General features: G+C 67.7%; 49 protein-coding genes. 14 read left to right on the top strand and 35 right to left on the bottom strand.

Translation table 11 applies throughout. From position 1 onward, the window contains the following. The coding region (locus OSH07_RS23840; protein WP_266341216.1) for a DUF6616 family protein at positions 1 to 342 on the bottom strand (342 nt) is incomplete at its 3' end. Positions 343 to 413: 71 nt separating this feature from the next. Beyond that, the gene (locus OSH07_RS23835; RefSeq protein WP_266341215.1) at positions 414 to 923 is read right to left on the bottom strand and encodes a MarR family winged helix-turn-helix transcriptional regulator; all 510 of its coding nucleotides are present in this window, start codon (positions 921 to 923) and stop codon (positions 414 to 416) included. A gap of 289 nt (positions 924 to 1,212) precedes the next feature. Here OSH07_RS23835 and mprF point away from each other — a divergent pair, with 289 nt between their 5' ends. Continuing rightward, positions 1,213 to 3,840 (top strand): bifunctional lysylphosphatidylglycerol flippase/synthetase MprF, encoded by a 2,628-nt coding sequence (gene mprF, locus OSH07_RS23830; RefSeq protein WP_266341214.1) that lies wholly within the window; start codon positions 1,213 to 1,215, stop codon positions 3,838 to 3,840. Continuing rightward, complete coding sequence (locus tag OSH07_RS23825; protein WP_266341213.1) at positions 3,837 to 5,243, top strand: virulence factor family protein; 1,407 nt, start codon at positions 3,837 to 3,839, stop codon at positions 5,241 to 5,243. Before mprF ends, OSH07_RS23825 begins: the two co-directional genes overlap by 4 nt. 94 nt (positions 5,244 to 5,337) lie before the next feature. Here OSH07_RS23825 and OSH07_RS23820 read toward each other — a convergent pair whose 3' ends face one another. The 13 genes from OSH07_RS23820 to OSH07_RS23760 all read right to left on the bottom strand — a co-directional run bounded on the left by OSH07_RS23820 (position 5,338) and on the right by OSH07_RS23760 (position 20,823). Beyond that, positions 5,338 to 5,775 (bottom strand): DoxX family protein, encoded by a 438-nt coding sequence (locus tag OSH07_RS23820; protein WP_266341212.1) that lies wholly within the window; start codon positions 5,773 to 5,775, stop codon positions 5,338 to 5,340. A 97-nt stretch (positions 5,776 to 5,872) separates the two neighbouring features. Further along, on the bottom strand, positions 5,873 to 7,780 hold the full coding sequence (locus OSH07_RS23815; protein ID WP_266341211.1) for a DUF2207 domain-containing protein: 1,908 nt from the start codon (positions 7,778 to 7,780) through the stop codon (positions 5,873 to 5,875). 10 nt (positions 7,781 to 7,790) lie between these two features. Continuing rightward, positions 7,791 to 8,345 carry a LemA family protein gene (locus tag OSH07_RS23810; RefSeq protein WP_266341210.1) on the bottom strand — a complete coding sequence of 185 codons (555 nt, stop codon included), beginning with the start codon at positions 8,343 to 8,345 and terminating at the stop codon, positions 7,791 to 7,793. Between the two features lie 209 nt (positions 8,346 to 8,554). Continuing rightward, positions 8,555 to 10,012 carry a patatin-like phospholipase family protein gene (locus OSH07_RS23805; protein ID WP_266341209.1) on the bottom strand — a complete coding sequence of 486 codons (1,458 nt, stop codon included), beginning with the start codon at positions 10,010 to 10,012 and terminating at the stop codon, positions 8,555 to 8,557. Positions 10,013 to 10,084: 72 nt separating this feature from the next. Beyond that, complete coding sequence (locus OSH07_RS23800) at positions 10,085 to 10,933, bottom strand: ABC transporter permease subunit (RefSeq protein ID WP_266341208.1); 849 nt, start codon at positions 10,931 to 10,933, stop codon at positions 10,085 to 10,087. After that, on the bottom strand, positions 10,930 to 11,700 hold the full coding sequence (locus OSH07_RS23795) for a taurine ABC transporter ATP-binding protein (RefSeq protein WP_266341207.1): 771 nt from the start codon (positions 11,698 to 11,700) through the stop codon (positions 10,930 to 10,932). The genes OSH07_RS23800 and OSH07_RS23795 overlap by 4 nt, the downstream gene beginning before the upstream one ends. A 231-nt stretch (positions 11,701 to 11,931) precedes the next feature. Next, on the bottom strand, positions 11,932 to 12,948 hold the full coding sequence (tauA, locus tag OSH07_RS23790) for a taurine ABC transporter substrate-binding protein (RefSeq protein WP_266341206.1): 1,017 nt from the start codon (positions 12,946 to 12,948) through the stop codon (positions 11,932 to 11,934). Positions 12,949 to 13,380: 432 nt separating this feature from the next. Then, on the bottom strand, positions 13,381 to 15,822 hold the full coding sequence (locus OSH07_RS23785) for a membrane-bound PQQ-dependent dehydrogenase, glucose/quinate/shikimate family (protein WP_266341205.1): 2,442 nt from the start codon (positions 15,820 to 15,822) through the stop codon (positions 13,381 to 13,383). Positions 15,823 to 16,209: 387 nt separating this feature from the next. Continuing rightward, complete coding sequence (locus OSH07_RS23780; RefSeq protein WP_266341204.1) at positions 16,210 to 16,755, bottom strand: RBBP9/YdeN family alpha/beta hydrolase; 546 nt, start codon at positions 16,753 to 16,755, stop codon at positions 16,210 to 16,212. 238 nt (positions 16,756 to 16,993) lie between these two features. Continuing rightward, on the bottom strand, positions 16,994 to 18,196 hold the full coding sequence (locus tag OSH07_RS23775; protein ID WP_266341203.1) for a lytic murein transglycosylase: 1,203 nt from the start codon (positions 18,194 to 18,196) through the stop codon (positions 16,994 to 16,996). Between the two features lie 151 nt (positions 18,197 to 18,347). Beyond that, positions 18,348 to 18,692 (bottom strand): MmcQ/YjbR family DNA-binding protein, encoded by a 345-nt coding sequence (locus OSH07_RS23770; RefSeq protein WP_266341202.1) that lies wholly within the window; start codon positions 18,690 to 18,692, stop codon positions 18,348 to 18,350. 110 nt (positions 18,693 to 18,802) lie between these two features. Next, a complete protein-coding gene (locus tag OSH07_RS23765; RefSeq protein WP_266341201.1) occupies positions 18,803 to 20,389 on the bottom strand; it encodes a peptide chain release factor 3 in 1,587 nt (528 codons plus the stop codon). A 74-nt stretch (positions 20,390 to 20,463) separates the two neighbouring features. Further along, positions 20,464 to 20,823: a DUF423 domain-containing protein gene (locus OSH07_RS23760; RefSeq protein ID WP_266341200.1), complete on the bottom strand. Its 360-nt coding sequence runs from the start codon at positions 20,821 to 20,823 to the stop codon at positions 20,464 to 20,466. Between the two features lie 325 nt (positions 20,824 to 21,148). Between OSH07_RS23760 and OSH07_RS23755 the strand changes: the two genes are divergently transcribed. Then, positions 21,149 to 21,991 carry an NAD-dependent epimerase/dehydratase family protein gene (locus OSH07_RS23755; protein WP_266341199.1) on the top strand — a complete coding sequence of 281 codons (843 nt, stop codon included), beginning with the start codon at positions 21,149 to 21,151 and terminating at the stop codon, positions 21,989 to 21,991. A 159-nt stretch (positions 21,992 to 22,150) separates the two neighbouring features. Here the strand turns inward: OSH07_RS23755 and OSH07_RS23750 are convergent, their stop codons facing one another. The 3 genes from OSH07_RS23750 to OSH07_RS23740 all read right to left on the bottom strand — a co-directional run bounded on the left by OSH07_RS23750 (position 22,151) and on the right by OSH07_RS23740 (position 24,355). Further along, positions 22,151 to 22,705, bottom strand: a complete 555-nt coding sequence (locus OSH07_RS23750; RefSeq protein ID WP_266341198.1) for a methylated-DNA--[protein]-cysteine S-methyltransferase — start codon at positions 22,703 to 22,705, stop codon at positions 22,151 to 22,153. A gap of 46 nt (positions 22,706 to 22,751) precedes the next feature. Continuing rightward, positions 22,752 to 23,549 carry a potassium channel family protein gene (locus OSH07_RS23745; protein WP_266341197.1) on the bottom strand — a complete coding sequence of 266 codons (798 nt, stop codon included), beginning with the start codon at positions 23,547 to 23,549 and terminating at the stop codon, positions 22,752 to 22,754. Between the two features lie 110 nt (positions 23,550 to 23,659). Next, positions 23,660 to 24,355: a GntR family transcriptional regulator gene (locus OSH07_RS23740; RefSeq protein WP_266341196.1), complete on the bottom strand. Its 696-nt coding sequence runs from the start codon at positions 24,353 to 24,355 to the stop codon at positions 23,660 to 23,662. Between the two features lie 374 nt (positions 24,356 to 24,729). Here OSH07_RS23740 and OSH07_RS23735 point away from each other — a divergent pair, with 374 nt between their 5' ends. Then, positions 24,730 to 26,124 carry an FAD-binding oxidoreductase gene (locus tag OSH07_RS23735; protein WP_266341195.1) on the top strand — a complete coding sequence of 465 codons (1,395 nt, stop codon included), beginning with the start codon at positions 24,730 to 24,732 and terminating at the stop codon, positions 26,122 to 26,124. Positions 26,125 to 26,145: 21 nt separating this feature from the next. After that, positions 26,146 to 26,460, top strand: coding sequence for an L-rhamnose mutarotase (gene rhaM, locus OSH07_RS23730; RefSeq protein WP_266341194.1), 315 nt, complete (start codon positions 26,146 to 26,148; stop codon positions 26,458 to 26,460). A gap of 96 nt (positions 26,461 to 26,556) precedes the next feature. Here the strand turns inward: rhaM and OSH07_RS23725 are convergent, their stop codons facing one another. The 5 genes from OSH07_RS23725 to OSH07_RS23705 all read right to left on the bottom strand — a co-directional run bounded on the left by OSH07_RS23725 (position 26,557) and on the right by OSH07_RS23705 (position 32,617). Further along, positions 26,557 to 27,555, bottom strand: coding sequence for a LacI family DNA-binding transcriptional regulator (locus OSH07_RS23725; protein WP_266341193.1), 999 nt, complete (start codon positions 27,553 to 27,555; stop codon positions 26,557 to 26,559). A 328-nt stretch (positions 27,556 to 27,883) separates the two neighbouring features. Then, complete coding sequence (locus OSH07_RS23720; protein WP_266341192.1) at positions 27,884 to 28,993, bottom strand: substrate-binding domain-containing protein; 1,110 nt, start codon at positions 28,991 to 28,993, stop codon at positions 27,884 to 27,886. Positions 28,994 to 29,022: 29 nt separating this feature from the next. Continuing rightward, positions 29,023 to 30,066: an ABC transporter permease gene (locus OSH07_RS23715; RefSeq protein WP_266341218.1), complete on the bottom strand. Its 1,044-nt coding sequence runs from the start codon at positions 30,064 to 30,066 to the stop codon at positions 29,023 to 29,025. A gap of 83 nt (positions 30,067 to 30,149) precedes the next feature. Beyond that, entirely contained in the window at positions 30,150 to 31,643 is a 1,494-nt protein-coding gene (locus OSH07_RS23710) for a sugar ABC transporter ATP-binding protein (protein ID WP_266341191.1), read from the bottom strand. A gap of 212 nt (positions 31,644 to 31,855) precedes the next feature. Then, the gene (locus tag OSH07_RS23705) at positions 31,856 to 32,617 is read right to left on the bottom strand and encodes an SDR family oxidoreductase (RefSeq protein WP_266341190.1); all 762 of its coding nucleotides are present in this window, start codon (positions 32,615 to 32,617) and stop codon (positions 31,856 to 31,858) included. A gap of 155 nt (positions 32,618 to 32,772) precedes the next feature. Here OSH07_RS23705 and OSH07_RS23700 point away from each other — a divergent pair, with 155 nt between their 5' ends. Next, a complete protein-coding gene (locus tag OSH07_RS23700; protein WP_266341189.1) occupies positions 32,773 to 33,801 on the top strand; it encodes an L-idonate 5-dehydrogenase in 1,029 nt (342 codons plus the stop codon). A gap of 229 nt (positions 33,802 to 34,030) precedes the next feature. Here the strand turns inward: OSH07_RS23700 and OSH07_RS23695 are convergent, their stop codons facing one another. Further along, positions 34,031 to 34,474 carry a hypothetical protein gene (locus tag OSH07_RS23695; RefSeq protein ID WP_266341188.1) on the bottom strand — a complete coding sequence of 148 codons (444 nt, stop codon included), beginning with the start codon at positions 34,472 to 34,474 and terminating at the stop codon, positions 34,031 to 34,033. 274 nt (positions 34,475 to 34,748) lie between these two features. On the opposite strand from OSH07_RS23695, the gene OSH07_RS23690 reads away from it, so the two are divergent. The 3 genes from OSH07_RS23690 to OSH07_RS23680 all read left to right on the top strand — a co-directional run bounded on the left by OSH07_RS23690 (position 34,749) and on the right by OSH07_RS23680 (position 37,025). Beyond that, positions 34,749 to 35,276 carry an HPP family protein gene (locus OSH07_RS23690; RefSeq protein ID WP_266341187.1) on the top strand — a complete coding sequence of 176 codons (528 nt, stop codon included), beginning with the start codon at positions 34,749 to 34,751 and terminating at the stop codon, positions 35,274 to 35,276. A 64-nt stretch (positions 35,277 to 35,340) separates the two neighbouring features. Continuing rightward, positions 35,341 to 36,267 carry an ABC transporter ATP-binding protein gene (locus tag OSH07_RS23685; RefSeq protein ID WP_266341186.1) on the top strand — a complete coding sequence of 309 codons (927 nt, stop codon included), beginning with the start codon at positions 35,341 to 35,343 and terminating at the stop codon, positions 36,265 to 36,267. Then, complete coding sequence (locus OSH07_RS23680; RefSeq protein ID WP_266341185.1) at positions 36,264 to 37,025, top strand: ABC transporter permease; 762 nt, start codon at positions 36,264 to 36,266, stop codon at positions 37,023 to 37,025. The genes OSH07_RS23685 and OSH07_RS23680 overlap by 4 nt, the downstream gene beginning before the upstream one ends. A 19-nt stretch (positions 37,026 to 37,044) precedes the next feature. Here OSH07_RS23680 and OSH07_RS23675 read toward each other — a convergent pair whose 3' ends face one another. Next, positions 37,045 to 37,449 carry a hypothetical protein gene (locus OSH07_RS23675; protein WP_266341184.1) on the bottom strand — a complete coding sequence of 135 codons (405 nt, stop codon included), beginning with the start codon at positions 37,447 to 37,449 and terminating at the stop codon, positions 37,045 to 37,047. A gap of 28 nt (positions 37,450 to 37,477) precedes the next feature. Next, the gene (locus tag OSH07_RS23670; RefSeq protein WP_266341183.1) at positions 37,478 to 37,858 is read right to left on the bottom strand and encodes a YciI family protein; all 381 of its coding nucleotides are present in this window, start codon (positions 37,856 to 37,858) and stop codon (positions 37,478 to 37,480) included. Positions 37,859 to 38,047: 189 nt separating this feature from the next. On the opposite strand from OSH07_RS23670, the gene OSH07_RS23665 reads away from it, so the two are divergent. After that, positions 38,048 to 39,685 carry a Na+/H+ antiporter gene (locus OSH07_RS23665; RefSeq protein WP_266341182.1) on the top strand — a complete coding sequence of 546 codons (1,638 nt, stop codon included), beginning with the start codon at positions 38,048 to 38,050 and terminating at the stop codon, positions 39,683 to 39,685. Positions 39,686 to 39,996: 311 nt separating this feature from the next. Here the strand turns inward: OSH07_RS23665 and OSH07_RS23660 are convergent, their stop codons facing one another. Next, complete coding sequence (locus tag OSH07_RS23660; protein ID WP_266341181.1) at positions 39,997 to 40,764, bottom strand: glucose 1-dehydrogenase; 768 nt, start codon at positions 40,762 to 40,764, stop codon at positions 39,997 to 39,999. Positions 40,765 to 41,073: 309 nt separating this feature from the next. On the opposite strand from OSH07_RS23660, the gene mgrA reads away from it, so the two are divergent. Beyond that, a complete protein-coding gene (mgrA, locus tag OSH07_RS23655; protein ID WP_266341180.1) occupies positions 41,074 to 42,081 on the top strand; it encodes an L-glyceraldehyde 3-phosphate reductase in 1,008 nt (335 codons plus the stop codon). Between the two features lie 101 nt (positions 42,082 to 42,182). On the opposite strand, the gene OSH07_RS23650 is transcribed toward mgrA, so the two are convergent. Then, positions 42,183 to 42,899 (bottom strand): FadR/GntR family transcriptional regulator, encoded by a 717-nt coding sequence (locus OSH07_RS23650; RefSeq protein WP_266341179.1) that lies wholly within the window; start codon positions 42,897 to 42,899, stop codon positions 42,183 to 42,185. A 110-nt stretch (positions 42,900 to 43,009) separates the two neighbouring features. On the opposite strand from OSH07_RS23650, the gene araD reads away from it, so the two are divergent. Then, positions 43,010 to 44,755, top strand: coding sequence for an L-arabinonate dehydratase (gene araD, locus OSH07_RS23645; RefSeq protein WP_266341178.1), 1,746 nt, complete (start codon positions 43,010 to 43,012; stop codon positions 44,753 to 44,755). 127 nt (positions 44,756 to 44,882) lie between these two features. Next, the gene (locus OSH07_RS23640; protein WP_266341177.1) at positions 44,883 to 45,401 is read left to right on the top strand and encodes a L,D-transpeptidase family protein; all 519 of its coding nucleotides are present in this window, start codon (positions 44,883 to 44,885) and stop codon (positions 45,399 to 45,401) included. Between the two features lie 67 nt (positions 45,402 to 45,468). Here the strand turns inward: OSH07_RS23640 and OSH07_RS23635 are convergent, their stop codons facing one another. The 3 genes from OSH07_RS23635 to OSH07_RS23625 all read right to left on the bottom strand — a co-directional run bounded on the left by OSH07_RS23635 (position 45,469) and on the right by OSH07_RS23625 (position 47,876). Next, entirely contained in the window at positions 45,469 to 46,056 is a 588-nt protein-coding gene (locus OSH07_RS23635; protein ID WP_266341176.1) for a hypothetical protein, read from the bottom strand. Next, on the bottom strand, positions 46,053 to 46,691 hold the full coding sequence (locus OSH07_RS23630) for a YjbE family putative metal transport protein (protein WP_266341175.1): 639 nt from the start codon (positions 46,689 to 46,691) through the stop codon (positions 46,053 to 46,055). The genes OSH07_RS23635 and OSH07_RS23630 overlap by 4 nt, the downstream gene beginning before the upstream one ends. Before the next feature lie 183 nt (positions 46,692 to 46,874). Further along, complete coding sequence (locus tag OSH07_RS23625; protein WP_266341174.1) at positions 46,875 to 47,876, bottom strand: aldo/keto reductase; 1,002 nt, start codon at positions 47,874 to 47,876, stop codon at positions 46,875 to 46,877. Between the two features lie 276 nt (positions 47,877 to 48,152). Between OSH07_RS23625 and OSH07_RS23620 the strand changes: the two genes are divergently transcribed. Further along, entirely contained in the window at positions 48,153 to 49,382 is a 1,230-nt protein-coding gene (locus OSH07_RS23620) for an SAM-dependent methyltransferase (protein ID WP_266341173.1), read from the top strand. Between the two features lie 12 nt (positions 49,383 to 49,394). On the opposite strand, the gene OSH07_RS23615 is transcribed toward OSH07_RS23620, so the two are convergent. The 4 genes from OSH07_RS23615 to OSH07_RS23600 all read right to left on the bottom strand — a co-directional run. After that, a complete protein-coding gene (locus OSH07_RS23615) occupies positions 49,395 to 50,501 on the bottom strand; it encodes a DUF1513 domain-containing protein (RefSeq protein ID WP_266341172.1) in 1,107 nt (368 codons plus the stop codon). Beyond that, positions 50,491 to 51,594, bottom strand: coding sequence for an imelysin family protein (locus OSH07_RS23610; RefSeq protein WP_266341171.1), 1,104 nt, complete (start codon positions 51,592 to 51,594; stop codon positions 50,491 to 50,493). Before OSH07_RS23610 ends, OSH07_RS23615 begins: the two co-directional genes overlap by 11 nt. Next, complete coding sequence (locus OSH07_RS23605) at positions 51,591 to 52,805, bottom strand: di-heme oxidoredictase family protein (protein WP_266341170.1); 1,215 nt, start codon at positions 52,803 to 52,805, stop codon at positions 51,591 to 51,593. Before OSH07_RS23605 ends, OSH07_RS23610 begins: the two co-directional genes overlap by 4 nt. Positions 52,806 to 52,816: 11 nt before the next feature. Beyond that, positions 52,817 to 54,278, bottom strand: a 1,462-nt coding sequence (locus tag OSH07_RS23600; protein WP_338149900.1) for a multicopper oxidase family protein, incomplete at its 5' end; no start/stop codon positions are given.

Raw genomic sequence — 54,278 nt, 5'->3', positions numbered from 1 at the left:
GGCCGTGGCGGCGGCCAGTCTGCCCATGTGGCGAACGAGGTCGGTGGCGGACCCCGCCGCATTGATCGTGTCGAAGTAATCGTGCCAACCGGACGCCGCGATGCCGTCGAGCAGCGCATCCAGCGCCGCTTCGTCTGCAAGGCGCCAGATGGCGAAGAACGACTGCGACGCCGGGTGGAGCTTGGTCGCGTCGGTTTCGCCGAAAGCGAGGGCCTCGATGCCCAATTCCGACAGGGCGGCCATGCCGGCGCCGATCGCCTCGAAGAACTGCTGCTTGTCCGCCGGATCGAGTGCGATCCAGGCTGGCTTGGGCGAATAGAGCTCGGCCAGATACTGCGTCATTTGTTGGTTCCTTGGGTAGGTCGTCTCATGGCCCCCGTCGTGACGAAAGGGGCCTGCTGCGATTGGGCGGGTCAGGCAGTGCGATCGCCGGATCCACTATCCGTCGCCAGCCAGACGCGCCGCAGCAGACCGCTGAGGACGCGCTGTTCGTCGTCGCTGAGATCCGCCAGCAGCGTGTCGATCCAGCGGGTGTGCTCCTGAAACAGCGTCGCCGCCATTTCCTCTCCCTTGCCGGTCAGCCGAACAGCGACCCGCCGGCGGTCCTCGGCCATGGCGTTGCGGGCGAGGAAGCCATCGCGCTCGAGGCCATCCAGCAGCCCCGTGATGGTCGCCCGCGTCACGCCGGCGCGTTCCGCCAGTTCATGCGGCGACAATCCGTCCGGGCGATCCCGAAGCAGGAAGAGCAGCACGAACTTTCCCTCGGAAAGCTGATGCGGCGCCAGCCGCGCGGCGCAGTCGCGATCGATCGCGGCCGCGAGGGTCAGCAATTCGAAGCACAGGCGCAGGTTGCCGATGTCGGTCTGGCCGCGCTGCCGGGCTTCATCGAGAAGTGCGAGGTGTTTCTGTTCGAGCGTAATCATATGGCGCCTTCTAATATGGCGCCTAATCACATGTCAATATTTTGTGCGGGTGGGCCGGAAGTCCGCATCGGCCTCAATGCAGCCAGAATTGAAGCTCTTCAAGCTTGCTGTAGGATGCAAGGAGAAGGCAGCGCTGCGGCGGTATGGACGTATGGGTCCGAACCCGGCCGGAGTTGCGAAGTCCACGATGACCCAAAGCGCCATGATGTCCGTTCCGAACGCCGAAAGCCCTCCGGAAGCGAAGAGCCGTCCGGCAAGCCGGAACTCTTCCGGGTCGAGGCGGGAAGCCATGCCCGACGATGTCGAGGCCTTCAACGTCCCGAATGAGGCGGACGAGGTCGAGCCTTCCCACTATGAGCGCTGGAAGGCCGTTCTGACGCCCTGGCGGCCGGCCATCACCGCGCTCGCCGGTATCGTCGTCGTCGTCCTCGTCTGGCTCGCCATCTCGAAGCTGATCGCCGAGGTCGACTACAATGACGTGCTCGACACGCTGCATGCGACGCCCGTCTGGGCGATCGCCGCCGCGCTCGGCTTCACGGCGCTGAGCTTCCTCGCGCTCAGCATCTACGACCTCTCGGCGCTGCGTTATCTCGGCCGCGCGATCCCGTATCCGATCGTCGCGCTGACGGCGTTCTGCGCCTACGCGGTGGGCAATACCGCCGGCTTCGGCCCGCTGACCGGCGGCGCCATCCGCTTCCGCTTCTACGCCCGGCTCGGCTTCGAGCCCTCCGACGTCGCCAAGGTGGTCGCCTATGTCACCGTCGCCTTCGGCATCGGCCTCGCGGGCGTCACCGGGCTCGGCCTCACCTTCGCCGCCCATGATCTCGCCGATCCGTTGTCGCTGCCGCCGACCCTGCTCAGGGTGTTGGGCGGGCTCATCCTGGTGCTGATGGCCGGCCTGTTCGCCTATTCCGCTTTCGGCAATGGCCGCATCGGCTGGCGCGGCTTGTCCGTGCCGCTGCCGCGCCCCGGCCTCATGCTGGCGCAGTTCGCCGCCACCCTCGTCGATGTCTCGGCCGCCGCCGCGGTGCTCTGGGTCCTGCTGCCGCAGACCGATGTCGGCCTGCCGGCCTTCGTCGCCGTCTATGCGGTAGCGATCGGCCTCGGCGTCGCCAGTCATGTGCCGGCCGGCCTCGGCGTGTTCGAGGCGGTGATCATCGCCGTCGTCGGCAGGACCGCCTCGGTCGATCAGGTGCTGTCGGCGCTGATCCTCTACCGCGTGATCTACTACGGCGTGCCGCTCCTCGTCGCCTCCGGCCTCGTCACCGGCATGGAGGTGCGCCGCGCCGCGTCCGGGGCACAGGCCTCGCGCGTTCTTAGGGCCGGCGCGCAGCTTTCGCCGCGCGTGCTGGCGACGCTCACCTTCGCCCTCGGCGCCGTGCTCGTGCTTTCCGGCGTCACGCCCGCCGCCGACCAGCGGCTCGACCTGCTCTCCGACCTGCTGCCGCTGCCGATCCTCGAAGGCGCGCATTTCCTCGAAAGCGTGCTCGGCCTCGGCCTGATCGTGATCGCGCGCGGCCTGGCGCACCGGCTCGACGGCGCCTGGTGGGCCGCGGTGGTGGCGGTCGGTGCGGCGGTCATGCTGTCGCTCTTGAAGGCGCTCGCGATCAGCGAGTCGATCGCGCTGGCGCTGCTGTTCATCGCGCTGCTGGCGGCGCGGCGCGAATTCAACCGGCCGGCCTCGCTGCTGCACCAGCGGCTGACGCCCGGCTGGCTGCTGGCGATCACCACCGTGATCGTGACGGCGGCGGCCGTGATGTTCTTCGTCTACAGCGACGTCGAATATTCGAACCAGCTCTGGTGGCAGTTCGAGTTCTCGGAAGAGGCGCCGCGCAGCCTGCGCGCGCTGCTCGGCGTCGTCATCGCCGCCGGCTCCTTCGCCGCGTGGTCGCTGCTGCGCGCCTCCAAGGGCAAGACCGGCCAGCCCGAGCCGGAAGAGATTGCCGAAGCCGTGCGGATCCTGGCGGCGCAGCCGCACCCGGACGCCAACCTCGTTCGCATGGGCGACAAGACGCTGCTGTTTTCGGACGACCGCCGCGCCTTCATCATGTTCGGCCGCCAGGCCCATTCCTGGGTGGCGCTTTTCGATCCGATCGGGCCGCGCTCGTCCTGGCCGGGCCTGATCTGGCAGTTCGTCGAGATGGCGCGGGCGGCGGGCGGGCGCGCCATGTTCTACCAGGTGATGCCGGAAAACCTCGCGCTCTATGCCGATGCCGGCATGCGCGCCTACAAGCTCGGCGAGGCGGCACAGGTCGATTTGCAGAACTTCGACCTGAAGGGCGCCAAGCGCGCCAGCCTGCGCCATGCCTTCAACCGCAGCCAGCGCGAGGGCCTGAGCTTCGAGCTGCTCGAGCCGGATCAGGTCGAGCAGTCGATCGACGACCTGCAGCGGATCTCCAACCTCTGGCTCGCCGAGCACCGCGCCCGCGAGAAGCGCTTCTCGCTCGGCGCCTTCGACCGCGCCTATGTGATGGCGCAGCCGGCCGCCATCGTGCGGCGCGACGGGCGCATCGTCGCCTTCGCCACCGTGATGATGACGGGGATGAAGCAGGAGGCGACCATCGACCTGATGCGGTTCGAGCCGGAGGTGCCTGCCGGCACGATGGAATTCCTGTTCATCAGCCTCATGCTGCATCTGAAGGAACAGGGCTATCACCGCTTCGATCTCGGCATGGCGCCGCTTTCCGGCCTTTCCGAGAGCCCTGCGGCGCCGTTCTGGCACCGGATGGGCCGGGCCGTGTTCGAGCATGGCGAACGCTTCTACAATTTTCATGGGCTGCGGGCCTTCAAGGCCAAGTTCCAGCCCCAATGGCAGCCCCGGTACATCGCCGTATCCGGGGGCATGTCGCCGGCGCTCGCGCTGGCCGACGTGACAGTGCTGATCAGTGGCGGGCTCAAGGGAGTGGTTGGTAAATGATCCGGAATTGGCTCTTCGCGACGGTGCTTGCCTGCGCTCCGCTGCCGGCGCTGGCGCAGGACGCGCCCGCCGCCGACGCGGCGCCGAAGGCGGACGGCTTCACGACCGGCCTGCTCGGCAAGCCGGAGATCCTGCTGCCGACCGAGACCGTCACCGGCGCCGTCTTCCTGTTCTCCGACAAGGCGGGCTGGACGCCCGAGGACGAGACCACGGCCAAGAGCCTGCGGGATGCGGGCGCCATCGTCGTCGGCATAGACACGCCGAAGTTCCTGGCGGGTCTCGAGGCCGACAAGGGCGAGGACTGCGTCTACGTCGTCGGCGACATCGAGGATCTGAGCCATCAGATCCAGCGCCAGCTCGGCACCAACATCTATCATTCGCCCGTCATCGCCGGCATCGGCACCGCCGGCGCGCTGGCGCTCGACCTCGCGGCGCAGACGCCGGACGCCACCGTCGGCCGCACCGTCGCCGTCGATCCGGCGCTCGCGCTGCCGCTGGTCAAGGCGCTGTGCACCGACGCACCGCGCACCGAAGTCGCCGGCGGCGTCACCTATGGCCTGGAACAGGGCGATCCCGCCAATCCGGTCGACGTGATCTACACCGCCGCCGCACCCGCCGACGGCAAGGCGCATGTCGCCGATCTGCAGAAGCAGGGCTTCAAGCTCAAGGACAAGACGGTCCAGGGTGATGCGCGCGCCGCGCTGCTCGACCGCCTGCAGCACCTCCTGGTGCCGAAATCGACCGATTCCGACCCGCTCGCCGACCTGCAACTCATCGAGCTGCCGGCGACTGCGAAGCTCGACACGCTGGCGATCGTCTATTCGGGCGATGGCGGCTGGCGCGACATCGACAAGTCTGTCGCCGAGACGCTCCAGAAGGAAGGCGTCCCGACCGTCGGCGTCGACTCGCTGCGCTATTTCTGGTCGAAGAAGACCCCGGAGCAGACCTCGGCAGACCTCGCCCGCATCATCGAGGCCTATACCGAGCGGTGGGGCGTCGATCATGTCATCCTGATCGGCTATTCCTTCGGCGCCGACGTGCTGCCAGCCGCCTATAACCGCCTGCCGCCCGACGCCAAGGACATGGTCTCGCAGCTGTCGCTGCTCGGCCTGTCGGAGGCGGTCGACTACGAGGTTTCGGTCGGCGAGTTCCTCGGCACCAGTTCCAGCGAGGGCCAGACCCTGCCGGACCTGAAGCTGATCAAGCCGGCGCTGGTGCAGTGCGTCTATGGCGAGGAAGAGGACGATTCCGCCTGTCCGAAGCTCGAAGGCAGCGGCGTCGAGTTGATCAAGACGACCGGCGGCCACCACTTCGACGGCGACTACGAGGCGCTGGCGGCCAAGATCCTCGACGGCTTCAAGCACCGCGTCGCCACCGGCAGCCATCCGCAGGCGAAGAAATAGGCTGCGGTGGAACGTCAGCTTCCCAAGCTGGCGTTCCAGCCCCCTCATCATCGACATGCTGAGGAGGCCCGAAGGGCCGCCTCGAAGCACTCGCTCAGGGAGAGGTGAGGGACGTTCTTGCCCTCCCGAGCGGGGACAGCCGCAGCGCCAGCTTTTCGCCGGGGCCGTGCACGGCGGCGAAGAGCAGGCCGGCGATGAAGGTGAAGTGGTCGACGAAGAAGCCGAAGTCGACCTGGTTGCCGCTCCAGTGCGACGGGCCATGAAAGGCGAGCGCCAGGAAGAGGATGTACGCCGCCGCCAGCAGGGCCGCCTCCGAGAAGAACGCCCCGGTCAGCAGGGCCAGGGCCAGCACCGTCTCGAAGATCGCGGCGACCCAGGCGAGGAACAGCGGGAACGGGAAGCCCGCCGAGGCGATGTAGCCGGCGGTCGCATTGATGTCGACGAACTTGAACGTGGCGGCCATCACGAAGACGCCGCCGAAGATCAGCCGGGCGATGAGGATGGCTGTGGTTCTGAGTGCCGGTGTGTCCATGGTTCGGTCCCTCCCGAAACGATGCGCTATGCAAGAGCGACGAACGGGCGATACCGCTTTCGACAGGGGGCGGCGATTTTTCTCCGAACCGGTTCCTTTACCAGCCGGAACCGCCGCCTCCGCCGCCGCCGCCACCCGATGAACCGCCGCCACTGCTGCCGCTGAAGCCGCCGGAGCCCGAGCTTGAGCCCGGGGCGGTCGAGGCGGAGGCGACCGTCTGCGACAGGCCGGAGCCAAGGCGGTCGACAAGGTCGGTGGCGCTGCGGTTGTTGCTGGCGAGATACCAGCTTGAAACCGCGGCCGTCGCGCCGGCGGCCGCCAGCACGCCGGCGAATTTCTTCGCCCAGGCATTCTCGACGTCGAGCGCCACCGCATAGGGCAGATAGCGCTCGAACAGCTCCGGCGTCTTCTCCGGCGGATGCAGCATCTCCAGCCGATGTTCCTCGGCGATGCCGAGATACTGGCGGAAGCCGGCGATGGCGTCTCGCAGCTTCTGGCCCTCCGGCGTCGGCGAACGCATCCACGAGAAGGCGGAGGCCAGCATCGGCAGCAGCGCGAAGGGCAGCACCAGCACGGCGAGGTCGAGCGGGCCGCGCACGGCGCTCAGGAAGACGCCGAGCCCGGCGCCGCCGAAGGCGAGCGCGAAGATGCCGGTGAAGAGCAGGGCGAAGATCCGCTTGTACCAGGGGCTGCCGCGCAGCGAGCGCAGCGTCAGGCCGACGACGATCGAGGGGACCGACAGGAACACCAGGCTAAAGGCGGCGACCATGCCGTTCTCGCCCATCGCGATGACCAGGCCGATCGCGGCCAGGACATAAGCGGCCAGCGTGATCAGCACGCCGCCCGTCAGCCAGCCGCTGTTCATGTTGAAGACGGTGCCGGAATAGGCCTTGGCGAGGCCCTTCGCGAGCGTCGCCTTGGCGTTCGAAAGCGTCGCGTGGTTCGATTGCACCAGCGAGATCTCGCCGCGGCTGCGGAAAAGCGCCTGCGCCGCCGCCGTCTCGGGCGCCGCGATCGGCTTGCCGCCCGGCGTGCGGCTCACCACCAGGGTCTTGCCGCTGTCGGCGATCTTCAATTGGCCCTTGACGCCGAGATCGAGGATCGCCGCCGTGAAGGCGCGGTCGTCGAAGCTCATTTCGGAGACGTAGCGCGTCGCGGCGGCCGAAAGGCCCTCCGGCGGCGTGAAAAGCGGAATGACGGGGCCGGGCTTCGGGTCGCGGCCGGCCTTGCGCCAGGCCTGGAACAGATAGAGCAGCCCGCCGACGGCGCCGAGCAGGGCGAAGATGGCGCCTATATTGTCGTGAAGCCACCAGACCGTGCGCTGGCCCTGGCTCGGCGTGTCGACGACGCCCTTTTGCCAGGCGGCGGCGACGGTCAGGCCGTTGTGAGCGGGGAGAGGCGCGGTGGTGCGGAAGACGATCCGTCCCGGCTCCTTCGAGACGACCTCGGCGTCCTGGCCGCGCTCGCCCTGCTGGCCGGTATAGATCGCCGTGTTGCCGAAGGGGACCGCCTCCGGCAGCGTGATCCGCGCCTCGGCGACGTCGATCGGGAAGGTCCAGCCGGTGCCGGTGGCGTTCCAGTAGAGCTCGTCGAAACCGTCGAAGAAGCTGATCTGGCGCGTGGTGCGGTAGCGGATGACATAGTCGTGCGGGCCGGGCGAAAGCAGCGTGTCGGCCGAGCCGATGCGGATGCGCTTGCCGTTCGAAAGCTGCTCGATCGCGAAAGGTTCGTTCTGGCCGTCGCGGGTGACGGATTCGACGTCGAAGCCGACGACGACCGAACCGCCCTTGTCGTCGCGGTAGGTGGTGGGGAAATCGCGCAGGATACCGCGGCGGATCTCGTTGCCTTCCGCCTGCACGCGGATGGTCTCGGTCACGTCGAGATCGCCGTTCTTCTGCACGTTCACGTCGGAGACAAAGCGCAGGATGCGCTCCTCGGCGCCGGCCGAAGCCAGCGGCGAAAGCGCGAGCAGCAGACCGACGACGAGACCGGCTATGCGTCGCATGGCGCGCGCCTCAGAACGAGACCTTGGGCGGTATCTGCGCGGCGGCGCGGTCCTCGATTTCGTAGAACGCCTCGGGACGGAAGCCGAACATGTTGGCGACCAGCACGCTCGGGAAGGTCTGGATCGCGGTGTTCAGGTCGCGCACCGTGCCGTTGTAGTAGCGGCGCGCCATCTGCATCTCGTCCTCGATGTTGGCGAGTTGCGCCTGCAACTCGCGGAAATTGGCGTCGGCCTTCAGGTCCGGATAGGCCTCGGAAATGGCGATCAGCCGGCCGAGCGCGCCGGAAAGCGCCTGGTCGGCCGCCGCCTGGCTCTTGACGTCGCCGGCGTTCATGCTCGCGGCGCGCTTGGCGGCGACATCCTCGAAGATGCCCTTTTCGTGCGCGGCATAGCCCTTCACCGTCTCGACCAGGTTGGGGATCAGGTCGGCGCGGCGCTTCAGCTGCACGTCGATGCCGCTCCAGCCCTCATGGGCGAGGTTCCGCTTGGCGACGAGGTTGTTGTAGAGGCTGACGGCATAGAAGGCGGCCGCCACGATCACGGCCAGGACGATCCATGTGGTCAAGGTCTTCTCCCTCGGCTTGGCCGCGTGACCGCTCTGTGGCCGCGCTGCGATTTTCGAATCCCGCCCGCGTCAAACTGGCGTCGATCGTTGATAGCGCTTCAGGGTGGCGATTGCGAAGGGCCCGTCTGAGGCGCAGCTGCCCGCATTCCTATCGAGGGGAGACGACGTGGACTATGACGCCCCTCACAAGGCGGCCGACGCCGCGGGCGTCAGTTCCGCGCCTGCGGGCCGATCGCGTCGAAGATCCGCGAGCGTTGGCGGGCCTCGCGCGCGACCTTCTGGATGTTGGGGTTGCGCTGCACGGCCTCGCGCCCGGCGGCGATCACGAGCTCCACCTGCGCCTTGTCGAGGCGCAGCCGGGTCGGAATGTCGTTCAGTCGCCGGTAGAGCGACGGGTCGGCGTCGCGGAAAGTCAGATGCTCGGTGGTGACGACGACATCGCGGCAGTTCCAGCCGACGAGCGTGCCTCGATAGCGCAGGACCTGTGCGGTGGAGAGGCCGCAGCGATAGCGGATCAACTGCTGTTGCCATTCGTTCAGCGTCAGGTCGACGGCATCGAAGCCGTGTCCGGTCGAGGCGGCGATCGTCGTATCGGCGACCGAGCGCAGGATCTTGCCGAGATGCGGATTCTTCGGCGAGGCGCCCCAGTCATATTGCCCGTCGACGCCGGCGTCGGTGACGATGAACAGGAAGTTGTGCAGGCGGACGGCCTGGTGCGCCGAGAGCGGCGCATAGGGCGTGGCGGCGGCGGCCCGCTCCAGCGACAGGCCGCTGACGCCGAGATTGTCCGTCAGCCCGCCATCCAGCAGGCGGACATATTTGAGCTCGTCCTTCGACTGGTAGGAATCGAGCGCCCGCGCATAGGCCTGCAGGCGGATCGAGGGATTGTCGGATTCGAGCGCCTTCTGCAGCCAGGCCGGCCTCCGGTAGTTGCATTCCCCCTTGGTCGGCGTGTTGAGTACGACAGGCGCGAAGACGACCGGCACGGCGGCCGAGGCAGCGACGGCATCGGCGATCTTGATCTGGTCGAGGTCGCTGCAGAGGGCCGAGAATGTGTCCTGGGTAAAGAGGAAGGGCGTCTTGTTGTAGATGTCCGACGCCGTGATCCAGACGATCGGCCGGTCCGGCTTCTCGAAGGCGGCATAGGTCTTGCCGTCGAACAGCCTTTCGTCGAGCCAGCGGCCGAAGCTGCTACGGTCGTTGGCGCCGCCCTGCATGGCGGCGGTCATGAGATTGGCGGGGTTGGGCGACGTCCGCATATAGGCCTCGGCGTTCTGCTCGAGGAAGCGTTCGCGGAAATCGACGAACTCGTCCTTGCCCTTGTAGCCGAGATAGGCCGCCATGACGGCGCCGCCCGAAGTGCCGGCGACGGAGCGCACGTCGTCGACCAGGCTGCGCTCGCGCGGGTGGTCGTCGATGATCAGCGTGTCGAGTTCGAGAAGCGCGCCATAGGCGAAGGCGGCCGCGCGCGTGCCGCCGCCCGAAAAGGCGAGCGCGACGATTGTGCTGCCGTCATCGGTCGGGTCGGGCATGGCATCCGGCGACGGCTTGCCGGCAACTGGGCTGGTCTGGTTGATCGGCGTGCTGTCGATTGCCGAACAGCCCGACACCGCGATGGCCGCCGCCAGCCCGACGAGCCGAAGCGCTGCTCCTAGCCTGCTTTGCAACGATCCATTCCCCACGCCCGCTCTTTCCCGGCAGTCTAGGGAGGGAGGGATTAAGCCTCCTTGAACGGGCGCTCAGGCCTTGCCGGCCCAGGGCACCAGGCGGCGCTCGATCCAGCGCAGCGTCGCCTCCAGCGCGAAGGCGACGGCGGCGATGACGAGGATGCCCATCAGGACCACGTCCGTGACCAGGAACTGCGCCGCGGACTGGATCATGAAGCCGAGGCCGCGCGAGGCGGCGACCAGTTCGGCCGCAACCAGCGTCGACCAACCCGCGCCGAGCGCGATGCGGATGCCGGTCAGGATCGAGGGCAGGGCGCTCGGCAGCACGACATGGCGGAGCAACTGGCCGCGTGTCGCGCCGAGCGAGCGGGCGGCGTTGAGCCGGTCGGGATCGGCGCCCTTCACGCCCGAGGCGGTCGAGATGACGATCGGCGCCAGCATGGCGACGCCGATGATCAGGATCTTCGACGGCTCGCCGATGCCGAACCAGATGATGACAAGCGGCAGGTAGGCGAGCGGCGGGATCGGGCGCAGGAACTCGATGATCGGATCGAAGATGCCGCGGCCGATGCGGCTCGCGCCGATGGCGAAGCCGATCGGCACGGCGATCGCCGTCGCGCCGACGAGGGCCGCGAAGACGCGGGCGAGGCTGGCGGAAAGGTGCTGCCAGAGTGTCGCGTCGACGAAGCCGTCGCGTGCGACGGTCAGGAACGCCTTGCCGACCGCGAGCGGCGACGGCAGGAACAGCGCCGAGACCAGCTGGAAATGGGCGGCGACCGTCCAGGCCAGCAGCAGCGTGACCAGCGTCGCGGCCGCCGTGAGGGCGACGACCGGGCGTTTTCGCGGCGCCGGCGGCCGGGAGGCTTCGGACTCGGCGCTTCGCGCCGGCGCGAGGACCGTTTCGGCGAGTTCGAGGCTCATGCCGCTTCCCTCTCAAAGATGCTGTCGAGCAGGTCCTCGCGCGCCGCGACGAAGGCGGGACTCGCCTTGATCGAGCGGGCGCTTTCGCCGGCAAGACGACGGCGGCCGAAATCGACGTCGAGGCGGCGGATGATGCGGCCGGGGCCGGGCGCCATGACGATGATGCGGGTCGCGAGGTAGAGCGCTTCCTCGACGCCATGGGTGATCAGCAGCGTGCCGGCGCCGCTCGCGTCCCAGGCGGAGAGCAGCAAGTCCTGCATGCCTTCGCGGGTCATGGCGTCGAGCGCGCCGAGCGGCTCGTCCATCAGCAGGAAGGCGGGGTCGGCCGCGAGCGCCCGAGCGAGGCCGACGCGCTGGCGCTGGCCGCCGGAAAGCTGCCAGATCGGCCGGTCGCCGAGACCGGCGAGGCCGACGACGTCTAGCAGCCGGTCGGCCTGCTGCCGCCGTTCGGCCGGGCCGATGCCGGCGAGCCTGGCGGCGAAGGCGACGTTTTCCGCCGTCGTGAGCCACGGGAACAGCGCGTCGTTCTGGAAGACGACGGCGCGCTCGGCGCCAGGGCCGGCGACCTCCCGGCCATCGACCAGCACGCGGCCGGCATCGGGCGTCAGGAACCCGGCCGCCAGGTTGAGCAGCGAGGTCTTGCCGCAGCCCGAGCGCCCGACGATGACGACGAACTCTCCGGACGCAATGTCGAGCGAGACGTTCGAAAGCACGGGCGCGCCGCCGTCATAGCGAAGCGAGACGTTTTCCAGCGCGAGATGGGGCATGGGCGAATTCCTTCCGTGCCGCTCTTGGCGATCGTTCGATGGTCTGGCAACGCCGTCATCCCCGAAGCCCGGGATGACGGCGAACTCGTGGGTCGGCCTCGTGCATGCTGAGAGGACGGCAGAAGGGACGTCCCCCCGAAAACGGTTTGGCCCGTTCCGCGACAGAGGGGCGCGGAACGGGCCGGGTGTAGTCGCGGCATGGGCCGGCCGCCGACGGCCGCCGCGACGACATCAGTTGGAAGCTTGCGCCTCGGTCACGAACTTGGTGGTGACGTAGCCGCTATAGTCCGGGAGCACGGCCGGGATCTTGCCCTGCTCCTTGAGGAAGGCCGAGGCGTCCGCGATCGCCTTCACCGTGCCGCCGCCGAGCAGGTCTGCCGAAGCCTGCTCTTCCAGCAGCGGGAAGTGGTAGCCCTTGAGTAGGGCCGGGACTTCCTCGACCTTGGCGCCGGTCAGGCGGGCGATCTTGGCGGCCTGTTCGGACTTGGCGTCCCAGGCTTCCGGCTTGGCGCGGAAGTCGGCATAGGACTGGCCGGTCACCTTGACGAAGGCCTTGACCGCTTCCGGATGGGCGTCGGCGAATTCCTTGCGGACGATCCAGGCATCGAAGGTCGGCGCGCCGAAGGTCGCGACCTGGGCCGAGTCGGTCAGGACCTTGCCGTTTTCCTTGATCTTGCCGAGCGCCGGATCCCAGACATAGGCGGCGTCGACGTCGCCGCGCTCCCAGGCGGCGGCGATCTCCGGCGGCCGCAGGTTGAGGATCTCGACCGACTTCGGATCGATGTTCCAGTGCTTCAGCGCGGCGAGCAGGCTGTAGTGGGTCGTCGAGACGAAGGGCACGGCGATCTTCTTGCCGACGAGATCCTTCGGCTCGCTGATCTTGGCGCCGTCGCGCACGACCAGGGCCTCGGATTCGCCGATCAGGCCGACGACGAAGATCGTCTCGATCGGCAGTTCGCGGCTGGCGGCGGCGGCAAGCGGGCTGGAGCCGACATAGCCGATATCGACCGCGCCGGAAGCAATGGCGGCGATCACGTCGGCGCCGGAATCGAATTTCTTCCAGTCGATCCTGGCGTTGGCGGCCTTTTCATACAGGCCGTCGGCCTGCGGGACCTTCGAGGGCTCGACGACGGTCTGGTAGCCGATGGTGAGCTTGGTCTCGTCGGCGCGGGCGGTGGCGCCGGCGGCGAAGGTCAGGCCGATCGCGGCGGCGGTGGCGACGAAGGTGCGGCGGGTGATGCGTGACATGGTTCTGTCCTGAAATGTTCGCGCAGTTAGCCGTTCGCGGAACGGGAGCGCGGGAGAAGCTGGGATTCTGGAAGGATGCCGCGGCGGGCGCGGCGTCGCCTTCAGGCGACCTCGACCGTGGGGTCGGTCAACAGAGCCGGTTTGTCATGACGCGTCTCCCTTGGGGCTTAGCCGTTGTTGGCGCGGGGCAAGCCGATCCTGAAATCGCCGCGGCGGTCGATCATCCGACCTTGCCTTCAGACTAGGCAATGACGGCTTAGGCGATAAAGGAAGTCGTTTTTAATTTTGAACTAGGTCGTGGTCGTTCGTTGCGCGTTTTCCGTGTCGCGCGGTCATGGGCTCACCCAACGGAAAGCGGACGGCAAGCGGGCAAAGAAAAAGGGAGGCCGCTGGCGCGGCCTCCCTCGGGTCTGGTTCGCCTCGTGTGGCGGCTCAGTTCGCCTTCGGCAGGGCGTAGGCGACGATGTAGTCGCCGCGGTCCGGCGACTGGCGGGCGCCGCCGGCCGAGATGACGACGAACTGGCGGCCGCTTTCCGGCGACACATAGGTCATCGGCGTCGCCTGGGCGCCGACCGGCAGGCGGCCCTTCCAGAGCTCCTGGCCGGTCTTGCTGTCGAGCGCGCGCAGGTAATAGTCCTGCGTGCCGGCGTAGAAGACGAGGCCGCCGGCCGTCGTCGTCGGGCCGCCGAGCGAGGGCATGCCGATCGGGATCGGCAGGCGGGTCTTCATGCCGAGCGGGCCGGTATCCTCCAGCGTGCCGGCCGGGACCTGCCAGGCGACCTGGCGGGTGTTCAGGTCGATGCCGGTGATCGTGCCATAGGGCGGCTGGTGGCAGGGAACGCCGAGCGGCGACATGAAGCCGTTCTTCAGCGCGCCATAGGGCGTGCCCTTCTGCGTGCCGAGGCCGTCATGCGCCGCCGACGGGCCGTAATTGTCGGCGACCTCGCGCGGCAGCAGCTCGACGAACTGCGGCATGCGGATGTCGTTGACGACGAGCAGGCCGTTCGCCTCGTCGATCGAGGCGCTGCCCCAGTTCATGCCGCCATAGTAGCCCGGGAAGATCAGCGAGCGGGTGGTGCCGGGCGGGGTGAACTCGCCCTCGTAGCGCATCTTCTTGAAGGCGATGCGGCAGAAGAGCTGGTCAAGCGGCGTCGCACCCCACATCCGCGCCTCGGTAAAGGGCTCGGTGCCGATCGAGGGCATGCCGACCGAATAGGGCTGGGTCGGGGAGAGGAAGTCCTCCTTTACGCCGCCGGTCTGCGGCACCGGCTTCTCCTGCACCTCGGCGATCGGCTTGCCGTCGCGCCGGTCGAGCAGGAAGATCTGGCCGCGCTTGGTGACCTGGACCAGCGCCGGGGTGGTGCCGCCCTTGCCGTCCGGCAGGTCGTAGAGCGCCGGCTGCGAGGGAACGTCATAGTCCCAGAGGTCGTGGTGCACGGTCTGGAACTTCCAGCGCTCGCGGCCGGTCGCCATGTCGAGGGCGACGACCGAGGCCGTGTATTCCTCCGCCGCCTTCGAGCGGTGCGCGCCGAAGAAGTCGGGCGTGGCGTTGCCAGTCGGCAGGTAGACCAGGCCGAGCGCCTCGTCATAGCTCGGCGTCGACCAGACGTTTGGCGTGCCGCGCGTATAGCTCTCGCCGGCCGGCGGGGCGCCGGTGATCGACGGGTTGCCGAGATCCCAGGCCCAGGCGAGTTCGCCGGTGCGGGCGTTGAAGGCGCGCACGGCGCCCGAGGGCTCGCCGGTCTCGACATTGTCCCAGACCCAGCCGCCGACCAGGATCAGGTCGCGCATGACGGTCGGGGCCGAGGTCTGGAAGTAGAAGCCGGCCTTGACGTCGCCCATGCCGTTCTTGAGGTCGACGGTGCCGTTGTTGCCGAAGCTGGCGCAGGGCTCGCCGGTCTTGGCGTCGAGCTGGATCAGGCGGGCGTCGATCGTCGTCATGACGATGCGGGCGCCGCAATTGTCGGCGACCGGGGCAGGCGCCGGCGCGGCGGGCGCTTCGGCTGCGGGAGCTGCCGCTGCCTCGGTGCCGTCCGCCGGCGCCGGGGTGGCTTCGGTCGCGGCCGGGGCGGGGGCAGGAGCTTCTGCTGCTGCGGCGACGGCCGTCGGCTCATAATAGCTGACGCCACGGCAACGCTGCCAGACCGGCGACTTCGCCTGCGGGTCGAACTTCCAGCGCACCTCGCCGGTCTCGGCGTTCAGCGCGTGGACGATGTTGTGTGGCGAGCAGGTGTAGAGCGTGTCGCCGATCTGCAGCGGCGTGTTCTGGTCTTCCGAGCCCGAGACGGCCGGATCGCCGGTCTGGAAGGTCCAGGCGACCTTCAGATCCCTGACGTTGTCGCGGTTGATCTGGTCGATCGGTGCATAGCGCGTGCCGTGCGGCGTGCGGCCATAGTGGCGCCATTCTGTGGCGCTCATCGCCGCCGGCGGAACCGCCGGCGTCGAGGTGGCCGAGGTGACGTCGTTGCGGACGACGCCATGCGGCTGGAAGGCGTAGAAGGCGGTCGCGCCGAGCGCGACGATCAGCGCCAGCGCGCCGAGCAGGGCCGGGGCCGAGCTGCCCTTGCGGGACGGAAAGGCCGGCACCAGCAAGAGCGCGATCACGGCGAGCACGGCCGGGGCGACCAGGCGCGGCACCAGCGGCCAGAAGTCGAGACCGACCTCCCAGAGCGCCCAGGCCAGCGTGGCGAGCAGGATGACGATGTAGAGCCACGCTGCGACGGGGCGGCGCAGGACATAGAGAATGCCGACGATGAAGAGGCCGATGCCGGCCAGCGCGTAGTACCAGGAGCCGCCGAGCAGGATCAGCTGCACGCCGGGAACGGCGAGCCCGAGTCCGATGAGCGCGACGATGATTCCAAAGAGGACGAGCAACCAACCGCCTATGCCTAGCGGAGCTCTCGAGCTGGCCATATTTCACCTCGGTATGGGGCGTCGCGGCCCGGGGGGAAGGCGGCGCCGAGTTTGCGATTGAGCCAAGAAGGCCGACCACGCCAATGCGCGCCTGGCGGCGCGCGGGCTCAACGGGAGCCCGAAATTAATATAAGTGCCTATCCATTATGACGCAACGCGCCGGCCTTGACCGCCATCGAACGGCTGCAATCGAGCCTGGCGGGGCAGGATTCGTGCGCGAGCCGCGACGTCATGCCGACATCGGGCGTTTTGCGAAATCAGGCGGGATGGCTGGCCACGGCGCGCGAACCAGCGCGCAGGAGGCGAATCAGGTCGCCTTCCCGCGGTTGGGCAATCGCGTTGCGAAAATCAGGCGGCGGCACGGATCGGCTGGCGGCCGAGCTGCGAGGCCAGGCGGAAACCGGCCGGCCAATGGCCGTGGCCGCTCTCCGGATTGACGTGGCCGGCATGGCCGAGATCGACCAGCTCGGAGCCCCAGCGCGCCGCGAACAGCCGGCCGCGTTCGACCGAGATGTACGGGTCGTTGCGGCTCAGCGCCAGGATCGAAGGGAATGGCAGGCGCGACAGCGGCACGTCGCCGAAATCGGCCAGCGGATGGTCGGGGGCGAGACTGTCGACGTCGGCCGGCGCCACCAGCAGCGCGCCGGCGATGTTGTTGCGCGGATAGCGCTTGGCATAGGCCGCGACGAGCACGGCGCCGAGGCTGTGGGCCACCAGGATCGGCTGCCGGGTCCGGCGGATGGCGGCGTCGAGGCGGGAAAGCCAGGCCTCCAGCTTCGGGGAATGCCAGTCGTCCTGCTCGACGATGCGCGCATCGGCGTCGACATCCAGCCAGCGGCGCTGCCAGTGGCCGGCACCGGATCCCTGCCAGCCGGGAATGATCAGACGGGACATGACGACTCTCTGTCAGTTCAGGATGCCGTCAGGATAGGGGAAGGGGCGGATCGATCGAAGGAATGAGGGTCCAAGCTTGCGGGCGATGCCGGATTATCTTCCCTCGGATCGCGCAATGCTTGGAAGTGCAACCGCCGGGCGGTCTGGAAGCCTCGTCGCCGGAAATCGTCGACGAATCCGAGGCTTGCGGCCATCGGCCTCCGGAGGCGGCCGGGCGTCGCCGCCCGGCCAATCGTTGTCAGGTGCCGGCGCGCAGGCGCTGCAGCAGCGCGGCGTCGGGATAGGAATCGGCCGGCATGCCGAGGTCGATCTGCATCGCCTTGACCGCCGAGCGGGTGCCGGCGCCGATCATGCCGTCGACCTTGCCGACGTCATGGCCGCGCTTGGCGAGCAGCCGCTGCAGCTCGATGACTTCCTTGTAGGGGAGCTGCTTGGCATCGGTGCCGCGGCCGACCGGCGGCGCGCCGGCGAGCCTCGTGGCGAAGTAGGCGGCCGTCGTCGCATAGATGAACGACTGGTTCCATTCGAGATAGACCCGGTAGTTCTGGTAGGCGAGGAAGGCCGGACCGTTGCGGCCCATCGGCAGCAGCAGCGAAGCCTTGTAGTCGGTGTCCGGAAGCTTCGAGCCCGGCGCGACGGTGACGCCCATCTTCTTCCAGGTCGAGACCGGATGCTGGATCTGCAGGTCGGCCTGCGACCAGTCGAGGTTCTCCGGCAGCCGCACCTCGGTCAGCCAGGGCTGGTCGCGCTGCCAGCCCTCGTGCACGAGCAGGTTGGCGGCGGAGGCGAGGACGTCGGGCACGCTCTTGATCAGGTCGCGGCGGCCGTCGCCGTCATAGTCGACGGCGAAATCGCGGTAATGCGTCGCCAGGAACTGCACCTGGCCGAGTTCGCCGGCCCAGGGGCCCTTCATCTCGGCCGCCGTCAGGTCGCCGCGGTCGATCACCGTCAGCGCCGCCATCAGCTGGTCGTGGAAGAGCTGCGGACGGCGGCAGTCATAGGCCAGCGTCGCCAGCGAGCGCAGCGTCGGCATGTTGCCGAGATTGGCGCCGAAATCGGTCTCGAGGCCCCAGAAGCCGACGAGGACCGCGGCCGGCACGCCGTAGTCCTTCTCGATCCGGTCGAACAGCTTGGCGTTCTGCTTGATCAGCTGCGCGCCCTTCTGCAGCCGGTACTTGGCGACCATGCGGTCGGAGAATTCGAGGAAGCTCTGCGAGAAGACGTTCTGCGCGCGATCCTTGGCGATGACGTCGGGCGCGTAGGCCAGTCCGTCGAGCGCGCCGATCGCCTTAGCCGAAATGCCGTTCTGGGCGGCTTCCTTGCGGAAACCGTCGAGCCAGGCGGGGAAGCCGGATGCGTCGTTGCAGGAAGCGGCGAGGGCGGGGGCGGCCGAAAGGGCCAAAGCGAGGAATGTCGCGAGCTGCAGGCCAGCTTTTCGCATGGGTACCTCCGAGGGGGGAGTGGCCGGGGGCCGTGAATGTCGGGACCGCGATTGCGCGGCCCGGAATCGATCGAACGGATGTTGACCACCGCAATCCGCCGATTCCATGACGAATTGCAATGTCGAAATGCAATCCCCGATTGCCGGCGTGCTATCCGTCGGCGTTGAAGGCTTGGACCAGCCGTTTCGGCGCGGTCTGGCGCCAGGATTTCTCGACCAGCGGTGAAAGCCGCTCGGCGTCGATCGCCGGCAGGCGCACCAGCACATAGGCATAGCCGCTGAAATGATCGTTGGTGAAGAAGATCTCCGGCTCCATCGCGATCAGCATGTCGCGATCGTCGAAGTCCATCTTCAGCGCGAAGGTGGTTCCATCCTCCTGCATCCGGCCGAAGAAGGTCTTGCCGAGATAGAAGGAAAGCGTGCCGTGGGTAATACCCTCGCGCACCTCGGGCAGCGCCAGGAAGATCTGCTTCAGCTTCGCCGTGTCGACCGCCATGGCCGTCCTCCCGCGCGTTCGATTTCGCGGGAGACAGATTGCGCCGGATCGCGTCATGCGGCCAGCCCAGCGCCATCGGGCGATTCAGGGCTGGCGGTCGCGAGCCCGGCTCAGGCGGCCTTTTCGCGCTGGTAGTCCTTGATCTCGCTGGCGACGATCGCCGGCGAGCGGTCGAGATCGTAGCGCAGCTCGAAGGCCGAGGGCGCCATGAAGACGGGGGCGCCGTCGAGATCGGAGGCCATGGACGAGCGGTAGCGGTCGACGAAGGTTTCGAGCGCGACCTTGTCGGTCGAGGTCACCCAGCGGCAGACAGAGAAGCGCGAATGCTCGAAGTCGATCGGCAGGCCGTATTCGACCTGCATGCGCTCCTTCAGCACGTCGAGCTGCAGGGCGCCGACGACGCCGATGATCGCGGGCGATCCGTCATGCGGGATGAACACCTGCACGACGCCTTCCTCGGCCATCTGCTGCAGGGCCTCCTTCAGCTTCTTCGCCTTCATCGGATCCTGCAGGCGGATGCGCCGCATGATTTCCGGGGCGAAGCTCGGCACGCCGCGGAAGACGAGGTTCTCGCCTTCGGTCAGCGTGTCGCCGATGCGGAGCGTGCCGTGGTTCGGGATGCCGACGACGTCGCCGGCGAAGGCTTCGTCGGCGAGCAGGCGGTCCTGCGCGAAGAAGAACTGCGGGCTCGACAGCGGGATCGGCTTGCCGGTGCGCACCAGCTTGGCCTTCATGCCGCGCTGCAGCTTGCCGGAGCAGACGCGCAGGAAGGCGATGCGGTCGCGATGGTTCGGATCCATGTTCGCCTGGATCTTGAACACGAAGCCCGACATCTTCGGCTCGGTCGGTTCGACGGTGCGGCCCTCGGCCTGCTGCGGGCGGGGCGAGGGCGCGAAGGCGGCCATGGCGTCGATCAGGTCGTGCACGCCGAAATTTCGTAGAGCGGAGCCGAAATAGACCGGCGTCAGATGGCCCTGGCGGAAGCTGTCCATGTCGAAGCCGTTGCCAGCACCCTCGATCAGTTCCATCTCCTCGCGGAAGAGGGCGACGGCTTCCGGCGTCGTCAGGCCGTCGATCTGTGGATCGTTCGGGCCCGAGACCGGGATCACGGCATTGTCGGTGTCGATGCGGCGGACCGTGCGGGCGACGATGTCGTAGGTGCCGGCGAATTCGCGGCCGCGGCCGATCGGCCAGGTCATCGGCACGGTGTCGAGCGCCAGCACCTTCTCGATCTCGTCGAGCAGGTCGAACGGGTCGCGGGTCTCGCGGTCGAGCTTGTTGATGAAGGTGACGATCGGGATGTCGCGCAGGCGGCAGACCTCGAACAGCTTGCGCGTGCGGTCTTCGATGCCCTTGGCGGCGTCGATCACCATGACGGCGGAATCGACGGCGGTCAGCGTGCGGTAGGTGTCTTCCGAGAAATCTTCATGGCCCGGCGTGTCGAGCAGGTTGAAGATCCTGTCGCCATATTCGAACGTCATCACCGAGGTGACGACGGAGATGCCGCGCTCGCGCTCGATGCCCATCCAGTCCGAGCGGGTCTGGCGGCGGTCGCGCTTGCCCTTGACCTCGCCGGCGAGCTGGATCGCGCCGCCCATCAAGAGCAGCTTTTCGGTCAGCGTCGTCTTGCCCGCGTCGGGGTGCGAGATGATGGCGAAGGTCCGGCGGCGATCGACGAGTCCGGTAAGGGCGTCCATGAATAGGTCTTCTAACGGTTTTTGAGGTGGCGCATCGATAGACGAGACGGGCCGGAAAGGCCAGCCCGAAGCGTCTAGCGCTTGCGCGACAGCAGCGCCGCCACGGCGATTCCGAGCCAGCCGAACATCATCGTGGTGCCGCCGATCGGCGCCAGGAAGGAAAGCGCGGCGCTGCCGGAGAGGGTGTGGAAGGCAAGGGCGCCGGAGAAGCCGATGAGCCCGATCGCGATGGCCCAGGCGGAGATCGACATCAGGAGCGCCGTCGCCGGCACGAAAAAGCCGAGCGCCAGCAGGGCCGGCGCCTGTGCCATGGCCATGTTGCCGGCCGTGCCGAGGCGTTCGCCGCCCGGCACATGCGCCCCGGCGGCGGCCATCGCCACGCCGAGCATGCCGGCAAGTCCCGCCACCACCAGAAGCGCGCGTTGACCGTTCATCGTTTCTCTCCTGTGAGCGGCCCTTCGGCCGGCGCGTAGATCCGTGGTGATGCCGCTTCATGACGCGTGCGGGGCGGAGAATCCACCCGCGGGGCGCGACCGGCCGGAACTGGATAGACTGCTTTTGCCCACGCCGGCTTCGTGGCAAATGCGCCCATCCGGCAATCCGGCCTCGTCTCGCCGACCCGGGCTGGGTGCCGTCAAGCCATTGCCATGTCACCGCCGGCTGTTATGCTAGCGCTGTCATTGCGGCTCGGCCGCCATCGATCTCGGGCCTGCTGGCGAACGCCCTGCCGGCCTTTCAACGACATTGTGGGAGGGAAGCATGATCATCGTCACGGGTGGAAGCGGGCTCGCGGGCCGCGCGGTGGTGAAGGATCTAGTCGAGCATGGCTACGAGGTCGCCTCGGTCGACATGGCGCTGCCGCCGCCGGGCCAGGGCGTGCCGTTCAGCAAGGTGGACCTGACCGACTACGGCCAGGCGCTGGCGGCCTTTTCGGGCGTCGACGACCGCTTCAAGAAGGCGACCGGCATCATCCATCTGGCCGCCATTCCGGCGCCGGGACTGGCGCCGAACCACGTCATCTTCGAGACCAACATGATCTCGACCTACAACGTGTTCGAGGCGGCGCGCGTGCTCGGCATCAAGAACGTCGTCTGGGCGTCGAGCGAGACGGTGCTCGGCCTGCCGTTCGAGACGCCGCCGCCCTACGTGCCAGTCGACGAGGACTATCGCGGACGGCCGGAGACGGCCTATTCGCTGTCGAAGTTTCTCGGCGAGGAGATGGCGAAGGAGTTCTGCCGCTGGGATCCGGAGATGAAGATCTTCGGCCTGCGCTTCTCCAACGTCATTGCGCCGGAGCGCTATGGCGAGTTCCCGGCCTTCGATAACGACATCAACGCGCGCAAGTGGAACCTCTGGGCCTATATCGACGTGCGCGACGCGGCGCAGTCGTGCCGGCTGGCGCTCGAATCGCCTTTGAAGGGCGCCGACGTCTTCGTCATCGCCAACGAGGACGGCGTCATGAGCCGGTCGAATGATTCCCTGCTCGACGAGGCGTTTCCCGGCATCGCCCGCAAGCGCCCGATCGGCCCGAACGAGACGCTGCTCTCGATCGACCGGGCGAAGAAGGTGCTCGGCTACAAGCCGCAATTCGGCTGGCGCTAACGGGCGAGAACGGGGTTCGCGCCCTGCAGCCCTCACTCCAACCCTCTCCCGCAAGCGGGAGAGGGGGATCGCTGGCGCCGGCTGCGCTGATGACGGGCACAGGCCAAAAAGCCCTCGCCCGCTTGCGGGAGAGGGTGGGGTGAGGGTCTTGCCTTGCTCTTACTCGAGCCCACCGCCGAACAGCGGCAGTTCGTTCAGCTTGGCGCGGCTTTCGATCGCGAGGACGCGGCGCTTGGTGGCGATGCCGCCCGTGCCGGAGAAGCCGCCCATCTTGCCGCCGGCGGCGAGCACGCGGTGGCAGGGAATGATGATCGGATAGGGATTTTCGCCCAGCGCCCGCCCGACGGCGCGCGCCGCGCCCGGCTCGCCGATCGCCGCCGCCACCTCGCCATAAGTCAGCGTCTGGCCGGGCGGGATGGCGCGCGTCACGTCATAGATGCGCTGGTTGAAGGGCGGAATTTGGTCGGGATCGAGCGGGATGCTGGTCAGGTCGTCGTCCGCGCCCTCGAGCAGAGCGACGATCGCCGCGATCGCCTCGGTCACGAAGGCCGGCGTCTCGGCCGAGCCGGCCTCCGGAAAGCGGCGCTGCAGATCGGCCCGCGTCGCCTCGGCGCTGTCGCCGGGAAACTGCAGGCCGGTGATACCGCGCGGGCTCCAGCTGATGCCGCAGGGGCCGATCGGCGTTTCGAACAGGACGAGGCCTTCCGTGCGCATGGGCATTCTCTAGCACAAAACGGGAACGTCGCCAATCGGAAGCGCGTCACTCGCCGTCGTCGGGAATGGCCAGGATCTCGCCGCAGGCCTTGCAGTGGACCGCGTCCGGATCGTGCATCTGCAGGGCGCAGCGTGGGCAGGGGAAGAACACCTTGTAGGGCCGGACGATCGCCTGCGCGAGCCGCACGAACAGCGAGATGCCGCAGATCATCGTGACGATCGCGGTCAGCTTGCCCCAGGGGCCGGGCAGCGTGATGTCGCCGAAGCCGGTGGTGGTCACGGTCGCCACGGTGAAATAGAGCGCGTCGACATACCCCGTGAAGCCCGGGCTGGCGCGGAAGAAGAAGGTGTAGATGAAGCCGCTGGCGACGAACAGGAACGTTACCAGGTTGAGCACCGCCTCCAGCGGCTGCCGCCAGCGGGCCACCTGCTGCTTGGTCAGCGGCCGCCAGAGAAAGCCGCTGCGCGACAGCGACCAGAGCCGCAGGATGCGCAGGAAGCCGAGATTGGCGAGATAGGCGGGGAAGAGAAGCGTGACCAGGATGAAGATGTCGACGATCACCGTCGGCCGCCGCAGCCAGGGCAGGATCCTGGTTTCGGCGAGCCCGCGGCAGATCAGGTCGAGCGCCAGCACGACCGCGATCGCGTAGTCGTACCAGAGGAACGCGGAGGCATCGCGGATCATCGGCGTCGCGATGAAGAAGGCGATGATCAGGAGATCGATGGTGATGACGCAGGCCTGGAACAGGCGGGCCTGCCTGGCTCGGCCGTGGTAGAGGAAATGGAGATGCCGCCTTAGCCGGGCGAAGCTGGCATCCGTCGCGCTCTTGGGATCCGGGTTCATGAATGGCTCGTGCAGCCGACAGGAACTGCCGCCATACCATGCCAGCGCCCGGCTCGACAGCGCGACCTGCCCATGAACCTCCTGAGCCCCTTGTATCCTCCGGCGGGCGGCTAGTGGTCGGCGAGCGACGGGTCCGACTGCTTCAGGGTCTGGATGCCGTCGGAATAGATGTCGCGGACGCGGGTGATGTGCGCGTGGATCGTGCGGCTCGCGCTGGCGAGGTCGTTGTCGGCGATCGCCTGCACGATCGCCGCATGTTCGTCGCGCGAGACGGCGAAGAGCTGCTCGTTGGGCGAGGAGAAGTTGGCGCGCAGGGCCTGGATGCGCGGGTCGAGCGAACCATAGATGTCGCCGAGCAGCGTGTTGCCGCAGGCGGCGAAGAAGGCCTTGTGAAAGTCCTGGTCGAGCTTGTGATAGGTCTCGTAGCGATAGTCGTCGCGCATTTCCTCCATCTGCGCGAAGGTCTTCGAGATCGACTTCAGCAACCGTTTCTGGTTGCGCTCCATCGACAGCCGCAGCGCGTAGCATTCGAGCTCGATGCGCAGTTCGCAGAGCTCGCGCACCTTGTCGACGGTCGGGTAGGGGACGTAGCAGCCCTTCTGCGGCTGGATCTCGACGAGGCCGAGCGACTGCAGCTGGAAGAAGGCCTCGCGGATCGGCGTCTTGGAGGTGCCGAAGGTCTCGGCGACAGCCTTCTCGCTCAGCATGGTGCCATAGGCGATCTCTCCCTGGGTGATGCTTTCGAGCAGGCGGTCGAACGCCATCGCGGTCAGGGATTTGGGCCGGTCGAGAGGGCTGGCGGTCATTGGGCGGCGGCTCCCCTTCATGGCGACGCGGGACCACGCCTCAGACAAATGGACCCGCATGGCACGCTATTTCGACACCTGAATAATTGCATGGCACAAGCGCGCTTTCGTCGGAAGCCCGGCCGTCGCAAACGCCGCGCCTCATCCTGTTTATCCTCAACCCCGGCGCTGGTGCAGTCAGCCAAATTGACAAGCCCGCCTTGCGCCGCGGGGCATCGGGCTGGGAAGGGCTCACCGTCCGGTATTTTTCCGTTGTCGCGACCGCCCGAGCATCGCCAGAGATTGCCAGCTCGTCAATTTTAAAATATCTCAGATACTAATGAATACGTTCGGCGTCGTCCCCATCGGCGCCGCCCCTGGAAGGAACGCCAAAGATGGGCAAGGCCGAGGCCGTGCTGGACGAGACGATGCTGATCCGCGACGTCGATCGCGGATCCCACTACATCCGCGACTGGACCGGCGAGGCCGATGGCGATCCGTCCTTCGTGGCGCGGCCGCGCAATGTAGACGAGGTCGTCGAGCTGGTGCGCTACTGCGCCGACAACGGCCTCGCCGTCGTGCCGCAGGGCGGCCATACCGGCCTGGTCGAGGGGGCCTCGGCCCGGATCGAGGGCGGCCATGTCCTCGTCAGCCTGGAGCGCATGAACCGGATCCGGGCGATCGACCCGCTCAATTTCAGCGTCGAGGTCGAGGCCGGCTGCGTGCTGGAGGTGCTGCACCAGGCGGTCGAGGCGGAGGATCTGATGTTCCCGCTGTCGCTTGGCGCCAAGGGCAGCTGCCAGATCGGCGGCAATGTCGCCACCAATGCCGGCGGCATCAACGTGCTGCGCTACGGCATGATGCGCGACCTGGTGCTGGGCCTCGAGGTGGTGCTGCCGGACGGGCGCGTCTGGAACGGGCTGAAGACGCTGCGCAAGGACAATACCGGCTACGACCTGAAGCAGCTCTTCCTCGGCTCGGAGGGTACGCTCGGCATCGTCACGGCTGCGACGCTGAAGCTGTTCCCGCGCCCGAGCCATGTCGAGACGATGTTCCTGGCGGTCGAGACGGCAGCAGAGGCGATCCGCCTGTTCGCGGCGGCGCGCCGCCATCTCGCTGACCTGCTCTCGGCCTTCGAGCTGATCTCGGACCGCAGCGTCGAGCTGGCGCTCACCATGCCCGATCTCGTCAATCCGCTGGAGATGGCGGCGCCCTATTACGTGCTGCTGGAAGCCTCCTCGAGCGGGCCGCTCGATCTCGAGGCCCTGGTCGGCGGCTTCCTGGAGTTTGCGCTGGAGGAGGGGATGATCCTCGACGGCGTGCGCGCGTCCAGCGTCGCGCAGGCGCAGAAGATCTGGGCGATCCGCGAAGGCGTCGTCGAGGCGCAGGTGAAGCACGGCACCTATCTTCGCACCGACGTTTCCGTGCCGATCTCCGAGGTCGCAGTCTGCATCGACGAGGTCGAGGTGGCGCTGGCCGGGGCGGTGGCAGACGGCGTCGTGCTCACTTACGGCCATATCGGCGACGGCAACATGCATTTCGTGGTCATGCCGCCCCTCACGATGGCGGAGGGGCCGGAGCGGCACGCCTGGATCAAGGCGAGCGAGGCGGTGATCTTCGAGATTGTCGACCGTCGCGGCGGCTCGATCAGCGCCGAGCACGGCATCGGCCGCGTCAAGCGCAGCGCCTTCGAGAAGCGCGCCTCGGCGACGCAGATGGAACTTCTGCGGGCGATCCGGTCGGCGATCGATCCCGACAACCGGATGAACCCCGGCGCGATCTTCGAATAGGCGGAAAAGGGAGGGGAAGCGATGCGACGTGTCGGGTTCAAGATGCGGATGAGGCCCGGTTGCGGGGCGGAATACAAGAAGCGCCACGACGAGATCTGGCCGGAGCTGCGCGAGCTGCTCGCGCAGCATGGCGCCCGCGACTACACGATCTTCCTCGATGAGGAGACGAACATCCTGTTCGCGATCAACCACATCGCCGAGGGCGCCCGCGCCGACGAGCTGAACGCCCAGCCGCTGATGCAGAAGTGGTTCGCGCATATGGGCGACATCATGGACACCAATCCGGACGGCACCCCTGTGATGATCCCGCTGCCGGAAGTCTTCCACATGGACTGATCCGTCCGGGATCGGGCATTGGGGTCCGGTGGCGTGTGGGAGGTTGGAGCTGGCCTGCCGCGCCGAGACTTCGATCGTGACCGGGCTTCGGCCCGGTCACGTGCTTTCGCGCTGGACCACCCGGAACGGCATCTCGTGCCTCTCCGGCGGAAGGATCTGGCCCACGCGCCGCGCCTCGATGGCGCGCAGCAGCAGGCTGCCGGCCGCGCGGCCGATCTCGACCGCATCAACGGAAACCGTCGTCAGGCGCGGATGGCTGCAGCGCGACACCTCGAAATCGCCGAAGCCGGCGATCGCGATCCGCCCCGGCACCGAAATGCCGCGCCGGTGGCACTCCATCAGCGCGCCGAAGGCGGAGAGATCGGAAACGCAGATCGCCGCGTCGACCTCGGGCCACTGGTCGAGCAACTGCGCGATCGCCTCGCCGCCCTGTTCCATCGAGATCGGCGGGCTGCCGAACGAGATGATGCGGGCCTGCCCGAGGCCCAGCTCGGCGATCGCCTGGCTGTAGCCGAGGCGACGGTCGGCGCCGCGCGTGTCGCGATTGGTGGTGCCGCCGATGAAGCCGATGTTGCGGTAGCCGCGCGCATGGAGGTCGTGCGCCAGGGCGCGGATCGCCGCCGCATTGGAGAAGCCGATGACATGCTCGATCGGCTCCAGCGGCAGGTCCCAGGTTTCGACGACCGGGATGCCGACCGTCTCGAGCAGGCGGCGCGAGCGCGGGGTGTGCGAGCCGCCGGTCAGGATGATGCCCTCCGGCCGGCGCGTCAGCATGGATTCGAGCAGGGTTTCCTCGTTCTCGACGAGATAGTCGGTGCGGCCGAGCAGGAGCTGCAGGCCGCTGCCCTCGATTGCCTCGCCGATGCCCCGCACCGTGTCGGAGAAGTTGGAATTGTTGATCGAAGGGATCAGCGTCGCGACGAAGCCGGAGCGCTTCGACGACAGCGTGCCGGCCGTCTGGTCGAGGACGTAGCCAAGCTCGTCGATCGCCGCCATGATCCGGCGCCGCGTCTCGTCCGAGATCGGGCCGCCCTTCCTCAGGGCGCGCGATACGGTCATGGTCGAGACGCCGGCGCGCTCGGCGACGTCGGCCATGGTGGGCTGGCTCTTTGGCGTTCTTCCGGGGGGATCGGTCGCCATCGTCCTTGTCCAGGTCGGGCGCGGCAGGGGCCGCGCCGTGTGAGATGCTGTCATGGCCGGGTCCGGCGATACCGGATCGGCGAAGCGCCGTCGTTAGCCCACGCCCCGGCCGGGCGCCAGCGCCACGGGCCGGTTCGCCGGAGGCCGCGACAAGGTGCCATGGGCGCGCGCTTGCTTGCGGCGGGACAGGCGCCCTGGCGGGCGCTGGTCCGTCGTTCGATGCGGCCGGCTGTTTCAAGCAATCCGGCGGCCGCGCGAGGCGGCCGCCGGCAGCGCTCCGGGCTTAGTTGACGCCCCAGATCTTCTTGTATTCGGCGCGATAGCCGTTGTCGGGGTCGAAGACGTTCTTCGGGCCGCCGTCGAAGGCGATGTTATCAGGGGTGACCAGATGGACGCCCGGGACGTAGCCCGACCACTTCTCGCCGGCGAAGGCGCGGTTCAGCTCGTCGATCAGCTGCCAACCCTGCATGGTGAGGGGCTCCGGCACGGTCGCGGCCTGATGGTCGCCGGCGCGGATGCGCTGGAAGGCCGATTCCGAGCCGTCGCCGGCCGAGATGTTCTGCGGATCGCCGTTGCCGGCGATGCCGGCCGCCTGCAGCGCCGGCGGCATGAAGTCGTAATAGAGGTCGTTGATCGCCAGCGAATGGGTCCACTTGGCGCCGTTCTGCTGCAGCAGCGTCGTCGTCAGCTGCGGAATGCGGGTCGAGACGTCGGCGAGCGGCGTATCCTGGAAGGAGACGACCGTGCAGCCGGCGCACTTCTTGATCCACTCTTCCATCGCGCGGCCCTTGGCGATGGCGATCGCGTAGGTCGAGTCGGCGAAGACGACGACGCCGGCCTTGCCGTCGGAATCGGCAACCGCCTTCATCGCCGCGACCTTGGCGACTTCCATCGCGTCGGTGGTGACGTTGGCGAAGATCGGCGTGCCTTCGAGCGGGCCGGCGACCGGGCCGGAGTGCCAGCCCACCATCAGGATGCCTTCCTTGGCGGCGCCCTCGAGGGCGGCCTTCTGCTCGACCGCGTCGCTGCCGCCGACGATGATGGCGTCCGGCTTCAGCGCGATCGCCTGCGAGAGCGCCGTGGCCTGGCCGGAAACCGTGCCCTGGCCGTCGATCTCGCGATAGTCCCAGCCGATGGCGGCGGCCGCTTCCTTGGCGCCCTGCGAGACGCCGAGGATGCCGCCATTGCGCATGTCGCCGGCGACATAGACGATGGTCTTCTTGCCGGCGGCCTTCGGGCCGCTGGTGGGGCCGTCCCACTTGTCGGCGCGGCCGGAGGCCTTGGCGACGATGGCCTTGGCTTCGTCGACGAAGGCGTCGGCATGGGCGACGATCGGGATCGCCATCATCGCGACGGCGCTGGCGGCCGCAAGCAGCAGGTTACGTGACTTCATGAACTTCCCTCCGGGTTGCGACGGGGTTCTTAAGCGCCCGTCTTTTTGAATGGCTTGTTGTTGGTGCCGCGGCGGCGCTGGGCATAGCCGGCGATGCCGATGGCGATCAGCAGGGTGACGCCGTTGAACATCGGTTCGACCCAGAACGAGCCGCCGAACTGCTGGATGCCGGCGATGCCGACGGCGAGGATCGCGACGCCGGCGAGCGTGCCCCAGACATTGACGCGGCCGGGCTTGATCGTCGTCGAGCCCAGGAAGGCGCCGACCAGCGCCGGCAGCAGGTATTCGAGGCCGACGCTGGCCTGGCCGATGCGGAGCTTCGAGGCGAGCAGCACGCCCGCGACGGCGGTGAGCGCGCCCGACGCGATGAAGGCGCCCATGGTGTAGCGCTGGACCGGAATGCCGTTCAGCGCCGCCGCCTTCGGGTTGGCGCCGATCGCGTAGAGATAGCGGCCGACCGGCAGGTGCTCGAGGATCAGCCACATGACGATGGCGAGCGCGATCACGTAGTAGCCGGTGATCGGCAGGCCGAAGACCATGGTGCCGTTCAAAGCCAGGAAGCCTTGCGGCAGTTGCGCCACCACCTGGCGGCCGCCCGTGTGCCAGAGCGCGAGGGCGTAGAGGACGGTTCCGGTGCCGAGCGTGGCGATGAAGCTATCGATGCGGGCGACCTCGACCAGCAGGCCGTTCAGGAAGCCGACGCAGGCGCCGAGAATAATCACGATCAGCACGGCGAAGGGCCAGGGAATGCCGGCCATGGTCTGCAGGCTGATCGCCAGGATGTGCCAGAGCACGATGCCGTAGCCGACGGTCAGGTCGATCTTGCCGGCCGCCATCGGGATCATCGCGGCGAGCGAGAGCAGCGCGATGATCGCCTTGTCGGAGATGATCGACCGCACGTTGAGCATGGTCGGGAAGGTTTGCGGCAGGATCAGCGAGAACAGGATGATCAGCGCGACCAGCAGGATCGGCAGGCCGTAGACCGGGATGCGCCGGCGCAGCCGCTCGCCGAACGAGGCGTTCTTCAGTTCGCTGCGGGTCGGTTCCAGCGCGTCGGAGCGGACGGAGTTCATGGACATGGGCGCGGTTTCCTGGGGCGTTTTCGAGCGAAGCGGGTCCCGGTTCGCGGGAAGAAAACGCGACTAAACAGAGGGTTCTAGGCTGCTTCCGACGCGGAGGCCGCTGTGATCACGGATTCGGTGGTGAGGGCAGGGCCGGAGAGTTCGGCGATGATCCGGCCGCGGTTGAAGACGAGCGCCCGGTGGCAGATATGGGCGATCTCCTCGAAGTCCGTCGAGACGACGACGACGGCGAGGCCCTTCTCCAGCGCCTGCGCGATCAGCCGGTAGATCTCGGCCTTGGCGCCGACATCGACGCCGGCGGTCGGGTCCTCGGCGATCAGCAGCCGGCGGTTGGTGGCGAGCCAGCGGCCGACGACGACCTTCTGCTGGTTGCCGCCGGAAAGGCCTTCGATCGGCAGGTCGGGATCGTTGGGGCGCAGGCCGACCGAGGCGCCGAGCTCGACGGCCTGGCGCGCTTCGGCGCGCGGCGACAGGTAGGAGAGCAGGCCGCGGCCGATGGCGGCCGGGTTGAGGAAGGCGTTTTCGCGGACGGAGAGCGAGAAGGCGACAGATTCTTCCGTGCGGTCGCGCGCCACCAGCCCGATGCCGGATCTGAGCGCGGCGCGCGGTGAGGCGAGGTCCGGCGCTTCGCCGTCGATGAGGATCGAGCCCCGATGCTGGGCGGCGCCGAACAGGGCGCGGCCGATCTCCTCCTGGCCGGCGCCGCGCAGGCCGACGAGGCCGAGCAGCTCGCCCTGGCGGATATCGAAGCTGACGGGGCCGGCGGAGGGCGTCTCCAGATCGCGGACGGCGACGCGCACCGCGCCCGAGCCGAGCTCGCCCTTCTTGAACAGCTCCAGCGTCGTCGAGCCGACGATCAGGCTGATGAGTTCGTCCGGCGTCGTCTCGGAAACCGGCTTCTCGCCGACCTTGAGGCCGTCGCGCATGACGACGACGCGGTCGGCGATGCGGAAGATCTCATCGAGCCGATGGGAGACGTAGATCATGCCGACGCCGCGCGCCCGCAGGCGGCGGACGGCCTCGAACAGGCGCTCGACTTCGTCGGCGGGAAGGCTGGCGGTCGGCTCGTCGAGGACGAGGAAGTCGCAGTCGACAACGAGCGCGCGGGCGATCGCGACGAGCGATTTCTCCGTGCGGCTCAGCGCATGGACGCGGGTGGTCGGATCGATATCGCAGCCAACCAGTTCCAGCGCCGTCGCGGCGCGCTGCTCTGTCGCCTTCCAGTCGATCAGGCGGCTGCCGGAAAAGCCCTGCGCGAGCCCCATGTTCTCGGCTACCGTCATCCATTCGACGAGGCCGAGATCCTGATGGATGAAAGCGACCTTCTGGCGCTCGCCGCGCGCATGGGCGCGATGGCGATAGGGCTCGCCGCCAATGGTGACATGGCCGCTGTCGGCGCGGAAAATGCCGCCCAGGATCTTGATCAGCGTCGATTTGCCGGCGCCGTTTTCGCCGAGCAGCGCCACGACCTCGCCGCGCGCCACCTCGAAGCTCACGCCCTTCAGCGCCCGCGTGCCGCCAAATGCCTTGGCGACATCGTCGAAGCGGAGGACCCCTCCGTCTGCCATGTTCATCCTCCCGGATGCGGACGGCACCGCGTTTCGTTCCCGATCCGGCTCTTTGTCCGGTTGCTATTGTTATCGATAACAGAATGGCGGGTGTCAAGGCTGTCTCCCGCTGCGGCATTGCACGGGAGGCGTGCATTGAGAGCATCGCGGGCGTCGAAACGACCGCGATGCTTCGTTTCAAGCGCGAGGGGGGGGCGCGTTCGCGGCCTGGCCTAGAGGCTGGCGGTGATGCCGCCATCGACATAGAGGATGTGGCCGTTGACGAAGCTCGACGCGTCGGAAGCGAGGAAGATCGCCGCGCCCGCCAGTTCCTTGACGTCGCCCCAGCGTCCGGCCGGCGTACGGTTGGCGAGCCAGGCCGAGAAGGTCTCGTCGGCGACCAGCGCGGCGTTCAGCTCTGTCTTGAAATAGCCGGGGCCGATGCCGTTGACCTGGATGCCGTAGCGGGCCCAGTCGGTCGCCATGCCCTTGGTCAGCATCTTCACCGCCCCCTTGGTGGCCGTGTAGGGCGCAATTCCCGGCCGCGCCAGTTCGCTCTGCACCGAGCCGATATTGATGATCTTGCCGCGGCCGCGCGGGATCATGCGGCGGCCGACCGCCTGGCCGACGAGATAGACGCTGTCGATGTTGGTCGCGGTGATCTTGCGCCAGGCCTCGAGCGGGAAGTCCTGCAAGGGCGTGCGGTGCTGCATGCCGGCATTGTTGACGAGGATGTCGATCGGGCCGATGTCGGTCTCGATCGCCTCGATGCCGGCGGTCACCGCGTCGGGGTCGGTGACGTCGAAGGCGGCGGCGTGGACCTCGTAGCCCTTAGCGGCGAGGGTGGCGCGCGCCTGCTCCAGCCGGGCCTCGTCGCGGGCATTGAGGACGATGCGCGCGCCGGCGGAGGCGAGCGCCTCGGCGACGGCGAAACCGATGCCCTTGCTGGCGCCGGTGACGAGGGCCAGTCGGCCCGAAAGGTCAAACAGGTTCACGCTTTCACTCCCCGTGGCGGATTTTTTGCTGCGGCGAGTGGGATCGATAACAGCGTTGCTGTCAAGACGCCGGCCAACTGGCCGGGCGCCGCCCGGCTTGCGCTTGGCGGCGTTCCTGATATCGATAACAAAAAATTCGACAGGGAGAGAAGCCGATGCGCGCCGTCGTCATTCACGCCGCCCGCGATCTTAGGGTCGAGGAGCGGGAAACCGGGGCGATAGGGCCGGGCGAAGTCACCGTCCGCATCGAGGCCGGCGGCATCTGCGGATCGGACCTGCACTATTACCAGCATGGCGGTTTCGGCACGGTGAAGCTGCGCGAGCCGATGATCCTCGGCCACGAGGTCGCCGGCACGGTCGCCGCCGTCGCGCCCGACGTCACCCGCGTCAAACCGGGCGACCGCGTCGCCGTCAATCCCTCCCGTCCCTGCCGCGCCTGCCGCTATTGCTACCAGGGCCTGCCGAACCAGTGCCTGAACATGCGTTTCTATGGCAGCGCCATGCCGATGCCGCATATCCAGGGCGCGTTCCGGCAGGAGCTCGTCTGCATGGCCTCGCAGTGCGAGAAGGGCGACAAGGCTTCGGTCGCTGAGCTGGCGATGGCCGAGCCCTTCGCCGTGACGCTGCATGCTCTGTCGCGCGCGCCTTCGCTGCTCGGCCAGCGCGTGCTGGTCACCGGCTCCGGTCCGATCGGCGCGCTGGTGGTGGCGGCGGCCCGCTTCCACGGCGCGGCCGAGATCATCGTCACCGACGTCGTCGACGAGCCGCTCGCCTTTGCCCGCGAATTGGGCGCCGACCGCACCATCAACACGGCGCGCGAGCCTGAGGCGCTGGCGGCGCTTGCCGTCGACAAGGGGAGCGTTGGCGTGATGTTCGAATGCTCCGGCAACCAGCAGGCGCTGCGCTCCGGCCTCGACGTCGTCCAGCCGCGCGGCACCATCGTCCAGGTCGGGCTCGGCGGCGAGCTGTCGCTGCCGCAGAATGTCGTGGTCGCGAAGGAGGTCGTGCTGACCGGCTCCTTCCGCTTCCACGACGAATTCGCGCTCGCGGTCCGGCTGATCGATGAGCGCAAGGTCGACCTCCGGCCGCTGCTCACCGGCAGCTTCGGCATCGAGGAGGCGCGGGAGGCGTTCGAGACCGCCGGCGACCGGCGCCGGTCGATGAAGGTCCAGCTCGCCTTCTGAGCGTTTTCGAGCGAAGCGGACACCGGTTCGCGTGAAGAAGACGCAACCAAACAGCTTTAGCTAACCGTGGCACGCGACTTGCTTTGATAGCTCGCCCGGATCGTGCGTCCGGGTCTTCGGTCGAGTGACGGGCTTCCGCGCTCCCGAGGGGTAGGTGAGGCGTTTCCGGTGGCAGGTGTCGGGGGGCATGTGTCGGCGGAGACGCCCGCCTGTCTCGCCAGGCCGGGTTCTAGCGGCGCGGCCGGCGCGGGGCTTCCGGCCTGTGCCGTTCCTCGTGCCAGTCGTCGTCTTCGTCCTCGTCATCGAATTCCGGATCGTGGTCGGGGTCCCAGTCGGGATCCTCCGGATGCTCGTCGTCCTCTTCGTCGGCGTCGTGGTCTTCCTCGTCCTCGTCATCCGGCTCGACCCGGCGGGGCCGCCGCGACAGGTAGCGCAGGATGCCGCCATTGATCGCCAGCGCCAGGGCGAGCAGCAGGAAGTTGAGGATCGGGCTGGAGCTGTCGATCCACCAGGTCAGCAGGACGCTCCAGGGCAGGCCCAACACCAGGCCGAGCACGGCGGCAAGCGGGTTTTCGGCGACGATGCCGAACGAGCTCAGCGGCACGAGCAGCAAGGCGAAGATGGCCCAAGCCACATAAATCAGGAAGAGAATGCGGATCAGGCGCCAGCGCATGGTCGTTTCGGTGAATGGATCGGGATCTCGCCCTCGGGCGCGGCCGGACGGAAAGATGCCGCCGCCTGAGGCAATTTTAGGCGGTTCTGCTTTCCAGAATCTTTCGGGCATCTGAACCCGGTGTGGCCCGGCGCGGTGATCATCGGCTGCGATGGGCGCTTTTCGCGTTTCGGTGCTTTTCTAGATCGTGGTTGCTCGTTTTTGCGCCGCGGCTCGCGTAAAAGGGCAAGCCCTTTTCGCTGGGCGTCCGCTTTCTCCTGTTTCCGGCAGCGCCATGCCCCGTCGTCTCCATCATTTCGTCCATCGCCATGAAGCGCGCGTCGGCAACACGCTGACGCATCTGAAATCGGGCCTGGGCGGCGCCATCGGCATCGGTGCGGTCGGCGCGGCGGCGACGCTGACGCATGAGCCGTTCCTGATCGCGCCGTTTGGCGCATCGGCGGTGCTGCTGTTCGGCCAGCCGCACAGCCCGCTGGCCCAGCCGGCGAACGTGATCGGCGGCTATCTCGTCGCCACGCTGGTGACGCTGCTGGCCCTGACGGTCTTTCCGGGCGCCTGGGTCGCGGCGGCCGCCGGTGTCGGCATCGCCATCGCGCTGATGTCGATGCTGCGCATTACCCATCCGCCGGCCGGCGCCATTCCCATCCTCGCCGCCACCTCCACCATCCAGGGAGGCACGCTGCTCGGCGTCGTGCTCGGCGGCAGCATCGGCCTCGTCGGCGTCGCCTCGCTGCATCACTGGCTGCCGCCCCGGCACGAATATCCGAAGCGCCGCCCGGCCAAGGATGTCGCCGCTCCCTGAGATTTGGGTGCGATGTTGCATAATTCCCGCCGAAAAGCCGTCCGCCTCGGCTATCATCGGCGTCATGCAGAACATTATTTCCGTAGCGAATCTCTCGAAGGTCTACGCGTCAGGCTTCGAGGCGCTGAAGGACGTGACGCTCGAAATCCGCCGTGGCGAGATCTTCGCGCTGCTCGGGCCGAACGGCGCCGGCAAGACGACGCTGATCAGCATCATCTGCGGCCTCGTCAATCCGTCGACGGGCACCGTGCTCGCCGACGGCCATAACGTCGTCACCGAATATCGCGCCGCCCGTTCGCGCATCGGCCTGGTGCCGCAGGAACTGACGACCGACGCGTTCGAGACCGTCTGGGCGACCGTCAGTTTCAGCCGCGGCCTGTTCGGCAAGCCGCCGAACCCGGCGCTGGTCGAAAAGATCCTGCGCGAGCTGTCGCTCTGGGACAAGAAGGACTCGCGCCTGCGCACGCTCTCCGGCGGCATGAAGCGCCGCGTGATGATCGCCAAGGCGCTGTCGCACGAGCCCGAGATCCTGTTCCTCGACGAGCCGACCGCCGGCGTCGATGTCGAGCTTCGGCGCGACATGTGGGAGGTGGTGCGGCAGCTGCGCGAAAGCGGCGTCACCATCATCCTGACCACCCATTACATCGAGGAAGCCGAGGAGATGGCCGACCGCATCGGCGTCATCCATCGCGGCCAGATCATCCTGGTCGAGGAAAAGGCCGAATTGATGCGCAAGCTCGGCAAGAAGCAGCTGACGCTGCAATTGCAGGAGCCGCTCGCCAACGTCCCGGGCGGCCTCGACGCTTATGGCCTGGCGCTCGCCGATGGCGGCAACGAGCTCGTCTACAGCTACGACGCCGACGCCGAGCAGAAGGGCATCGCCGACGTGCTCGGCGCGCTCGGCAGGGCCGGCATCCATTTCAAGGATCTGCAGACGAGCCAGCGCTCGCTGGAAGAGATCTTCGTCAGCCTGGTGAGTGAGCGGTCATGAACGTCTATGCGATGCGCGCGATCTATCTGTTCGAGATGGCGCGCGCCGGCCGCACCGTGCTGCAGAGCATCGTCGCGCCGGTCCTTTCCACCTCGCTCTACTTCATCGTTTTCGGCGCGGCGATCGGCTCGCGCATGCAGGAGATCGACGGCGTCGGCTTCGGCTCGTTCATCGTGCCGGGGCTGATCATGCTGTCGCTGCTGACGCAGAGCATCTCCAACGCCTCGTTCGGCATCTATTTTCCGAAATTCACCGGCACCGTCTACGAGGTGCTGTCGGCGCCCGTCGCGCCGTTCGAGATCGTCGTCGGCTATGTCGGCGCGGCGGCGACCAAGTCGATCATCCTGGCGCTGATCATCCTGGCGACAGCCGGGCTGTTCGTGCCGATCGAGATCCAGCATCCGTTCTGGATGTTCGCCTTCCTGGTGCTGACGGCGGTGACCTTCAGCCTGTTCGGCTTCATCATCGGCATCTGGGCCGACGGCTTCGAGAAGCTGCAGCTGGTGCCGCTCCTGATCGTGACGCCGCTGACCTTCCTTGGCGGCAGCTTCTATTCGATCTCGATGCTGCCGCCGGCCTGGCAGACGGTCGCCCTGTTCAATCCCGTCGTCTACCTGGTCAGCGGCTTCCGCTGGAGCTTCTTCGGCACCGCCGACGTCAATATCGGCATCAGCCTCGGCATGACGCTGGTTTTTCTCGTCGTCTGCCTGGGGATCATCACCTGGATCTTCCGGACCGGCTACCGGCTGAAGAACTGAACGCGGCGCGCCGCGCGGATCAGCGCGCGGCGTCGCGACCGGCGGCGATCGCCGCCTCGATGCCGGGCGCGGCGTCGTCGCGATACCAGTCGATCATCCGGCGAATGTCGGCCTCGGCCGGCCGGGCCTCCGCGCCGCCGATCAACTCGGCCCCGGCCCCGGCCATGGCGACAAGGATGCGCGCCGTCTCCGGCACATAGGGCCGGTCCGCGCCGGCGTCGTGCCGGTCGCGGATGATCTGGTAGCGGATGGTCTCCGGCAGCGTCCAGGCGCTGACGAGGAAGTCGTGCACGCTGACCTCCTGGCCGCGGATGTCGAGGGTGGCTTCGCGGTCGGACGGCGCAAAGCCGGTCGCCTCGATCCGCTCGCAGGTGTCGATCGCCGCGTTCAGCATGGCGCGGACGAGATTCCAGTCGGTGGTCATCTTGGCGGTCCTGTTGGGCGGATGCGTCTCAGACGGTCTCGGCCGCTTCCGGCAGCGTGCCCGGCAGGAACAGCGAGATCGGGCGCAGTTCGTAGGCGCCGCCGGGATTGGCGCGGGTGAGGTCGCGCGCCACGTCGAGCGCCGCCTCGCGGTCGGCGACATCGATGATGTAGAAGCCGAGCAGTTGTTCCTTGGTCTCGGCATAGGGGCCGTCTATGACCCGTCCCGAGTTCTTCAGCAGCGTCGTCGCCGCCTCGGTCGGCCTGAGCCGCGCCGTCGGGCCGAGCTGTCCGTTGCGGGCGAGTTTCTCGTGCACGCCGTGCAGACGGGCCATGACGGCGTCGTCCTCCTCCTTGGTCCAGCCGGTGACGATTTCCTCGGAGTGGTAGCAAAGGATGGCGTAGAGCATCGGACGGTTCCTCCTGCCGCGAAAGCGGCTCACTATGCCTGAAGCGCGTCGCCGGTTCGAATTGTTCTGCACGCTTGGCCGATCCGGCGCGGATGGTCGCGAAAAAGTCGAACTGCCGCTGTCCTTAGGCGTCGGACCGCGCGTCGCGCGCACGCTACCGTTCTACCGAAATCCAGGACCTGCGGGCCAGTGGACACTATCACGATCGTTCTCGTGCTCCTGCTTGCCGTGGTGGTCAGCGAGTTCCTGTCGCGCATGCTGCGATTGCCGATCCCGCGTCCGCTGCTGCAGATCGCGCTTGGCGGCGCCATCGGCCTGGTCGCCGATTTCCGCGTCACGCTCAATCCGGATATCTTCTTCCTGCTGTTCCTGCCGCCGCTGCTGTTCCTCGATGGCTGGCGCATCCCGAAGGAGGAACTGGTACGCGACGCCAGGCCGATCCTGGCTTTGGCGCTCGGCCTCGTCGTCTTCACCGTGCTCGGTGTCGGCTTGCTGATCAACTACATGGTTCCGGCCATGCCGCTCGCCGTCGCCTTCGCGCTGGCCGCCGTGATCTCGCCGACCGACCCGATCGCCGTCTCGGCCATCGCGTCGCGCGTGCCGATCCCGAAGCGGATGATGCACATCCTCGAAGGGGAATCGCTGCTGAACGACGCGTCTGGCCTGGTCTGCCTGCGCTTCGCCATCGCCGCCGCGCTGACCGGCACCTTCTCGATCTATGACGCGACGCTGAACTTCATCTGGCTGGCGGTCGGCGGCCTCGGCGTCGGCTTCGTCGTGACCTGGGTCATCAACGCCGCCAAGAACTGGGTCGCGCGCCATTATGGCGAGGACGCGGGATCGCAGATCCTGGTCAGCCTGCTGATCCCGTTCGCCGCCTATCTCCTGGCCGAGCGCCTCGAATGTTCGGGCATCCTCGCGGCGGTTTCCGCCGGCCTCACCATGGGCCTCAGCGAAACCTCCGGCCAGGCGATGGCGACGACGCGGGTTCGCCGCAGCACCGTCTGGGACATGATCCAGTTCGCCGCCAACGGCATCATCTTCGTGCTGCTCGGCGAGCAATTGCCGGCGATCCTGCGCAGTGCCGCCGAGACGGTCCGGCTCACCGGCCATCACGAACCGGGCTGGCTGCTGATCTATGTGCTGGCGATCAACCTGGCGCTGGCGGTGCTCCGCTTCGTCTGGGCCTGGGTGTCGCTCAGCCTTGCTCTACTGCGGGCGCGCCGGCGCGGCGTCGTCATCCAGCGGCCGAGCTGGCGCTTCGTGGCGGCGATGTCGCTCGCCGGCGTGCGCGGCGCCATCACGCTCGCCGGCGTGCTGACACTGCCGCTGTTCCTCTATGACGGATCGCCGTTTCCCGCCCGCGACCTCGCCATCTTCCTGGCGATGGGCGTGATCATCCTGTCGCTCGTCGCTGCCAGCATCGGCCTGCCGCTGCTGCTGCACGGCCTGCAGCTGGAGACCAACACCACCCAGCGCGCCGAGGAGGACCGGGCGCGGACGGCCGCCGCCGAAGCCGCCATCGCCGAGGTCGAGCGGGTCCAGCATGAGCTCGGCGAGGGCAAGCCGGATGCGGACATCTATGTCGCCGCCGCGGCACGGATCATGGATCTCTACCGCGCCCGCATCGAGGCGCAGTCGCGCGTCGGTGACGACCCGGCCCTGGCGCGCCAGATCGAGGCGATCGAGGCGCGCCTGCGTATCGCGGCGCTCAAGGCCGAGCGGATGACGATCTACCGCCTGCTGCGCACCCGCAAGATCGGCAGCGAGACGGCCCGCAAGCTGGTGCGCGAGCTCGACCTGATGGAATCGCGCTACGAGGGGTGAGGGAGTTTTACCTCTCCCATGGGGAGAGGTCGACGGCCGCAAGCCGGCGGGTGAGGGGATGCGTCCTCACCGGATGGGCTCCAACCCCTCACCCGGCTCTTCGAGCCGACCTCTCTCATGGGAGAGGCGAAGGGCGGGGCGTGTTCGGAAGCAGACCCTCACCCCAACCCTCTCCCGCTCGCGGGAGAGGGAGTTCGTCGGTGCGTGCGGCCTTGGGCTCCCCGTCGATGAAGGCTACCGGCCAGACCCTCTCCCGCTCGCGGGAGAGGTAGGGTGAGGGCCTTGCATGTTCCTCGAGGCTAGCCGTCGTTCTAGACCACCGCCGTCACGCCGCCGTCGACATAGAGGATGTGGCCGTTGACGTAGCTTGACGCGTCGGAGGCGAGGAAGACGGCGGCCCCGGCGAGCTCCGGCGTGTCGCCCCATCGCCCCATCGGCGCGCGCTGCGCCAGCCAGGCGTTGAAGCTCTCGCTTTCGACCAGCGCCCGGTTCAGCTCGGTCTTGAACCAGCCCGGACCGATGCCGTTGACGTTGATGCCGTGCTTGGCCCATTCCGCACACATGCTCTTGGTCATCATCTTGATGGCGCCCTTCGAGGTCGAATAGGGCGTGATGGTCGCGCGGCCGAGTTCGCTCGTCACCGAACAGATGTTGATGATCTTGCCGCGCCGGCGCGGGATCATCTTGCGCGCCACCGCCTGGCCGACGAGGAAGGCGGCATCGACGTTGGTCGCCAGCACCTCGCGCCACTGCTCCAGCGTGAAATCCTCCAGCGGCAGCCGCTTCTGCATGCCGGCATTGTTGACGAGGATGTCGATCGGGCCGACGTCGCGCTCGATGGCCTCCACGGCGTTCGCGACGGCGCCGGGATCGCAGACGTCGAAGACCGCGGTCGAGGCGTTGAGGCCGGCGGCGCGCAGTTCGGCCGCTGCCGGTTCGAGCGTGGCGGCGTCGCGGCCGTTGAGCACGACGGTGGCGCCGGCCTCTGCCAGCCCGCGCGCGATGGCGAAGCCGATGCCGCGGCTAGAGCCGGTGACGAGCGCGACACGGCCCGTCAGGTCAAAGAGTTTCGTCGACATGCAGTCCTCCCGATCGGCGGTTTCTTCCGCTCGTTCTCTCCCGTCTGCGTTGATCGCATCCCCGGTCGCGCCGCGCAACGCGGCGTGGCGGGGGCGATGCGGCCGCGCCGGCTTCGTCCAATCCGGCGCCGGAAGTCACCGGCGTCGAGAATCCCGGGAGCGAATAGTTCGGACCCTGAGGGAAACGCGGCGCCATGCTTGACGTTGCGGATGGGAGACCCCAGAATTGTCACATCGTTTGACGATTTCGGTGCATGCGCGTTCGTTCCCGGCCCGGGTGCGCGGCGCTGCGCACCTTGAGGATTCACCATGGTCTATGAAGCTGCCGCCCATCGCTACGATGCGATGAAATACAATCGCGTCGGTCGTACCGGCCTGAAACTGCCGGCGATCTCGCTCGGCCTCTGGCATAATTTCGGCTACGACGGCAAGGTCGAGACGATGCGGGCGATGTGCCATCGCGCCTTCGATCTCGGCATCACCCATTTCGATCTCGCCAACAATTACGGTCCGCCGCCGGGAGCGGCCGAAGCGTTCTTCGGCACGATGGTGACGGGCGATTTCAGGCCCTATCGCGACGAGATGATCATCTCGTCCAAGGCTGGTTATCTGATGTGGCCTGGCCCCTATGGCGAATGGGGCAGCCGCAAATACCTGATCGCCAGCCTGGAGCAGAGCCTGAAGCGGATGAAGCTCGATTATGTCGACATCTTCTATTCGCACCGCTTCGATCCCGAGACGCCGCTGGAGGAGACGATCGGCGCGCTCGATTCGATCGTGCGCCAGGGCAAGGCGCTCTATGTCGGCATTTCCAGCTATTCGTCGGCGCAGACGACCGAGGCCGCGGCGATCGCCCGCCGTCTCGGCACGCCGCTCGTCATCCACCAGCCGCGCTATTCCATGCTCGACCGCTGGACCGAGAAGGACCGGCTGCTCGACACGCTGGAGACCGAGGGCATGGGCTGCATCATGTTCTCGCCGCTCGAGCAGGGCGTGCTGTCGGACCGCTACCTGAACGGCATCCCGGCCGACAGCCGCGTCACCCATTCGCAGGCGTTGCGCCAGAGCGTGCTTTCCGCGGCGAATCTGGAGCGGGTGAAGGGGCTGAACGAGATCGCCAGGGCGCGCGGCCAGACGCTGGCGCAGATGGCGCTTTCCTGGGTGCTGCGCGACGGCCGCATGACCTCGGCGCTGATCGGCGCCAGCAAGGTCAAGCAGATCGAGGACGCGGTGGCGAGCCTCGCCAATCCGACCTTCACGGCGGAGGAACTCGCCGCGATCGACGCGCTCGCGATCGACGGCATGCTCAAGGGCTGACGCCCGTTCGGCCCGGCCATTCCGCCCTTCGCCGGCGGGATGGCCGGCATCGCGCACTGGCGCGGAGTGGTGACGTCTTGTATAATTAGGTTACAAGTCGATCACCGATCCCGACGAGCGTCGGTCAACCTGCGGCGAGCCTCGACGAGATGGAACTTCGTATAGAGCGCGGCCTGGTCGGCCTGCTGGCGGGCGATCGCATCGACGATGTTGCGGTGTTCCTCGACGATGGTGCGCCGCCGCTCCTCCGAGCCGAGGCGGGTCATGTTGAGGGCGCTGCGCATCCAGTCCTCGATGCGGCCTTTCAGGCTTTCGAGCACGGCCGGGAAGACTTCGTTGCCGGTGGCGTTGGCGATGGCGAGGTGGAAGGCGAAATCCTCCTCCAGTCCCGCCTCGCCGGAGAGAAGCGCCTGCTCGAAGGCGGCGAGCCGCGCCTCGATCTCGGCGAGTTCACCGCTGGAGCGGCGCTCGGCCGCGAGGCGGGCGCACTCGGTCTCCAGCGCGATGCGGACTTCGGTGACGCGCAGTACGCTCGCGACCTGTTCCGGCGGGGTGGAGGCCAGCAGCCCGCCCGGCGGCTTGTGCGAGACGAAGGTGCCGGCGCCCTGGCGGGCGATGACCAGGCCATCGGCCTGCAGCCGCTGCAGCGCCTCGCGCACCACCGGCCTCGACACCTCGAACGCCTTGCAGATATCATTTTCAGACGGCAGCCGGTCGCCGGCGGCGAAGGTGCCGGAGACGATCTGCTCCAGGATCTGGCCGTAGAGGATATCGGCGAGCTTTTCACGCCGCGCCGGCTTCAGTTGCAGATCGACCATCCGCCTCTCGCTTTCCTGTCGCCCCGACTCACGCCGCCAAAGGTTGCCGAGGGTAACCCCGGCGCGACGTTTTTCCGAATAGCCGCCACCGACCGCCAAGGATCGCCCGCATGACCTCGCTGAAGCCGGAACCGAAAGCCAAGCGCCCGATCGAAAGTCTGCGCAGCCAGCGCTGGTTCGGCGCGGCCGACCTGCGCTCCTTCGGCCATCGCTCGCGCACGCTGCAGATGGGCTACGCCTATGAGGAGTTCATGGGCAAACCGGTGGTCGGCATCATCAATACCTGGTCCGACATCAACCCCTGCCACGCGCATTTCCGCCACCGCGTCGAAGAGGTGAAGCGCGGCGTCTGGCAGGCGGGCGGTTTCCCGATCGAACTGCCGGCGATGTCGCTGGCCGAGAATTTCGTCAAGCCGACGACCATGCTCTATCGCAACTTCCTCGCCATGGAAGTCGAGGAACTGCTGCGTTCGCATCCGGTCGACGGCGCGGTTCTGCTCGGCGGCTGCGACAAGACCACGCCGGCGACGATCATGGGCGCGATCTCGATGGACCTGCCGACCGTGTTCCTGCCTGCGGGCGCGATGCTGCGCGGCAACTATGCCGGCAAGGTGCTCGGCTCCGGTTCCGACGTCTGGAAATACTGGGCCGAGAAGCAGGCGGGCCGCATCGACGACACGGAGTGGCGCGCGATGGAATCCGGCATCGCCCGCTCGTTCGGCACCTGCATGACGATGGGCACCGCCTCGACCATGACGTCGCTGGCCGAGACGCTCGGCCTGTCCTTGCCCGGCTCGTCGTCGATCCCGGCGCCGGATTCCGCCCATTCGCGCATGGCGGCGGAGTGCGGCCGCCACATCGTCTCGATGATTTTCGATGACTGGAAGCCGAGCGATATTCTCACGGCGGCGTCATTCGAGAATGCGCTGGTGGTGCACATGGCGCTGGCGGGCTCGACCAACGCCATGGTGCACCTGATCGCCATGGCGGGCCGCGCCGGTATTCCGCTGACGCTCGAGGATTTCGACCGCGTCGCCCGCGACATCCCCGTGCTCGCCAATCTGCGCCCCTCCGGCGAATGGCTGATGGAGGACTTCTACTATGCCGGCGGCCTGCCGGCGCTATGGGCTGAACTGCGCGAGCATCTGGACCTTTCGGCGAAGACCGTCACCGGCACGCTCGCCGACGCCGTCGCGACGGCGCGAAACTACAATCCCGACGTCATCCGCCCGTTCGAAAACCCGATCTCCGACGAGGTCGGCACGGCGATCCTTTCCGGCAATCTGGCGCCGGACGGCTGCGTGATGAAGCCGTCGGCGGCCGAGCCGCGCCTCCTGAAGCATACCGGTCCGGCGCTGGTGTTCCGCGATTACAACGAGATGTCGGCGATGGTCGACCGCGACGATCTCGAAGTCACCGCCGACACCGTCCTCGTGCTGCAGAACGCCGGCCCGGTCGGCGGCCCCGGCATGCCGGAATGGGGCATGCTGCCGATCCCGAAGAAACTGCTGAAGCAGGGCGTGCGCGACATGCTGCGCATCTCCGACGCGCGGATGAGCGGCACCAGCTATGGCGCCTGCATCCTGCATGTGTCGCCGGAATCGCATATCGGCGGCCCGCTCGCCGCGGTGCGGACCGGCGATTTGATCTCGGTCGATGTCGAGGCGCGCTCGATCCACCTGCATGTCGACGATCTCGAGATCGCCCGCCGTCTCTCGACCTTCACCCCGCCGTCGCGCGACTATCCGCGCGGCTATAACAAGCTGTTCGCCGCCCATATCCAGCAGGCGCATCTCGGCTGCGATTTCGACTTCCTCGAAGGCACGGAAAAGCTGCCGGAGCCGGAAATTCACTGAAGCTGGCCGGCCGCAACGCGCCGCCCGGACGAAATCGCTAGCCTTTTCATCCCGTTGACGGTCTGATGGCCGCGTCGCAACGCGTGTCGAGGTTGGTGTGCGAGGCTGGATTCGAGGGCTTTCCGTCATGGCGATACTGGTCGCCGGTGTTCTTGGCTATCACAAGGGCATGGCGCGCATCGGGTCGGGCACGCCGCCGGTGATGGTCGCGGCCGAGCAGCAGGCGGATCGTATCGTTGTCGACAAGTCGGACCGGCGGCTCGAACTCAGGCGGGGTGAAACCGTGCTCGCCACCTACCGGATCTCGCTCGGCGGCGCGGGCGATGCAGGCCCCAAGCAGCGCGAAGGCGACCAGAAGACGCCGGAAGGGGTCTATGCCATCGACTGGCGCAACCCCAACTCGATGGCGCATATCAGCCTTCACATTTCCTATCCGAACGCTGCCGACCAGGCGGCGGCCGACGCGGCCGGGTATTCGCCGGGCGGCAACATCATGATCCACGGCCTGGCGAACGGATGGGGCTGGCTCGGGCCGCTGCACCATCTCTGGGACTGGACCGATGGCTGCATCGCCGTCACCAATTCCGAGATGCAGGAGATCTGGTCGAAGGTGCCGAATGGCACGCCGATCGAGATCCGGAGCTAGAGCGTCTGCGAGCGAAGTGATTGCCGGTTCGCGTGGGGAACGCGATCGAACACGGGCCGGTGGTCGTCTAGCTCATCCAGCGCCACCAGAATTCGCCGTAGAACAGTACCCAGAAGGTGGCGAGCAGCATCAGCCGGCGCCGGAGGTCGAGCCGGCGGCGGAGCAGGGCGCTGATCGCGGCGACGACGCTGGCCGCCAGGGCGAAGCGGGCGAGGCGCACGGGGATGGTGATGCCGAAGAAGAGAAGGGCGGTGAGGCCCTCCTTGCCGGCGGCGACGGCGTAGACCTTGTAGGGAATGCCGGTCACCGAGCCCTTCAGCATGGCGAGCGGCCAGTTGACCTCGGCCATGCCGGCCATTCCGGTCGCGACCATCGCCGGGGAGACGAACGGCACGGCGGCGAGAAGGGCGGTCGCGGCGGCGGGGTCGGAGACGCCGTAGCGCCACATGACGAGGCCGCCGCAGGCCGCGCCGATCGCCGCCGCCAGCGCAGCGCGGAGAGCGACGCGGAGGCCGAGCGCGACGGCGATGAAGGTAAGCAGCACGTCGGCGACGATGAAGAACAAGGTCGCCTCGGCGAAGCCCCAGGCGAAGGCGGCGGCGATGGCCGCCAGCGGCAGCGCGAAAGGACGGGCGCTCGGCGGCGCGGCGCTCAAAACACCCCGACGACGTCGGCGAAGTGGAACACTTCGAGGCCGCCGTCCCAGATCATCTTGAACGCGATGCCGGCGATGACGACGAGGCCGACATAGGCGATCCAGGGCATCCGCTTCAGCAACCTGGCGACGAAATTGGCGGCGACGCCCATCAGCGCGACCGAAAGCACGAGGCCGATGATCATCACCCAGGTGTGATGGCGGGCGATGCCGGCGACGGCCAGCACGTTGTCGAGCGACATCGAGACGTCGGCGACGACGATCTGGGTGATCGCCTGGCGGAAGGTCTTGCCGCCGGCTGCGCCCTCGGCGCTGGCCTCCGCCAGCTCGGCCTCGACGTCCACCTCGTGATTGCCGGAGCGGATCTCGCGCCAGAGCTTCCAGCACACCCAGAGCAGCAGGATGCCGCCGGCCAGCGTCAGGCCGATGATGGCGAGCAGCTTGGTGGCGAACACCGCGAAGATGATGCGCAGGACGGCCGCGGCGGCGATGCCGACAATGATCGCCTTGTTGCGGACTTCCTTCGGCAGCCCGGCGGCGGCCATGCCGACGACGATCGCATTGTCGCCTGCCAGCACCAGGTCGGAAAGGACGACCATCGCCAGCGCGACAAACTCGGCAGCAACGAAATCCATCGGGGATGAAGCCTCGGGCGGAGCAGAAGGAGATGAGGCACATCTGGGGTAGGGAAGCCCGAATGTCCAGCAAAAGCTTGGAATTCGGCCTATTTCGCCGCAGTCCCCGTGTGCCTTTTGCCGGCAGCGGGCCGGCGGTGGCGAGGCGTGTCACCGCCTCGCCGTAGGATGGACGCGGTCGTCTCAGGCGGGGACGGGCGACGCTTCGTCGATCAGGCGTTCGGTCTTCAGGTCGCTCCAGAGCGCGGCCGGGATCTCGGCTCGCCACCAGGCGAGGATCTGGGCCAGTTCGGCACGCGAGCGCGGGCCGGGGATGACGCTGGAGACGACCGCGCTGCCGAGAGGGAAGCGGAGCGCGGCCGCCGGCAGGGCGACGTTGTGGGCGTCGCAGACTCGGGCGATCGCCTGCACGCGGTCGAGCACGGCCTGCGGCGCGCGGGCGTAGTTCCAGGTGTCGCGGCCGACGAGGATGCCGGAATTGAACGGTCCGCCGACGACGATGGTGGTGCCGGCCTTCTCGCAGAGCGGGAACAGGGTGTGGAGCGGTTCCTGCTCCAGCAGCGTGTAGCGGCCGGCGAGCAGGACATTGTCCCACTGGCCATGCTGCATGGCGGCGGCGACCACCTGCCATTCGTTGACGCCGAGGCCGATCGACTTCACCGCGCCCGACGAACGCAGCCGGTCGAGCGCCTTGTAACCGCCGTCCATCGCGGTCTTGAACAGCTCCGCATGGGCCGCCTCGCCATGCGTGACGGCGCCGATGTCGTGCATGTAGAGCAGGTCGATATGGTCGAGGCCCAGCCGCTGCAGGCTGTCCTCGAAGGAGCGCATGACGCCGTCATAGGAATAGTCGTAGACCGGCTGGAACGGCAGCGGCTCGTACCAGCCGTCATTCGGATCCTTCGGCGTCGTGCGCGGCTTCAGCAGCCGGCCGACCTTGGTCGAGAGCGTCCAGCCGCTGCGGGCGCGCAGCGCGTCGCCGACGGCGCGCTCGGACTTGCCATAGCCGTAGAAGGGCGCCGTATCGACATAGCTGATGCCGGCGTCGAGCGCGTCGGCGATGATGCCCGACCCTTCCGCCGACGTGATCGGCGGCGAGAAGTTGCCGCCGAGCGTCCCCGCGCCGATTCCGAGCGTGGAAAGGCGGGCCGCGGTGCGGCCGGCGGGCCGGGTCTCGATGGACATGCTGATTCTCCTGGCAATGGGCGTGTCGCCGGGCATCCGGGTCGGCACAAGTCGGAAGGCGGGGGCTGTGTCGCGCGTTGCCGGAAGGCAATCAAGAGGTTCGCCGGTGAACGCAGTCCTCACCGGCAAATTTAGCGGCGCTGCGGCGACGCCGCAAGCAACCTGCGGCCCGTGGTCCGCTTGCGCAGGTGATCCGCCACCGCCGGCTCAACGCTTTCCGGTTGCACAAAGCCGCCCCAGCGGCTTTGATCCGATGAAACGATCGGGGGAATGCGCATGCGCCTGTTGTCTCATCTTTTGAAGCGTTTCGTGCGCAATGGCCGCCTCACCGTGCTCGATCACGAGAACACGCGGCACGTCTTCGGCTCCGGCGAGAACGGACCAGACGTCACCATCCGCTTCACCGACAAGAAGGTCGAGCGCGAGATCTTCCTGAACCCCGAACTGAAGACGGCCGAGGCCTATATGGATGGCCGCATGACCGTCGAGAATGGCGGCACGGTGTTCGACTTGCTGTCGCTGTTCTCCGTCAACCGATCCGGCCTCGCGGCGCATCCGGTGCAGAAGGGGGTGCGCCGGGCGTGGCGCGCGTTGCGCCGCCAGCAGCAGCGCAACACGATTTCGCTCGCGGCCGAGAACATCAAGCATCACTACGACATCCCGCCGAAGTTCTACCGGCTGTGGCTGGATGACACGATGACCTATTCCTGCGCCTATTATTCCGATCCGGATATCGGCCTCTACCAGGCGCAGATCGACAAGCTGCGCCACATCGCCGCCAAGCTGAAGCTCGAGCCCGGCATGCATATCGCCGAGATCGGCTCGGGCTGGGGCGCGCTCGCGACCTTCCTGGCGCGCAACTACGATGTTCGCGTCACCTCGGTGACGCTGTCGCCCGAACAACTCGCCGTGGCGCGGGAGCGGGCGGCGGCCGAGGGCGTCGCCGACAAGGTGACCTTCCTCGAGAAGGATTATCGCCATCTCGAAGGCAGCTATGACCGTGTCGTGTCGATCGCCATGATGGAGGCGATCGGCGTCTCGAACTTCGACAATTATTTCGAATCGATCCAGCGGCTGACCAAGCCGGGCGGCTTCGCCCTCGTGCATTGCATCGGCCGCATGTCGCCGCCCGGCACCACGGCGCCGTTCATCCGCAAGTACATCTTCCCCGGCGGCTATGTGCCGGCGCTCTCGGAGGTATTCGCCTCGCTGGAGCGGACGGGCACCTGGTGCGCCGATCTGGAGAGCCTGCGGCTCCACTATTACTGGACCATCCGCGACTGGCGGCTTGCCTATGAGGCGAAGCGCGACGAGGCCGTCGCCATGATGGGTGACCGCTTCTGCCGGATGTGGGATTTCTACCTGGCCTCGGTCGAGCTCGGCTTCCTGCACGGCTCGAACTTCGTGTTCCAGATGCTTCTGTCCAAGAAGCGCGACGATGTGCCGGTGATCCGCGACTACATCGTCGACGAGGAACGCCGGCTCGCCGCGGTAAACGCGCAGTAGGCGCTTTCGCCGCTACACCCGGCGCAGGTGGTTGTCGAACTGCTCGATGTGCCGCGCGACCGGAGCGAGGCCGCCGGCCTTCGCCTGCATGACGCGGCCGTCGCCGGCGGTGGCGAGGAAGGTGTCGCCCTCGGTCGCCGCCACGCCGCAGCCATCCGGCAAGGCGACGACGTCACGAAGATCGCCGCTCGTCGCGTCCCAGAAGAACACCTGGCCGCCGATCGGCGACGAGGTGGCGATGGTGCCGCCGTCGCGGCTCGCCACCACGGAGCCGATATAGTTGCGCGCCAGAGGCGCGACGCCGTCCGGAAACTCCATCAGCCTGGCCTTGCCGTCCTTGCCGATGCGGCCGACCAGCGGCGGCCGGACGCCGCGCTCGCCTTCCCACTGGCAGCCGAACCAGACCGAGCCGGCGCCGTCGAAGGTCATGTGCCGCATCGAGAGCCGGTTCAGCGATGCGTCGAGCACGGTCTCCTCGAGGAGGTCGCCGGTCTCGCTGTCGATCCGCACGATCGAAGGGCGCATGTCGGCGAGGTTGAGCTTCTGCCGGCCATAATCCGGATGGGTCTCGATGCCGCCATTGGCGATCACCAGCGTGCGGCCGTCGGGCGCGAGCAGGATCTCGTGCGCGTCCATGCCGTGCGTCTCGAATTCGCCGATTCGCTCGTAGCCGCCGCTGGCGTCATAGACGCCGATCACGCCGCGCGAGCGCTCGCCGTTGAAGTGGTTCTCGGTGGCATAGAGCAGGCGGCCATCGGCGGAGAAGATGCCGTGGCCGAAGAAATGATGGCCCTCGGGCGGCGTGATCGTCGCGAGCGGCTCGCAGGAGGCGATGTCGACGATCACGGCGAAATAGCCGGGCCGCCGGGCGAAGACGGCCAGCCGTTCCCTGGCTGGGTCGATGGCAATGTCGTGGCCGCGGCCGGCGAGCTTCATGCGGCCGATGATGGCGCCGCGCTCGTCGAACAGCACCAGTTCGTGCTGGCGCGGGCCGACGCGGACGGAGGAGACGAAAACCTGCCGATCCGCGGCGCCGCCCGAATCCTCCCGAGCAAACGGAAGGATCGCGCGCAGCGCGCGACCCGCGAAGGCCCGGAAGCCGGCCGTCTCAGTCGCCATCGAGCGCATTGAACCCCGGCGAGATGCCCGCCGCCTCCGCGAACCGGAAATTGAAGATGTCCTCGATCGTCTTCAGGACATCGAAGGCGTGCTGCAGCCTGGCGTAGCTGGCCGGGTCGGCGAGCGCTTCCGCCCAGGGCTTGCCGACATCGATCGACTGGCGGAAGTCGGTCATCGCGGTTTCGGTCGCCGCGAGCAGCGTCGCCGCCTGGTCGGGCGTCAGGCTGAAGACGTCCGATTGCTCGACCAGTTGATCGAGCGCGTCGGCGGACGCGTTCAGATAGACGAAGCTCTCGCCAGATTTGACGAAGGCGCCGCGACCGGGCTTGGCGGTCTCGATCGATTTGCCGAGCGCCGGCAGCAGGCGCTGGTCGCGCATCTGCTGCAGGCCGGTGACGACGGCTTTGAGGATCTCGACCAGCGGCTCGGTTGCGTCGCGATAGACGATGTTGGCGCCGCCCGGGCTCAGCATCAGGTCGCGCCAGCCGCCCTCGCGGGTCCATTCCGTGACGGCCTCGCTGGCGATCAGATTGAGGTTTTCGGCAATGCGCAGCGCCAGTTCGCAACGATAGGCGGCGCTCTCCGCGTCGTCGGATGCGCCGAAGACCAGCGCCTCGAAAGCGGGCATGCCTTGCACGGCGGCGCTCTTCCGGGCGATGGCGCCGGGTTCCAGCAGCGCCGGATCGGGCTTGGCCAGGATCTGGCGCAACTGGCGCGTACCGGTGCCGTGCGGATCCGGCAGGAAGGAGAAGCGCTCCAGCCGGGCCTTTTCCGCCATCGGGCCGAAGCGCAGGAAATCGACGCGCGCCCAGGCCTGCAGCACGGCGGTGAAGGCGGCGCGAACCTTGTCGTCGGGGGCGCTCGCCGGGTCCCTGCAGCTTTCCTGCATCGCCCCGACCAGCTTGCCGGTTGCTGCCTGCAGGTTCTCGTAGGCGGGGATGAAATAGCCGGAGATCGCCTTTTTCGCGACGGCCATCAGCGCCTCGGTGCTGGGGCCGGGCTTCGTCGCCGCGTCGGTCGATTGCGCGAGGGCGCGCCGGGCCGCGAGCAGCAGGGGCGACATCAGCAGCAGGCGTTTGGTGATCGCGATCATAGCGTTTCCAGATAGGCGACGAGCGCGGCCCGGTCGGCCGCCACTAGGGCTTCATAGCGTGTTTTCGCGGCCATGGCTTGGCCGCCATGCGCGCGGATCGCTTCATCCAGCGTCGCGGCGCGGCCGTCATGCAGGAAGCGGCGGTCGGCATCGCGACGGAAGGCCAGCGAGGTGAGCGGGGCTGTGCGCCATTCCGACGAGGTGACGCCCGGTTCGCCCACACCGTCATCGAGACCGGGACCCATGTCGTGCAGCAGCAGGTCGCTGTAGATCGAAACCGTGCCGCCGCCCCTGGCCGGCAGGCTCGGCACATGGCAGGCGGTGCAGCCGGCGGCCGCGAAAATGGCGGCGCCGGGCGGTGGCGGCTCGACCGGCTTCGGCGCAGCCAGGCTTTTCAGATAGGCGTTCAGCAGCCGCACCATCTCGGACGAGATTTCCTCATTGTCGAAGGTCGGGCTGCGGCCGTCCGGGGCGGCGAGGCAATCCGGCTCCGCGCTGGTGCAGTCGCCATGCGGATAGGGCGCCAGCGGGCTCGACATGCCGATATCGAGCATGAAGGCGTCCGACGTCATCTGGCTCAGCGTCGGCGCCGAGGCCTTCCAGCCATAGCGACCGAGCACCGGCTTGCCGTCGACCGCGATGAAATGCGGCCGTCCACCAATGCCGTCCGGATGGGACTTGTTCTGCTCCGCGCGGGCGAGAACGGCGGCCTCGTCGACCTTTTCGATCAGGCCGATTCCCCGCAGCGACGGCGCCTGCCGGGGCCCGAGACGCGTCTCCGGCGCGAGGTCCCCCCGGCCGGGCGCGAAGATGACGGCGAGCGGGTGGCCGGTGACCTCCGGCAGGGCATAGGTGACCGCGCCCTCGCTGATCAGGCCGGAGACGGCGCGCGGCTGGATCTGTCGGCCATAGACCGGGTCGGTCACGCCATGCGCGTCGCCGAGCCGGGTCGCGAGGCCACGCTGCGCCAGCGTGCCATCCTGGAGCGGCGTGATCTTGGCGGAAAGCGCCTTGCCGGAATGGCAACTGGCGCAGCTCTTCTCGTTGAAAAGCGGTCCGAGCCCGTCATTGGCAAGCGTCGAGGAGGGCGCCTGAACCCAGATCCGGTCGAACAGCGCCTTGCCGATCGCCGCGTCAAGGCGGTTGTCGGCGGCGATGGCGGGCAGCGCGGTGAAGAAGGCGAGCGCGAGCAGCGCGTGACGCGGGCGCATCGGCAAGACCTTCAGGCGACCTCGAACCACGCCATCATGCCCGTCTCCTGGTGCTCGATGATGTGGCAGTGGATCATCCACTTGCCGGGATTGTCGGCGACGAAGGCGATCTGCAGGCGTTCCTTCGGCTGTAGCAGCACCGTATCGGCGTGATGGGGCGGCAGGTCGCGCCGGTTCGACTTCAGCACGGAGAAGCTGTGGCCGTGCAGATGGATCGGGTGCATGTGCGGCGTGACGTTGCGCAGTTCGAAGAGATAGGTTTTGCCGCGTTCGAGCTGCGCCATCGGCGGCGGGATCTGGTGCATGTCGCTCGGCCAGGACGCCTTGTTGATCGCCCAGAGATTGCTCTGCGACAGGCAGAGAGGGCCGAGCGGCGCGCCGTCGCCGGCAAGTTCCGCGACGGCCGCGCCGGTGGCGGTGGCGGAGAAGGTGATCGGCATGGTGATGGCGGAAGCGAGATCGGGCGGCGCGATCCGGCCGGCGGCGAGCGGCGCCGGATCGAACGGCCCCTGGCGCCGGGCGGGACCGCTCGCGACGAGGCGCGCCAGCGGCACCGGTTTGGCGGCGAAATAGTCGACCAGCGTCGCCGTGCCGCCATCGGGGGGCGTGCGGACGATCAGGTCGACCCGCATTGCCGGGCCCATGCGCCAGGAGCGCAGCGGGAAGGGCTGGCAGGCGATGCCGTCGATCGCCACCACGGCGGCCTCCGCGCCTTCGACGCCGATCTCGGTCAGCCGGGTCGGGTCGACATTGACGACGCGCAGCCGCACGTCGGCGGAGGCGGGCAGGTTGATGTCGGGCCGGATGGCGCCATTGACGCTGCGCACCGTGCCGAAGGTGCCGGCCTTGCCGGCGCCTTCATTGGTCAGGAAGGGCAGGAAGCCGGTGCCGGCCTCGTCGATGCGCCAGTCCTTCAGCACCACCAGCTCGTCGGCGTCATAGGGTTCCGGCGCATCGCCCTCGACGATCAGGATGCCGAACAGGCCACGGCCGAGCTGCTCGACCGAGTTGCAGTGCGTGTGGAAGAAGAAGGTGCCGGTATCCGGCGGAACGAAGGAATAGTCGTAGCTCTCGCCCGGCTCGACCGGCTTCTGCACCAGATAGGGAACGCCGTCCTGGTCGTTCGGCAGGCGGATGCCGTGCCAGTGGATCGAGACGTGCTCGCCGGGCCGGGTCAAGCCGTTGACGAGATGGGTGTTGAGGCGCTGACCCAGCCTGACCCGCGCGACGGGCGGTTCCGCGGCGTCGGTGAAGGTCCAGAGCGGCAGGCTCTTGCCGCCGAAGCAGGGCAGGGAAAGGCTGCGCTCGGCCGCCTTCAGGTCGAGCGAGACGATGCTCTCCTCGCCGACCGGCGCCGCCGGCGGCAGCGGCCGGGTGAAGGCGGGGGCGCGATCCGGGCGGCCGAAGAGGCCTGCGCCCGCCAGGACTGCGGAGCCGAGAAGAACGGAGCGGCGCGAGATCATGATCGAAGGC

This window comes from Kaistia nematophila (assembly GCF_026343855.1).
GTDB lineage: Bacteria > Pseudomonadota > Alphaproteobacteria > Rhizobiales > Kaistiaceae > Kaistia > Kaistia nematophila.
The sequence above is the reverse complement of the archived record's forward strand: the minus strand, read 5'-3'. Positions and strand labels throughout refer to the sequence as shown.

Coding starts and splice junctions, on each gene's coding strand:
- OSH07_RS23750 (WP_266341198.1), bottom strand. CDS start 22,705: ATGCGCACGGAAGGCCTCGTCCTGTTCGAAACGCCGATCGGCCCCTGC.
- OSH07_RS23690 (WP_266341187.1), top strand. CDS start 34,749: ATGCCCCGTCGTCTCCATCATTTCGTCCATCGCCATGAAGCGCGCGTC.
- OSH07_RS23680 (WP_266341185.1), top strand. CDS start 36,264: ATGAACGTCTATGCGATGCGCGCGATCTATCTGTTCGAGATGGCGCGC.
- araD (WP_266341178.1), top strand. CDS start 43,010: ATGACCTCGCTGAAGCCGGAACCGAAAGCCAAGCGCCCGATCGAAAGT.
- OSH07_RS23610 (WP_266341171.1), bottom strand. CDS start 51,594: ATGATCGCGATCACCAAACGCCTGCTGCTGATGTCGCCCCTGCTGCTC.
- OSH07_RS23685 (WP_266341186.1), top strand. CDS start 35,341: ATGCAGAACATTATTTCCGTAGCGAATCTCTCGAAGGTCTACGCGTCA.
- OSH07_RS23700 (WP_266341189.1), top strand. CDS start 32,773: ATGCGCGCCGTCGTCATTCACGCCGCCCGCGATCTTAGGGTCGAGGAG.
- OSH07_RS23735 (WP_266341195.1), top strand. CDS start 24,730: ATGGGCAAGGCCGAGGCCGTGCTGGACGAGACGATGCTGATCCGCGAC.
- OSH07_RS23770 (WP_266341202.1), bottom strand. CDS start 18,692: ATGGCGGTCGACACGGCGAAGCTGAAGCAGATCTTCCTGGCGCTGCCC.
- OSH07_RS23755 (WP_266341199.1), top strand. CDS start 21,149: ATGATCATCGTCACGGGTGGAAGCGGGCTCGCGGGCCGCGCGGTGGTG.
- mprF (WP_266341214.1), top strand. CDS start 1,213: ATGCCCGACGATGTCGAGGCCTTCAACGTCCCGAATGAGGCGGACGAG.
- OSH07_RS23815 (WP_266341211.1), bottom strand. CDS start 7,780: ATGCGACGCATAGCCGGTCTCGTCGTCGGTCTGCTGCTCGCGCTTTCG.
- OSH07_RS23760 (WP_266341200.1), bottom strand. CDS start 20,823: ATGAACGGTCAACGCGCGCTTCTGGTGGTGGCGGGACTTGCCGGCATG.
- OSH07_RS23765 (WP_266341201.1), bottom strand. CDS start 20,389: ATGGACGCCCTTACCGGACTCGTCGATCGCCGCCGGACCTTCGCCATC.
- OSH07_RS23620 (WP_266341173.1), top strand. CDS start 48,153: ATGCGCCTGTTGTCTCATCTTTTGAAGCGTTTCGTGCGCAATGGCCGC.
- OSH07_RS23660 (WP_266341181.1), bottom strand. CDS start 40,764: ATGTCGACGAAACTCTTTGACCTGACGGGCCGTGTCGCGCTCGTCACC.
- OSH07_RS23740 (WP_266341196.1), bottom strand. CDS start 24,355: ATGACCGCCAGCCCTCTCGACCGGCCCAAATCCCTGACCGCGATGGCG.
- rhaM (WP_266341194.1), top strand. CDS start 26,146: ATGCGACGTGTCGGGTTCAAGATGCGGATGAGGCCCGGTTGCGGGGCG.
- OSH07_RS23780 (WP_266341204.1), bottom strand. CDS start 16,755: ATGTCCCGTCTGATCATTCCCGGCTGGCAGGGATCCGGTGCCGGCCAC.
- OSH07_RS23670 (WP_266341183.1), bottom strand. CDS start 37,858: ATGCTCTACGCCATCCTTTGCTACCACTCCGAGGAAATCGTCACCGGC.
- OSH07_RS23650 (WP_266341179.1), bottom strand. CDS start 42,899: ATGGTCGATCTGCAACTGAAGCCGGCGCGGCGTGAAAAGCTCGCCGAT.
- OSH07_RS23615 (WP_266341172.1), bottom strand. CDS start 50,501: ATGGCGACTGAGACGGCCGGCTTCCGGGCCTTCGCGGGTCGCGCGCTG.
- OSH07_RS23745 (WP_266341197.1), bottom strand. CDS start 23,549: ATGAACCCGGATCCCAAGAGCGCGACGGATGCCAGCTTCGCCCGGCTA.
- OSH07_RS23820 (WP_266341212.1), bottom strand. CDS start 5,775: ATGGACACACCGGCACTCAGAACCACAGCCATCCTCATCGCCCGGCTG.
- OSH07_RS23720 (WP_266341192.1), bottom strand. CDS start 28,993: ATGAAGTCACGTAACCTGCTGCTTGCGGCCGCCAGCGCCGTCGCGATG.
- OSH07_RS23775 (WP_266341203.1), bottom strand. CDS start 18,196: ATGCGAAAAGCTGGCCTGCAGCTCGCGACATTCCTCGCTTTGGCCCTT.
- OSH07_RS23695 (WP_266341188.1), bottom strand. CDS start 34,474: ATGCGCTGGCGCCTGATCCGCATTCTCTTCCTGATTTATGTGGCTTGG.
- OSH07_RS23825 (WP_266341213.1), top strand. CDS start 3,837: ATGATCCGGAATTGGCTCTTCGCGACGGTGCTTGCCTGCGCTCCGCTG.
- tauA (WP_266341206.1), bottom strand. CDS start 12,948: ATGTCACGCATCACCCGCCGCACCTTCGTCGCCACCGCCGCCGCGATC.
- OSH07_RS23835 (WP_266341215.1), bottom strand. CDS start 923: ATGATTACGCTCGAACAGAAACACCTCGCACTTCTCGATGAAGCCCGG.
- OSH07_RS23795 (WP_266341207.1), bottom strand. CDS start 11,700: ATGCCCCATCTCGCGCTGGAAAACGTCTCGCTTCGCTATGACGGCGGC.
- OSH07_RS23625 (WP_266341174.1), bottom strand. CDS start 47,876: ATGTCCATCGAGACCCGGCCCGCCGGCCGCACCGCGGCCCGCCTTTCC.
- OSH07_RS23640 (WP_266341177.1), top strand. CDS start 44,883: ATGGCGATACTGGTCGCCGGTGTTCTTGGCTATCACAAGGGCATGGCG.
- OSH07_RS23800 (WP_266341208.1), bottom strand. CDS start 10,933: ATGAGCCTCGAACTCGCCGAAACGGTCCTCGCGCCGGCGCGAAGCGCC.
- OSH07_RS23675 (WP_266341184.1), bottom strand. CDS start 37,449: ATGACCACCGACTGGAATCTCGTCCGCGCCATGCTGAACGCGGCGATC.
- OSH07_RS23630 (WP_266341175.1), bottom strand. CDS start 46,691: ATGGATTTCGTTGCTGCCGAGTTTGTCGCGCTGGCGATGGTCGTCCTT.
- OSH07_RS23605 (WP_266341170.1), bottom strand. CDS start 52,805: ATGCGCCCGCGTCACGCGCTGCTCGCGCTCGCCTTCTTCACCGCGCTG.
- OSH07_RS23715 (WP_266341218.1), bottom strand. CDS start 30,066: ATGAACTCCGTCCGCTCCGACGCGCTGGAACCGACCCGCAGCGAACTG.
- OSH07_RS23710 (WP_266341191.1), bottom strand. CDS start 31,643: ATGGCAGACGGAGGGGTCCTCCGCTTCGACGATGTCGCCAAGGCATTT.
- OSH07_RS23725 (WP_266341193.1), bottom strand. CDS start 27,555: ATGGCCGACGTCGCCGAGCGCGCCGGCGTCTCGACCATGACCGTATCG.
- mgrA (WP_266341180.1), top strand. CDS start 41,074: ATGGTCTATGAAGCTGCCGCCCATCGCTACGATGCGATGAAATACAAT.